Origin of the sequence: Methanococcoides alaskense (genome assembly GCF_027594145.1) — an archaeon.
In the GTDB taxonomy this organism is placed as follows: Archaea; Halobacteriota; Methanosarcinia; order Methanosarcinales; family Methanosarcinaceae; genus Methanococcoides; species Methanococcoides alaskense.
On sequence record NZ_JAQFFK010000004.1, the window covers coordinates 1 to 57671 of the forward strand.

The following is a 57671-nucleotide window of genomic DNA, read 5'->3' on the forward strand; positions in this document are numbered from 1 at the left end:
TCCCTGTACCCAAAATATCTATGTAATGTAAATTTCAAATATCTGCACAGTATTTAATAGTATGTAATTGTTATGATAAGTGTCATCAGTTAATACATCGATGTTGTTATCGATAGGATTGCTGTACGTTTTGTAAATGAGGTAAAATGATGGATTCCCGGGACATTGTATTTTCGATAGTGATGGTTGTATCTTCTTTTGTTCTGACCTATGAATGGCTTGGCAGGTTCAAACCCAACTCCGCTAATTCTTTGATCATACTCTCTGCTATTGTAATGGTAGGTGCATTGGCTGCGATGATCCTTTCTCTGGATATAAGGCTTCGGAGGGTCGAAAAGACGCTGGATGATAAGGAACGTTCTCTTCGTATCAATATACAGAGCATTGAGAGCTCAATGGACAAGAAGATGAACGAAGTTATCACTGTAGTGGATGAGGCAATGGACGTATTTAATAAGAAATCATATCGTTAATCCCCTATCTTTTTTTCTTTGAAATAAGCAGGATCAGCTGTATTTCAAACTGTTCTATTATATTCTGCCTGTCGACATCTGCCGAAACCAATATAAGTGTATCAGTATATGTGGAACTTGTAATATTGCTAAGATTCAAGGGAGTGCGTATATGCGCATAAATTTAGAACCAATTGGCATAATTAAAAAGGCTGGAAAGTATTCAGAAATATTAATATATTCTGAATTTGAGCAGATCATAAAAAATCTGGTCTCAATGGTGGGAAAAGGCTCTGTGGGTGGTCAGGAGCTTCTAGTGGTGCATAAGAACTGTACTAGTAGTGATGGACACCAGGTCGAAGTGACCAAGACAGAAGTAGTTGAAAGGGATGGTAATGTCCTTAAAGTTGGTAAAATGAATGCAAACGATGATTCTGTCATCGATATCAGACTTTCCATTACCGATGGTCTCTCTGGAGATCTATAATATTTACATCATTTGAACATGGGTACGGATATCGGGGATCTACTTCTTAAAGATGCGATCGAGTTAGCTGGGCTTTCAAATAAAGTGGTGGCTATCGATGCGTACAATACTCTTTATCAGTTCTTAAGTATAATCAGGCAACGTGACGGAACCCCTCTAAAGGATTCCAGCGGTCAGATCACATCTCATCTTTCGGGTATCCTTTACAGGCTTACCAATCTCATCGAAGCAGGCGTTAAACCGATTTTTGTCTTTGATGGTAAACCTCCTGATTTCAAATCAGATACTCTGGCAAAACGGCATGAGGTCCGGGAAAGTGCAACTGCTAAATGGGAAGACGCAAAAGCACAGGGACTTGAGGAAGAAGCCTACAAGTATGCACAGGCCTCCTCAAAAGTGACCCGTGAGATGATCGATGATTCTGTCAGCCTATTGGAATTGATGGGTATCCCTTATGTGAAAGCACCATCCGAGGGGGAGGCACAGGCCTCATACATGGTCCAAAAAGGGGATGCTGACTATATCGGTTCACAGGACTATGATTCTTTTCTTTTCGGTGCGCCACGGGTGGTTCGAAATCTCACTATTACAGGTAAGCGAAAGCTTCCGAAAAAGAACATATATGTGGACGTTAAACCTGAGGTCCTATCCCTTGAGGATTCCCTTGGGGAACTTGGCATTACAAGACAGCAATTGATCGATATTGCCATGTGTGTGGGCACAGATTATAATACCGGTCTCGAGAAAATCGGCCCGAAAAGAGCGCTTAAACTGGTGAGAGAACATGGTGATATAAAAGCCGTACTCGAAGAACTTGGTAAAGACATCGAAGATCTTGATGCTAAAAGGGATTTCTTCATGAACCCGCCCGTAACAGACGATTATGAGCTTAAATGGATCAAGCCTGACCGTGCCGGGGTAATTGATCTTCTCTGCAAAAAACATGATTTTTCAGAGGACCGGGTCAATAAAGCACTTGACCGCCTTGAAGCTAACATGGGCGGCAGTCAAAGCACTCTTGATCAATGGTTTTAACTGTTCTTTATTAAAGGAACTCCGGTCATTTCCGGTGGCTTTTCAATGCCCATGATCTTCAGGATCGTGGGTGCAATATCGGAAAGCCTGCCTTTTTGAAGCTCAACTCCCTTTTCCTGTGTCACATAGATACAGCGGACCGGATTTGATGTATGGGCCGTGTGGCATTGCTTGTCCGTGTTGTTGCAGAAATCGACCATCTTTTCGGCATTGCCATGGTCTGCCATTATCATGGCTTCGCCACCGACTTCCTTTATTACAGTAATTATCTTTCCTACACAATCATCAACGACCTCGACCGCTTTCACGGCCGCTTCCATTATGCCGCTATGTCCTACCATGTCCATGTTGGCAAGATTGAGTACGATCACATCATACTTTCCAGATCCTATCCTTTCTATCAGTTCTTCGCTGACCTCATAGGCACTCATTTCCGGTTTCAGGTCATAGGTTGCTACCTTTGGGGATGGGATAAGACACCTTTCTTCTCCTTCGTTCTGCTTTTCAACACCGCCATTGAAAAAGAATGTCACATGTGCATATTTCTCGGTCTCAGCTATACGCAACTGCTTTATTCCCTCTTTGCTGAGCACCTCTCCCAATGTGTTCTTCAGTTCTTCCGAAGAGAAGGCTATGGGGACATCCAGTCTTTCATCGTATTCTGTCATGCAGACAAAATGCACTTTTGGATGGCTTTTGCGTTCAAAATTATCAAATTCATCATTCACGAAAGTATAGGTCAATTGCCTTGCACGGTCAGGGCGGAAATTGAAGAAGATCACCGTATCGTTCTCATTTACAGTTCCTATGGGTTTCCCATTTTCATCGACAATCACCGTAGGTTTGATAAATTCATCATTCTCGCCTCTCTCATATCCTTCCAAAATAGCATCTACGGGTCCGTTTGAATGGTATGATCCCTCGCCTAGGGTGATGGCATTGTATGCATCCTCGATCCTATCCCAGCGATTGTCCCTGTCCATGGCATAATAACGCCCTGAAACAGTGGCTACCTTCCCGACCCCCAGGTTGTTGCAGTATTCCACATGTTCCTTCATATCCTCAAGTGCCGCTCTTGGGGGAACGTCCCTTCCATCGAGGAAGGCATGGACGAATATATCGGTAATACCTTCATCCTTTGCAAATTCAATAAGAGCACAAAGATGTTTCATGTGGCTGTGAACTCCCCCGTAAGAGAACAATCCCATGAGGTGTAATGCAGAACCCTGTGCTTTTGCATTTTCAATTGATTGCTTCAATACAGGGTTCTTGAAAAAGTCCCCGTTCCCGATATCCCGGTTGATGCGTGTAAGGTCCTGGTAGACAACACGTCCTGCACCTATGTTCAAGTGCCCAACCTCTGAATTCCCCATCTGTCCCTCAGGAAGTCCCACATCTTCACCTGAAGCGCTGAGGAGTGTATTCGGATATGTCTCCAGCAAATTATCAAGGTTGGGGGTGTTGGCTGCATGGATGGCATTACCTTCCACTTCGGGGGAATATCCCCAGCCATCAAGTATGGTCAACAGAAAAGGTCTTTTGGTAAAATTCATGCGAAGTAGATTATCCTGATGGTTATTAAATACGCTGATTTGCAGGTAGTAAGAAAATAGTGACAAATAAAAGAGGAGTGTTCCTGCCAGTAGTTTGGCAGGAACTATGTAATGTCTACAGTCTGTTCATTCATATCTCAAAGCATCTACAGGCTTCATCTTCGATGCATTGTATGCAGGTATCACTCCGGAAATCACTCCTATGAGCATTGCAAGTCCTATTCCAAGGACCATTAGTTCTGGGGACAGACCGGTTGCTGAACTCGTGGCAGTACGTCCGATCTGCAATCCGCTCATTGGTATGACAACCCGTGAAACGATCTCTCCAAGAACTATCCCTAAAAACCCACCTACAAAACCCACAAGTGCGGAATTCATAACGAATATCATCATGATATCCCTGTTCTTAGCACCAATGGCCTTCATTGTGCCGATCTCTTTTGTCTTTTCCATTACGGAAGTGAACATTGTATTTGCAATTCCCACTGCGCCTACTAAAAGGGATACTCCTGCAATTGCACCAAGGAAGTACGTCATTGATGAAACCATATCAGATACTCCGTCCATCTGTGATTTTGAATCGGTCACTGAAAAATCCCTGTCCTTCTCAGCAACATGACGTGAGGTCAGAAGGGTACTTTCTATCTCTTCAACAGCCGATTCCACTACATCTTCGTCTTCAACCTTTATCACAATTGATCCGTAAACGTCCTTTTCGGCATCTTCGATAACATTTATTGCAGCATCTATGGGCATTATTACTGCATTATTGCTCTCGCCGTCCTCCAGTATTCCTATCACTCTTACAGATTTATCTTCTATGGTGATAACCCGGTTCACTCCAATTGGCTGGTCGAACAATTCATTTGCGACATTGTATCCTATGACTGCTACATAATTGTCCGAGGGCTCAAGGGCACGGCCTGAATCGTAGTCCATATTAGATGTGTACTTCCACACCTGTGGGTCCACTCCGGTAACTGATAGGGATGCAGTTTCTCCAGTATAATCGACATCGGCTTTCCCACTGATCTGGCCGTACATGTACTCGATCTCTTCGATCGACCGGAGTGCCATTATATCCTTATCAGTAAGCTCATCTTCATCAGTGGTGGTAGTACCTCCTCCTCTACCTGGTGGTCCCATTGATGACTGAGCACCGGAATAACCGGGAGTGACGGTGATCATCGTAAGGTCCATATCCTCAAAGCTGCTCTCAACACTTTCCGTCATTGCATCTCCAAGGGCAACTATACTAACCACTGATGCAACACCTATGACGATACCAATGATGGTCAGCCAGCTTCTGATCTTACTGTGCAGAAGGATGTTGGTCGCAAGTTTAAGAGATGTTTTGAATCTCATTGTTCCCTTTCCCTATCCTTTCTCTTTTTATATACTACAGCAGCTCCTGCAACGATTACGCCAAGGATCAGAAGGTATGTGGTAGTGCTGGTCCCGGTACTTGCATCCCTGTTCTTGGCGTATGCCACATTATTTTCTCCAGTTGCACCTGAGGTAGACGAAATATCAACGTTCTTCTCAACCGAAAGCCTCTGACCAGTCGAATCAGTATATTCGATAATTGCTGTCAGTTCATCACCTGAACTTTCGCTGGCAGAACGGTCTGCAGGTCTATCTTCTCCAGTGCCAGTTCTTTCATCATCAATATTTTCGTTTGTCGCAACATTTGCGGTTTGGACAACGTTGAATGAAGTGATCGTGTAATCTCCCTTTTCCAGGTTTCCCACAATGGTCGAGGAACTTCCTGTCACTTTGTATCCATCCTGTTCCGGAATTGATACTTTCACAGAATATGCCTCATTGTTACCCACATTGGCAACAGAAAGTGAGACTTCCCCACTTGCACTCTCAGAGAACGAAACATCGAAATCGGTTTCTCCTCCTACAAAAAGTCCGGCTTTGGTAGTGATCTCATTTGTATTTGAGTCATAATCCTCGAAACTCAGGCAGATATCCATCTGATAAAGCCCGGGAATAGCATTCACATCGGCCATGACTGTGTAGCTCACTGTTGCAGATTCACCTGCATCGAGATATGCGATATATTTGGTGTTATCAGAATATACCGGCAGAACAACTCCGCTTTCTTCATCCCATGATACTACCATGTTCTTCAGGGGTGAATTTCCGGTATTGGTCACAATGAAATCAAGGGGTTCTTCGGTCGCGATGTCGATGCTTGATTCAGTGATGGTGACGATCTGTGCATATTCCTTTCCCCGGACGTCAATATTGACGGTCGTTGTGATCGCACCACCGTTCTCACTGTCAGTTACAACTATATCCAGCTCATACAGGTCTTCTGGCGCATCATTATCTATTAAAAGTTTGTATTTGAGTATGGCAGAATCATCGTCGTCCTGTCGGGAGTTCAGATATGGTATTGTCTGGGTCAGAGATTCGCCGGTCACTTTTGAGAATGGATACTCCGGTTCGATGGTAACTGTAACGTCCTCAAGGTCTGAATTCCCATCGTTCATTACGCTAAGGGTTATCTCCATGGTCTCTCCTGGTCTTGCAGGGTCAGGGTTTTGATTTAACATATCAACCGTTATCATTGAGGAATCTACATAAACTGCTGCAGAAACATTTCCGGCGCTCATGCAGATAAGTAGTAGTAAAAGTATAGTTTTTTTCATATCAATTCTCCATCTTATTTCTGTATTCTATTTTCTCGACCTGTCCGTCCTTGATGTAGACTATCTTGTCTGCATACTGGACCGGTTCGATATCATGTGTGACAATAATGATCGTTTTGTTCTCTTTTTGGTGCATCTCGTTCAGGAATTCCAGTATATAGGTTCCGGTTTTACTATCGAGGTTGCCGGTTGGCTCATCGGCAAGGATTATCGGTGGATCAATGGCCAGTGATCTCGCAATGGCCACTCTTTGGCGCTGTCCTCCTGAAAGCTGGGAGGGCAGGTTCGTAAGCTTATTTCCAAGACCCACTATCTCCAGAAGCTCCTGCCCTCTCTTTTTAGCAATGTCAGGATCGAATTCCTGAAATTCCAGCGGTAGCATGACATTTTCTAAAGTATTGAGTGTGGGGATAAGGTTGAACTGCTGAAAAATGAATCCTATACTTTGTCCCCTGATCTGTGCAAGATCTGACTCTTTTAACGTTGATATATCCTGATCTTCAAGACGTATGATGCCTTTACTTGGAACATCAAGGCAACCTATCAGGTTCATCATTGTACTTTTTCCGCTTCCGCTGGGTCCAAGGATCACAACGAATTCTCCACTGTATATGTCAAGATCCACATTTTTCAATGCATCAAATTCAATTTCTCCCATCTGGTATGTTTTCCAGACATCACTGAGCTTTATCAGCGGGGTATTATCCTCTTGCATTTCAACACGTTCTATTCCATTCATATTCTCGATCGTCTCGTCTCTTTTTTTGTTTCCATGAAAGCACCTGTAAGGTTGATCTGTGAGAGGTTACAGGTGCCGTTCATGGGGTGGTATGGTACCAATGGCACTGTTCCAGTACCACTTTGTACAACCCCGCATTAGTGGTCTTGAATATAAGCATACTTTATAATTTAAGTAAAAAATAAGATTTAAATATGCAATGAAGCTTTTTTAAGGCTTTTAATTCTTAAAAAAACTATTTAATTACATTAAAATTGAATTAAAATAGTTTATTGCATTTAAATCAAAAAAATATGCTATTTGCTGTATGTTGTAGATAGTAAAAAAATGCTGATAATAGATGCCAGTAAAAAATGCTGATCCATCCAAAGGCAGGTGGATGTAGGAAGATTAATTATTCGCTTTTATGCTCATCTTTAAGGAATATGATATTTCCCCTTCCTTCCTTCCTTTTTTCAACCCAGCCATTTTTCTCAAGATCGTTTAGCATCATACTAACTTTTCCTTCTGAATAATCGATCTTGCTTCGAAGGTCCTTCTGTGTCATACGGCCATCATTGGATAGGAGTATTTTCACAATTTCCTGCAGGTCCGAAGGTAGGTCCTTCATATCTTCAGGATATGTAAGATCCTCATCTTCCGATAGAACCTCTTCAGCATGGCCAGGTGCTGGATATTCTGTTATTTCTATTTCCGGTTCAATGTAGTGCCTTTTCTTATCTTTTTTAGTCTTTGATGTTGTTCTCTCAATTGCTACCATCAGTACTATCGCAAGTAAAAGGTAGAAGACTATTGAAATTGTACCAGCCTGTGCAGTTTGTTGCTTCTCATTTTCGTCACTCTCCACAATGTCTGAATAAACAGGCATAAGCAAAAGATCGATCACATAGGTGCCATTATCAGTTATGGTCAGTGGAACTTCTGTGGAATATTCAAGGTTGTTCTCTTTGTATGAAGTAGCTGTGATCAGATAATTTCCCGGAGGTAATTCCAATGAGTAGATGCCGTATTGTGGAACTATGGACTGGATGGGCGTGGTGTTTATCTCTATATATGCATTGTCAGTCGGTTCAAAAGTGTCCCACTCATAGACCACACCATGTATGGTAGCAGTGCTATCAGCGCCTGCTAATGGCATTGATACCAGAATGATGGCTATCCAGAATACAAGTGTGATGGGTTTCATTTTTTTATTTAATTATTTTGACGTTTACTGCTAAATAGATAGGGCATCCATTCCATCTCGATCGTTCCATTCCCTTCTTCGTAACTGTAGGTCCCGTTTCCGGATAGTGCTGCAAAGCCATTTCCTATGGCCTTAAAATTAATACTCTGTCCGCGTACCATAACTATGGTGGATGTTCCAATAATGTCCATTGTACCGTTCACATTACGGTAGGACACAATTTTAGGGTCGATGTTGCTTTCCGGTGTATATTCGCCATCAATGAAAATGATCTTGTCATTATTCTCATCCCTGATCGTGACCATTGCATTTTGGACTGAAAGTGTAATTTCGATGTTCCCTGAAAGTACCGCAGTTCCATTTCCACTCGCATTCAGGTATACATCATCCTTTAGTTTGACCTGTCCTGGTTTTATTATTCTTTCGTCATTGAATATCTGTGGCACTATATCATGAACAATTCGGAGTTCTTCAAGTGCATTGAAAAGGTACTCTTTTTGTTCTACGCTAATGGTCGTGTAGCTTTCATTATTTTGTGAAAGTTCATCCGAAAGGGTCTTGTTCAGCTTAGCATTTTCGAGATGCTGGCGATATTCTCCTATCCTATTACTTAGTAAGTTAACATCCTCTCCTTCATTTTCCAGCCTTTCCACTTCTTTCTCGAAATAGTAAAGTGCACCTTCGGACCTCTCGATATCCCTGTCTATGATATTGACAATATCTTGTTCATCTACAAAAAATGGTGGCTTGAGCTTATATAGTAATTTATGTTCGATATCAAACGGCCAGTAACTGTTGTCATGCCCTGTGCCCGACGTGAACCATATAGGTTTTACAACCTCGTGTTGTAAATTATCCTGTCTATCAGCACAACCGGAAGTCAGTAGTATGAATGTCAGTAAAGCTAATGTAATGACTAATACCTTTTTCATTTTGATAATCCTCTTTCCCAGATAAATATGATCAATGATTACTTCCAGTTCTGCTATTGAAGATATAAACATACTTTATGAAGGGGTAGTATTTTGTCTTTTCGTATATTGAAATATGTATTTTGTGACCCTTTTTAACTTCAATATACTTTTTTCATCCTTCATTGATAAAAAGAGAGTTAAAATATGTATAAAAATCATTTTTATATCTATATTATTCATTTATTCAATGTTTATCTCTTCTATTCGTATTTATTAAGTTCCTTCAATGATCGATCAATATGACCTTATTCAAATTGTTCTACAATAAATAATCTTAATATTTTGTATTAAATTATAAATTTAAAGGCTTATTAATATTAAATAAGCATTTCGAAACTCTAATAAGCTTCCTTTTTACAATTAAAAGCTTTATTTCTCTTTTATCTGAAAGTATGCTTATATTCTCGACTGCCAGTGGATGCATTGTGAATACTCGGGTATTGCCGGGACACAGAGATGATAATATGAACAATAAAATATTGAAAACAATTGGTTGCTTTGCAGCTATCCTGATGGTATTCAGTTTGTTTCCAACAGGTGCGCTCGCGGCAGAAGACAGTACGACAAAGGATCTCTCTATGATGAAGTTCGGTGAAAAGAATAGGATGGGACATGGAATCGGTGGAGGATTTTTCCTTTCTGACGAAGATGATATGAGTTCCAGAACTTCCGATGATCGCCCTGCATGTCCTGTGGAGTTTGAAAGTGAAGCCGATGAATTTGAGTTTCAAAAAGAACGTTTGATAACTTCCTTTGATAAAAAGATCGAAAGATTAGAGACTCTAAAAGAGAACCTCGATAACATTGGTAATGAAGAGATCACTGAGGAACTTATAGATGATCACATTGTTCAGCTTGAAGATGCAAAGGAGCTCATATCTTCTACTGAAGACAAAGAAGAAATTAATGAAGTAATGGAATCATTGTCTTCCGTATTTGAAGACATGTCTGAAGAACTTAGAGGGCCAAATTCCAAAATGCATGATGACCGTCCCTTATGTCCAGTGGAGCTCGAAAGTGAAGAAGATGCATTTGAGTTTCACAAAGAGCGTTTGATCACTTCCTTTGATAAAAGGATCGAAAGACTGGAGACTCTAAAAGAGAATCTCGATGAAATTGGTAATGACGACATCACTGAGGAACTTATAGATGAGCACATTGTTCAGCTTGAAGATACAAAGGAGCTCATATCTTCTGCTGAGGACAAAGAAGAAATTAACGAAGTAAGGGGATCATTGTCTTCCGTATTTGAAGATATGCCTGAAGAACTTAGAGGATCAAATTCCAAAATGCATCTTAATGGACCTATGAATGGTATGCATTCAAGAGGCATGGCTTCAGTTGAAGAATGAGTTTCGGTCATTGAATTGAGAAACATTTTTCAGTCAAAAATGGAGCAAATCGCTCCATCTTTATTTTTGTGTGTTTGTTCTATGATACAATAAAGAATTGCTATAATGGTGTTTAATATGAATAAAGGTATGAAAACTATCGGCATACTGTTAATTTTGTTATGTTCAATATCAGGGAGTGCTTATGCAAGGGAAGATATGTCTGGTAAAGTCGGCTTAGGGTCTAAGGAATATATGCCTGATAGATCTGGGCTAGATTCCAGAGCGAATGGATTTACAAATCTGATAGATTCAAAAATAAGACTTCTTGAGAGCGAGATCGAAAACAGCGATGATCTATCGTTCATTGAAGAAGCTGAGCTCATGATATTTGAACTGGATAATGTAAGGAATGAAATGCAGGAAGCTTCTAATGAGGATGAATTTGCATCTTCACTTAATAAGTTCAATTCTCTAATGGAAAACTCTTCAGAAGATATCGAGCAAATTTTCATGGGTGGTCAAAAGATGTCTGTTGATCGAATTGTTGATGTAGGAAATAAAAGTGTACAAATGAACGATTCAAGTGGCGATATGAAGTCTTCAATTATGAGCGACGAAAGAGATGATCCTATTAAGAACGTTTCCTCGAGATCTAAAATAGTTAATGGAAATGAAAATGAGACTTCCAATTCTAATTTCCTTACCAGATTCGTGAATAAGATAATGTCTTTCTTCTAACCACAACTTTCCGATTTTAAGAACATTTATGCAACATGAGTTCAATTCAATTTCTTATGAACCTGAATGAAATTGACTGGAACGATGTCTGGAAAGAGCAGATGAGGCTTTATAATGAGGTCGAGGGAACTCTGGAAAAAGTTGATATCTGGGAAAGTAAGGAAAATGCCAGAAGATACTGGGAAATGTCACAGAACAAGGGTGCTGACCGCATTGAACAGACTTTAGGTGAGCTTGATCTTAAAGCTGATTCGCGCGTTCTTGATATTGGTTCCGGACCAGGCGCTCTTGCGATCCCTATCTCAAAACGTGTTCGGGAAGTGGTTGCAGTTGAACCCTCGGACGGGATGATGTCCGTATTGCAGGAAAATATCGAGGAACTGGACATCAGCAACATCAATTGCATTCACGAAGGGTGGGAAGATATTGATATTGATGAACTTGGCGGGAAATTTGACATAGTCATTGCTTCTTATTCGCTGAATGTGCCCGATATAAGACAAACGTTCGAAAAGATACAGGCGGTTTCCAGTGGCTCTGTTTATGTTTACTGGTTTGCAGGGGAGACATCCTGGGATGATCAATACCGTGCCATATGGCCTGCTCTGCATAATGGGGAATATCACAGTTCCCCTAAATGCAATGTCATGTACAATGTCCTTTATGACATGGGTATATTTCCCAATATGGAGGTGTTCCCAATGCATAGAAGTATGACCTTTTCTTCCATGGATGAAGCGGTCAAACACTATGTTCCGCATTATAGGGCATACACTGATGCACAGGTCTCAATACTCAGGCAATATCTGAAAGAGATCCTGCCGGTCAATGAAGATGGTTCCATACTTCATCTTGGCGATACTATGCGTATCAAGATGTGGTGGGACAACGCTTCTGATAATTGAAAATGGCTCAGGAAAAGTCTGGATGGATGTCCTTTTTGAAAAGACTGTATTCCTTTGCCAGCATGACGAAGGTCACCAGAAAAGAGAGTCCGTCAGATAATGGGAATGCCATCCATACTCCCTGAAGCTGAAAGAAACGAGGGAGTATCAGGACAAGTGGTATCAGGAAAAGTACTTGTCTGCTGATCGACAGGAAAAATGCTGGTTTCGCTTTTCCCAGTGTCTGATATATAGATGCTCCTACTACCTGGAATCCGACCAGTGGTAGTGCAAGTGCCATTATCCTCATTGCTGCTTTTCCTGCCTCTATCAATTCTTGGTCAGTGGTAAATATGCCGAACAATTGAGTTGGAAATATGAAGAGCAGTAAGAACCCCGCAATTGATACCACTGTAGTTATTTTCATGGCCAGTGCTGTAGAACTGATGACCCTTTCGTAGTTCTTTGCACCATAATTGAACCCCACTATAGGTTGTAGGCCCTGTACAATGCCTATCATTGGCATGAAAGTGAACATGAACAATCTATTAACGATACCAAATACTGCTATGGGAATATCTCCTCCGTAAACAGCAAGCACATTGTTTATCACGATCACCATCAGGCTGCCCGACGCATTTCTTGCAAATGAGGACGTTCCGATGGTGACCATTTCTTTCAGTATCTCGGGGTGGGGTACGAAATACCTTATGTGGAAATGAAAACTGCTCAGTCCCTTAGTGAAGTAGTATAAGAGGTAGAGGGCACTTACCACCTGTGAAATAACGGTTGCAATAGCTGCACCTTTTATGCCCATATTCAGTCCAAAGATGAATATGGGGTCAAGGATTATGTTAAGCCCTGCTGATATTACCATTGTAAACATGGCCACTCTTGCATTTCCTTCCGCACGAACAATGTTATTTAGTGTCATGGAAAATGCAAAGAATATAGTGCCGTAAAGGATTATCTTTGTATAATCGTATGCAAAAGGCATGATCGTTTCTGTGGCACCGAACATTCTCAGCAGGGGCTCAATGTAAACGACACCTAATATCGTCATAACGATGCTAAGTGCAAGTATGGCAGTTATGGCGTTTCCGAGTGCGATATCTGCACGTTCGTGTATCCTTGCACCTAAGCTTCTGGAAATAATGGACGCACTTCCTATGCCTATTGTGAGTGCTATTCCCATGATTATCATCTGGATCGGGAATGCAATGGTTATCCCTGCAATACCCTGTACACTTTCTGCTCCAAGTGCCCGTCCTACGAAAATAGTATCTACAAGACTATAGAGGGCCTGAACTATCATTCCAACGGTCGCAGGCAGTGAAAGCTTAAAAAGGACCTTTTTAATGCTATCTTCTGAAAGCATTCTGGATCTTTCGTTCATAGGTATTTCCTCAGAAGTCTGGGGATGAAAAGAAAACACCTTATAAATCAGTTCCGTATTTATCTCTTTTAGTGTGACTTTTAGGACTATGACTTAACTAGTCGGCACTACTAAAGTAGTTCAATGGTATAATAGTATATTAAATTAATAATATCAGGAAGTTATGCAATTTTATATCTATGGGTGAAAAAACATCTTTCTCATTAGATAGTGTCAGATTTCCGAAAAACAACCAAAATTCATACCATTTCCCGGACATTTCAAGTCTGTGGCCAACACTACACCTTTTGAACAGTTCTACACTGGTGTCGATCTCCGGCGCTTTAAGGATATACCTTGCTTTCCTTTTGCTGCAGTTGCAATTCGATATCCTTTCCTGTATAGGTGGTGGTCTGGTGGTATATTCTGTCTATACTCTCGATCGTGCACTTGATTCTGAGGAAGACGCGGTGAACAGGTCTGAGCTTACCGGAGCAAGACGGGATATTGCACTTTTTGCGTCAGTCCTGACATTCCTTGTTGGTGCCTATTTCCTGTTCCTTGACGGTTTATTGCTTCTTGCTTTTTTGCCTCTGGTGACCGGTTTCCTTTACAGTAAAGGGATCAAGGTCGGAAAACATCATCTCAAGCTCAAAGGCGGTCTCGGTGTGAAGAATCTGGTTGTCGGCATAACATGGGGTGCATTCATTGCTGGTATTGCAGGTTGGTATGCAGAAAGCATATTGCCGGTGTTTGCTGTATTCCTTTATTTTGGGTGCAAACTTTTCGTAAACTCTTCAGTGTATGATTTCAAAGATCTCAAAGGCGATGCCCTGGCAGGAATAAAAACACTTCCTGTAAGTCTTGGCGAACAAAAGACACGTGCTATCCTTCTGGGCATCCACCTGTTCTCTCATTCCCTTCTATCGATCTTGATAATGTCAGAGCTTCTTGCCTATGAACCGATATTGCTGGTCTACAGCTTTATTGCAGGCCTTGTCTGTATCAATCGTTTTGCAGCCCCGGTTGAAAAAGAGTCAAAGAACAGGTTGTACAAACGACTGTTCGTTGTGGATGGCGAATCGAGTATGATCGTAGGTCTAAGGGCAATTATGGGAGTTTGATATTGTATGGATGATCAAAGGGATTTGATCTCCCTTGCTTTCTCTTTATAATGCTCAAATAGCTCTTTTCCCCATTGCACAGCAGCTTCGTCGTGTCCTATTAGATCGTTTTGTGGGTCATATGTTCCGTTCTTGAAAAACAATGACATGGAAAAGAAATTGTCGGTTACAATGAATGCGACCTTTGCTTCATCGATCAGGTAGAGCTTTGTATTGTCAGAGTTCAGATACGTCTCCAGTGAATCTCTGTATTCGTTCTTCACCTTTTCGAAAACATTTGTTGTCAAAACAAGCTTTGTAGGAACATCATTTTTGGCGAGACTGACAAAGAATTCCGGATATACCGGGATAAATATGGTGGAAACCCCATCAATTTCGCTTGATTTATTTATGTTTCCAATAAAATTCTTATGGGAGTCATATATGTTTTCCAGACCTTCCTGGTGGACAGAGCATTCGCCAAGGTCACCGATCCTATCAAGAAGCTTTTGTGGTATTCCATCAAGTAAGTGTTCTTTCCAGAAATCATCGTTCCTTTCGATGGCATCAAGGGTTTTTATCAGTGGTTTTAGATACTTGGATGCCACCCTTCCGATCGGTGTAATGTGGTACTTTTTTTCATCTTTAAATATAAGGTTTGAAGCTACCATCTCTTTTATTCGGGGGGATATCTCTGGCGAGCTCACCTTGAAATATTCCCTTATTTGTGATAATGTACGAGGTTCTTCTTCTATAAAGAAAAGAAGGTCTTTTCTTTTTTCTGAAAATGTGAGAACGCTTAGCAATCCATTTGATCTCATTTTCTTCAGCTCCATAGTGTTGGGTGTACCTATTACATATATAATTAATGGACACCTTTTAAATATTTATTATTACATACTTGGATTTTTTAAAACTCGGCTACCCTTTTTCTTTAAGTTTTGATAGTATCCACTCGATAAGTTCGTATCAATGGTTCGTACTCCCCGTTTCACCACATATACAATTGAAAATTATCTTACTTCTACTGTAAATATGTGGCGATAGCTCTAAAGGACAAATCGGTCATAAAAAAGAAGGGAATGTGTGCAAAAACACACATCTAAGAATATAATCAGTGTAGGAAGTGTCTCATTCCAGTGAACACCATTGAGATGTTCAGACGATTTGCAGTAGCAATGACCTCATCGTCCCTTATGGAACCGCCTGGTGAAATTATGTATCTTATCTTGCTTTCATCAGAATAGATTATACTGTCATCGAATGGGAAGAATGCATCAGAAGCCATGACGGACTCTGAAAGTATGGATTGCCAGTATTCTTCAAAGCTCATATCCGGCTTTTCCCTTTCATAGACTATCTCAAGGTTCTCTTTTGCTTTTGTTGCTGCAAGTTTGCGTATGGAATCAACGCGATTTGGCTGTCCTGCTCCCATTGCTATCATAACGTAACATCCGTCCTTGTATTCGTATGCAAGTGTCACAGAATTGGATTTTGTGCTCTTGCAGGCGCAAATACAGAATTCGGACAGTCCGCGTTTCTCTTCAGGGTACGCAGTTTCAGTAACACAGTCCCACTTCTCGTAAAGCCCTATGTTCCTTGTCTGTTTCAGCATTCCTCCGATCACATACTTGTATGTGGTCTCGGTATCAAATGCTTCATTGAACTGTGGCAATTCAAGAAGACGCAGATTTGAGCTCTTATCTTTCAGATATTCAAGGGCATCATGCTCGAATCCAGGTGCGAGGATGATCTCCACGAACTTACCCTTAAGGAATTCTGCGGATTCAAGATTGAAAACGGTATTGGTGCAGATTATACTACCAAATGCTGATACAGGGTCGCCATCCCATGCATGCTCCAAAGCTTCGCAAAGAGTGTTACCGGTTGCCAGTCCGCATGGGTTATTGTGTTTGACAATAGCAACTGCGGGATTCGTGTTGCCTACCTCTTTGATGGTCTGGAGGGCATTGTCCGCATCCACATAGTTGTTGTATGAAAGCTCCTTTCCATGCAACTGGTTTGCATTTGAAAGTGCAGGGCCAACGATCGCCTCATCCTTGTAGAATGTAGCTTCCTGGTGCCAGTTCTCTCCATATCTGAGCTTTGTACCTTCAGTGAAGTTCATGCGCAGGACATCTTCATCGAGGAGAGTCTTGCTCAGGTACGTATCAATATTACTGTCATAATTTGCAGTGTGTCTGAATACCTTGACCGCAAGTTTTTCGCGGGTGGTGTCAGAGACCGTGCCGGCTGATCTCAATTCCTTGAGGACCTCTCCATAGTCTTCCGGGTCTGATATTACTGTTACAGACTTGTAGTTCTTAGCGGCAGAACGAAGTAAGGTTGGTCCTCCGATATCGATGTTCTCTATAGCTTCGTCAAGGTTCACACCCTCTTTCGAGACTGTTATCTCGAAGGGGTAAAGATTGACAGCTACCATGTCGATAAGCTCGATGGATTCCTTTTCAGCTTCTCCCATGTGTTCAAGGTTTCCTCTCATACACAGCAATCCGCCGTGTATTCTTGGGTGGAGTGTCTTTACACGTCCTCCCATCATTTCAGGAAAACCGGTAACTTCTGAGACGTCGATCGTCTCAATACCCGCATCGCGAAGTATCTTCGCAGTTCCGCCAGTCGATATAATCTCTATGTTCAGTTGCTCTAGTCCCCGTGCGAAATCCACGATTCCAGTTTTGTCAGAGACGCTTAGCAGTGCCCTTTTTACCAAAAAATCACCAAGTTAGATTGTTATATATGTTGTATAAATGTTCTGGTTGGCCATTATGACCGTCAATTCCAAAGTTCACCCAAATTTCACAACCGGGCAAATTGTAACACAAGCACCACAATGAGTGCATTTACTGCTTATGATCGCCTTTCCATCCTCTATAGTGATACAGTCGTTAGGACACTTTCCTACGCAGACCCCACAACCCATACATTTCAAAGACCGTCTTACCGCTCTTTCGATCTGGGTCATGAACTCTCTTGCATCTGTTTCGTTATTGCCTCTTGCAGTTACTGTCCCTGATGCGAATATCTGTGCACGGTCATCTTCGTGATGCACAGAAGCAACACCCTCGATATAGGCAACTTTACCTGCTGAACGAAGCAAACCGGTGGTTTCCAGAAGTTCCATGTCCAGTGCAATACCAAAACTGCCTTCAGCTGACATTCCACCTTCGCGGCATGGTCTGTATCCTGAGGTTACACTGAATTTCAGCTCACCTTTAACATCACTCTTTGGTATGATATTTATTCCCTTTTCCTCTGCTATTTTTGCAATAGCTGGTGGCAGGGTCTGCCATCTCCATAGTCCGTGCTCTACCCACTCTTTCGAGAGTCCCATCTTCTCCGCATATTCAAGCAGATGGTCATTGAGCCGTTTTACCAGTTCCGGATGCGTTTCTTTTAGCCTGAACAGGTCTGACAATGAGGATGATGGGCATAACCAGCATCCTATGCGGTCGAATCCCCTCTCGTACATTACATTATAGGGTACACCGGTCTTGAATATATAGAGCCATACGTGCATTGCTGTCCAGTCCTGTATGGGGGAAGCTCCAATCTGGTTGCCTACCCACGGGTTCTTCCAGACACGTTCACTGTTCGCCCTTGCAGCGGACTCGTACTTTCTCTGCCCGATAAAAGTAAGGCATCCATCCTCATAATTGTCATTGATTATCTGTGAGATCGGTCCAAGTTTACAGACCTTGCAACACCAGCGTGCTTCCACTGACGGGGGTCCGAAGTCCCCGACAGATTCCCAGAAAGCTTCTCCAGCGTCCTTTGTCCTAAGAGGGCGTTGATAATGTTCCACTATGTCCTTCACATTCTCTATGGTCTCAGGGAATTCTAGTCCTGTGTCAGCGAAAAGGAGTTCGTAATCATCAAGGCACTCACTTACAAGCTGTAATACTGCAAGGCTGTCCTTTCCTCCTGAATAGGACACGCTCACCGGTCTGTTCACAGTTTCATTAGTATGTTTGATGAATTGATGTGCTTTATCTTCAAAGAGCGCAAGTATCTCGGAATTCGCTTTGACCGCATCATCCCATGTCTGTCCGCCTTCAGGCACATCTATCTTTTCAGGCTTGCCTTTCCATCTGTTCTTGACACCAACACCTTTATTGTGCTCGATCATGTCCGCACCGCTCATGCGTGCCCTTCCGACCGCAACGATCTCACCTTCAGGTGTAAGCACAACCGTCTCGTCAGACACCTGTATCTGTGGATCGGCATCTATGATCCCTGGAGCCAGTACGCTTGCCCCTTTCAAGATAAAACTAACCGCCCCGCTATCAAGCACTACCCAGCCTTTCATCTCTTTCAGGTCCCTGCCTTCAAAAAGGCGTCTTGCACCGGCCAGTCTTGGCAGGAGTACCCACTTCAGACTGTCCATCTCAAAACGGAAACTTGCAAGGACTTCACCATCCACGATAACTTCTTCCATCCTGTCATCGTAGGGTGCTTTGTTGAGCACCGCTAAGTGCCCTTCAGGTATAATAGGTACATTGAACTGTTCCATTGAAACAGCATTTATATTGTCTATATCATACTGGAAAGCTGGCCTTATGTCGCCAGGAGGTGTGACACTAACTTTCGTGGTTTTCTTGCCACAGCTGCATTTTTTCCCGAGTACGGGTACATTACAGTCTTTACACCAGTGCAGAAGCAGTTTTCCCAGATATACAGGTTTTGACATTGTAGATGGACACTGGAAGAATACATAAATAGGTGTTGGGTGCTCGGATTTCTTAGAAGAATTTAGAGGCAAGGGTGGACTTGTTTATGCAGAAATGTGTGAAATTACAATGTTCGCAGATCTTCCCTTCTTTACGTTCAGGCAGGTTTCCGTCCTTTATTCTGTCAACGCGGTCGCGTATCTTAAGCACCTGTCTTCTGTCCTCTGGTCTGACCTTCACTTTTCGTATCTTCCCTTCCTTTGCATATTCCACAAAACCTAGCTCTACAGTTTCCCCGCTGTTCTCCTCTAACAGCATTGAAAGAGCTGCAATATGTATCCTATCGTTCCCCCAAACTCCGTTTTCCGGGCATCTTCCGGTTCTTATGGAAAGGGGTGCCATCCTTTCTCCATATTGCACTATGGCAGAAGGGATGCCTGTCAGGTTCAATCTGTCTGAATGAAGTACAGGTTCTGTTCTATGGGGCATTATACTTTGTATAACATCAACTTCGCTTCTCTTGAAGACCGCATCGGAAAGGTTTGTTGCAATATTATCAAGCAGTTCAAAGACGTTCTTTTCGGCAGTCTCTATCATATTAAAAGGGACATTTTTTAGCTCAGTGGAGTATATGAGGTCAAGTTCGCTCTTTACACGTTCGAATTCCGCACTAAGTTCTTCCAAAATGCTTTCTTTTGTGGGCTTTGTTTTTTTAACAATGTCTGCATAACCCATTGCTAGCTCCTTTATCATCATATGTTCAATATATCCTGAACTGATGGTTGGCAGAAGCTCTTGCTCTCGGTATGTATAATATACTTGTCTGGGGCATTTTAAGTACAGAAGAAATTCCGATACATTAGCATGTAATTTCAAATTTGCCAGGGACATGGTTTATTACAGATTATCGGCATTTTATAAATAGTTGAACCATATAATTAGTTTTATTCGACAATTGTCGATAGAACGTTCGGTACATATATATGTGTGACACTCATACAGTTTATTGAAGTATGACCAAAGATATGGCCAATGAAAATATTCGTCAGCGTCTAGCTGAAAAAATGGCAGGCGAGATCACCTTATCCGAGAAACCCGGTGAGGCGCTGAAAAAATGGAGACTTAACTTCGACATTGCCCAGACTGATCTTTCGGGCTATCTAAAAGTATCTCCTTCTGTCATCAGTGACTATGAAAGCGGACGGCGAAAGTCTCCGGGAACACTCATTGTCAGCAAGATAGTCGCCGCTCTTTTGGATGTCGATACTTTAAAGGGCGGACAGAAAATACACAGCTACGAAGGCATGCTTTATGCCGATCCGGGAGCTAAGGCGGTGTATGCTACCTATGAATATACATATCCTATACAGCTCGCCAAACTTGCGACCCTGATCGAAGCGGATGTTGTGAACAAGGGTGTGGAAAAACCCCTTTACGGTTTTACGGTTGTGGATAGTAAGAAGGCCATCCTTGAGCTTTCTTCCCATGAGTTCCAGAAACTCTATGGATGGAGTACCGAACGTGCATTGATATTCACCAAGGTATCCACAGGAAAATCACCAATGGTGGCTATTCGCGTGACCAATTTGAAACCGGGAGCGGTTGTCATCCATGGGCTTCGTGGCAACCAGGTCGATCCGATGGCAAAGAAGATGGCAGAGATCGACAGGATACCACTTCTCGCAACAACGATGGACATTGATGAACTGGTCGAAGTGCTGAAAAAGTACAGCCAGTATCATGTGATAGAATAATGATCGCTTTGTGATCGATTTTGAAAAACTTGAACATATAAACAGGTGAATGATTAATGAGTGTAGGAATTGTTTCTTACGGTGCTTATATCCCCAAATTCAGGATAAAAGTAGAAGATATTGCCCGTGTATGGGGAGATGATGCGGATATTCTCAGTGCAGGTCTGATGGTATATGAAAAATCAGTTCCTGACCTGGATGAGGATACTGCGACCATTGCAGTGGAAGCTGCAAGATCTGCGGTTTCACGCCATAACATAGATGCTAAGCGTATAGGGGCCGTTTATACGGGTTCTGAAAGTCACCCTTATGCTGTAAAACCTACCAGTACGATCGTTGCCGAAGCTATTGAAGCAACTCCTGTGCTGACAGCTGCGGATTTCGAGTTCGCATGTAAGGCAGGCACTGCCGCTATGCAGGCATGTATGGGTCTGGTCGGTAGCGGAATGGTGGATCTTGGAATGGCCATAGGTGCCGATGTATCCCAGGGCGCTCCGGGAGATGCACTGGAATATACTGCAGCAGCAGGTGGTGTGTCCTATATTATCGGTAACAAGGAATCTGAGATGATCGCAGTTATCGAAGACACATTCTCCTTTACCACTGACACTCCTGATTTCTGGAGACGTGAAGGTATGCCATATCCGGAACACGGCGGCAGGTTCACAGGCGAGCCTGGCTATTTCAAGCATGTGACCGGTGCTGCAAACGGTCTTATGGAAAAGATGGGCACAAAACCTTCTGATTATGACTATGCTGTTTTCCACCAACCAAATGGGAAATTCCCTTCAAGGGTGGCAAAGATGCTGGGTTTCACTAAAGAACAGATCAAGCCCGGTCTGGTAGTTCCATGGCTTGGGAACACATATTCCGGTTCATGTATGATGGGTATTGCCGCAACACTCGACCAGGCAAAACCGGGTGACAGGATATTTGCAACGGCATTTGGTTCCGGTGCAGGCGGAGATGCGTTCAGTTTCAGAGTGACCGACAAGATCGATGAGGTCCGTGATGCTGCGCCAAAGGTCCTAGAACTTTTGAAAGATCCTGTCTATATGGATTATGCAATGTATGCCAAACACAAAGGTAAGATAAGGCTTGCATGAGGGTGTTGATATGAGAGACGTAGCAATTATTGGTGTTAAGAACACAAATTTCGGTGAGATGTGGGATAGATCCTTCAGGGACATCGTTGTCGAAGCAGGTGTCGGAGCGATTGAGGATTCCGGCATATCCGGTGAAAAACTGGACGGCATGTACGTTGGTAACATGAGCGGAGGACAGTTTGTAGAACAGGAGCACATTGGTGCCCTGATAGCTGATTATTCCGGTCTTTCCCTGGACCTTCACATTCCATCCACACGTGTCGAGGCAGCATGTGCTTCAGGCGGTCTTGCTTTCAGGCAGGCTGTAATGGCAGTAGCTTCCGGTCACGAGGACCTTGTGATGGCAGCAGGTGTGGAGAAGATGACCGATGTTTCAGCAACGGCAGCTTCAGCAGCACTGGCAGCAGCAGCAGACCGTGAATGGGAAGGCATCATGGGTGCGACATTCCCCGGTCTTTATGCAATGATAGCAAAGATGCACATGCATCAGTATGGGACCACAAGTGAACAGCTTGCGGCAGTTGCTGTGAAGAACCACCAGAATGGATCAATGAACCCGATCGCACAGTACAAGAGTCGTATCACCATAGACAATGTCCTTAATTCCATCATGGTGGCTGACCCATTGCACATATTCGATTGTTCACCTATCACAGACGGTGCATCCGCATTGGTACTTGCTCCTGCGGATATCGCACACGAGTACACTGACACTCCCATCTATGTGAAGGCGACAGCACAGGCAAGCGATACAATTGCTTTGCATGACCGCCGTGACATCACAACACTGGATGCATCCGTAATGGCAGGAAAGCGTGCCTATGAGATGGCGAAGATGACCCCTGCGGACATCGATCTTGTGGAGGTTCACGACTGTTTCACGATCGCAGAGATATGTGCTATCGAAGACCTTGGCTTTGTGAAGAAAGGTCTGGGCGGTAAGATGACCGAAGATGGTGAGACTGCTATTGGCGGAAAGATCCCTGTGAACACTTCCGGTGGCCTGAAAGCATGTGGTCATCCGGTCGGTGCTACTGGTATCAAACAGCTCGTAGAGGTCACACAGCAACTTCGTGGAGATTCAGGTCCTCGTCAGGTCGATGGCGCAGAGGTTGGAATGACCCATAATGTCGGAGGGTCCGGCGCAACCGCAGTTGTAAACATCTTAGCGAGGAAGAGGTGATTGGAATGTCTGTAGCAAGATTCTGGAGAAAGCAGATCAACAGGTACAATATTGTGGGAACGCACTGCAAGACCTGTGATACACACTATTATCCACCACGAAACGTTTGTCCGAAATGCAGACGTCATGGCGATATCGAGCCTTACAAGTTCGCTGGCCCGGGCAAGGTAGTGACCTACACCATAATTCACACCGCAGCAGAAGGATTTGAAATGCAGGCGCCGTATGCGCTTGCCATTATCGAACTGGATGAAGGTCCAAGGTTCACAAGTCAGGTAGTTTGTGATCCAAAGGAAGTTTCCATTGGTATGTGGGTCAAGCCTGTGTTCAGAAAGCTCGGTGAGAGTGGTGACAAGGGTATGATCTATTACGGAACGAAGTACGTCCCGGATAATGATCGAAATTGAAATCAAAGTGCGCGCCGAACATGCCCCTGTAAAGGACAGGGTAGTAAAGCTCGGTGCGCAAAAAGTTCGTACGGAAGATCACGTTGATGTGTACTACAATTCACCTCATCGTGATTTTGCCAAAACGGACGAAGCATTGAGGTTGCGTAGTGTCGATGGTGGCACATGCATGACCTATAAGGGCAAGAAGCTCGATGAAGTTTCCAAGATGCGGGAGGAATTTGAGACTCCTGTGGATGGGGTGGCCGCCCGGGGCATCATCAATGCACTTGGTTTTTTTGAATCAGGTGTCGTGAAAAAGATGCGTGATATCTACAAATACGACGATATAACTATCTGTTTTGATAATGTCGAAGGTCTCGGCGAGTTCGTGGAAGTTGAACTTGTTGCGGATTCGGATGTCGAGGCACACAGGGAAAAGCTCTTCGCCTTCCTTGAGCTGATCGGGTCAAAAAAAGAAGATTCCATCAGGACATCTTATCTTGAGATGTTGATGGATTGAGTTCATTTTGTTAAAGGGGGAAGTCCCCCTCATTTTTTCAGTGTATGCAGGTACCTGGGTTAGTTTCCTTTTCCGGCTGCAAAAGGATGGCGTTATCCGCAGCATCCACTCCGGCAAGCACCATTCCATTGGACTCGACACCGCAAAGTTTTGCAGGTGCAAGGTTTGTGAGGACAGCTACCTGTTTTCCTATAAGTTGTTCGGGCTCATGGGATTCTTTCAAGCCGGCAACTATCTGGCGTGTTTCTTCTTCCCCAAGGTCCACCTGAAGTTTTAGTAATTTCTTTGATTTTTTAATAGCTTCAGCGGATACGATGGTTCCAATGCGTATATCCATTTTTGAGAAATCGTCGAATGTGATCAAATCTTTCATCTCCTCTATTTCTTTTACTTCTTCTACTTCTTCTGTGCCATTTTCCTTTGCAATTGCTTCCTTTACCCTTGCAGCAGATATGGCTTCCATCTCTTCGGTCTTCTCATCTTCTATCTTCTCAAAGAGGATGGATGGCTTTTCAAGTGTGATTCCACTCTTTACAAGTTCAGTGGCTTCCATATAATTTGTTTCATGCACGTCTGTTTCCATGCCTATCTGTTTCCATGCCTCTTCCATCTTTTCCGGAAGTATGGGTTCAAAGAGCAGACAGAGTGCTTTTGTGATCTGGGCACAGTTCTTGACAATTTCTCCACATGCTTCCTTGTTCTCTTTTATGAGCTTCCAGGGTTCATTCGACTGGAAATATGTGTTTCCGTATGAAGCAAGTGCCATTACAGTGTCCGCATATTTCTTGAACTCGTAGTTCTCCATGGCCCCTTTTGCATTTTCAATGGTTGTGTTGATCTCGTCAAGGATGTCCTGCTTTACCTCTCCTTCAGGTATCTCTCCGAAGTTCTTATGTGTGAACAGCAGTGTCCTGTACAGGAAGTTCCCAAAAACACCTACTAGCTCGGTGTTTACCTTGTCCTGGAACACTTTCCATGAGAAATTAAGCTCCTTTGTATGTGAGGTATAACTTGCAAGGTAGTAGCGTAGCAGGTCCTGGTGGAATCCGTGGTCAAGGTAATCCTCGTCCACCCAGACAACATATCCGCGGCTCTTGGAGAATGTCCTGTCCTCGATCTTTACCATTCCTGAAGCGACGACCGCATCCGGCTGATTGTATCCGGCACCTTTGAGCATTGCAGGCCAGAAGATGCAGTGGTGGTAGATGATATCCCCTCCGATGAAGTGGATGATACTTCCGTCATCTTTCCAGAACTTCTCCCAGCTCTCATTATTTGCTTCTGCCCATTCTTCTGTGAATGCGATGTATCCGATAGGTGCATCCACCCAAACGTATACCACAAGGTCCTCATGTCCCGGGAATTTGATTCCCCACTCGAGACTCCTTGTGATGCACCAGTCTGTAAGTTCCTGCTTTACCCAGCCGAGGGCATAATTTCTTGCATTGAGCGTTCCGCCAAGCCCTTCAAGATATTCCAAAAGGAAGTCCTTGAACTGCGAAAGCTTGAAAAAGAAATGCTCTTGTTCTTTATATTCAGCAGGTCCGTTACATGTGGTGCAGGTGGGATGTTCAAGTTCTCCCGGTTCAAGATGTTTTCCACATCCCTGGTCGCATTCGTCTCCTCTTGCTTCCTTTTTGCAGTGAGGGCATGTTCCCTTTACGTACCTGTCCGGAAGGGAACGGTCGCAGGAAGGGCAGTATGCTACCTCGATGGTCTTTGGGTAGACATAACCGTTCTCTATGAGTTTGCTCACTATCTCGGTTGTACGGTTATGGTTGGTGGGGTCATCTGTGGTGCCGAATGCATCGAACATGACCCCCATTTTCTTGAAGGTCTCATCGAAGTGTTTGTGATATACCTTTATGATCTCGGTAGGCGTCGTTTTAAGTTCCTCTGCATTGAACACTATGGGAGTTCCGTGTGTATCGGAACCACAAACGAATGTGACTTCCTGTCCTGTCTTTTTTAAGGACCTTGTGAATATGTCTGCGGGAACATAGGTGCGTAAATGACCTACATGCGCCTTTCCATTGGCATAAGGCAGTCCGCATGTGACAAGAACTGGTTTCTCTGATGGGAATTTGGACATTATTGGTCTCCATGATCATTAGTTTTCTTTTGCATAGTGTGCAATCATAAAATATATTTCGCTTATATGTGTCCATAAGAGAAGCTTTTTGAATGGTCAGGTACAATTTACAACATATAATAGAGGTGTTGGATGAGCTATAATACAGATCCAGAAAATGAGACTGAGGACAATAAAGAGCTTATGGAAGAGCTCCTTGAAGAATCCGTATTGGGAGCTCCCGATCTTGGTGCATTGGAATATTCGCCGGAGCCTGAATATACGGAGATACTGGACAATGTTCATGAGCAAGGGGGCTCAGTGGATAATGTTGTTGTGGAGACTTCCGAACCCTCGGATGCTGGTCCTGTGAAGAAGGTCCCTTATGTGGATATGGGGGATAAAAGGGTTCCATATGGAAATGAACCGATGTCCTCCAGGGAACCGCCCCAGTACGCAACTCCTGAAAAGAAGGACCGCAAATGGCAATATATCGCGGTCATCTCAGTACTGATGTTAATTATAGGCGGCAGTTTTGCAGTTATCTATATGTCATTTGGCGGGGACATCTATACTACCGACGATAAGGTCGCAGTTATATATGTGCAGGGTTTCATGCTGACGGGAAACCTTCCTTCTGGATTTGGTTATGCTACTTCTGAAGATGTCTGTAACAGTCTGCGTAAAGCAACCCGGGACGATAGTGTAAAGGCCATTGTCATGAGAGTGAATAGTGGTGGTGGATCTCCTGTGGCCGCAGAAGAGATAGTCACTGAGATCAAGAAGGTACAGGACATGGGAATCCCTGTGGTCATCTCCATGGGTGACGTGGCAGCGAGTGCTGCATATTATATCTCCGCACCGGCAGATCTCATTGTCGCAAATCCTTCCACAACTACCGGAAGTATCGGTGTCATCAGTGTCTACACCAATAGGTCTGAGTTCTATGATGAAGAAGGCATTGAGTTCTATGTCTCTAAATCGGGTTCATTCAAGGATGTGGGTGGCGATTGGAGGGGACTTACTCCTGAGGAGAAAGAATATGTGGATAATGTTGTGCTTGATGTATATGACCTGTTCGTTACCAGTGTTGCGGAAAACCGTAATATGACAAAGGGTGAAGTGAAAGATATTGCAGATGGTCGTATCTACATTGGTAAGGAAGCACAGAAGCTCGGGCTTGTGGATGAGCTTGGTAATTTCTATGATGCCATTGATGCAGCGGCTGAACTTGGTGGTATCGAGGGTGAACCTGTGGTCTATTATATTAACAAACCATCTCTTTCAAGCATACTGTTCGGTTCGGAAGAAACGATGTCCTCACAGGCTGCAGAGCAGTTAGCGAGCTATTATACTGAAAGCCCGGTGGGATATTTGATCGAATGATGTAAGTTCGTTGATGAACTGGATGAGGCAAAACAGTCTATAGATAATGATGTAAAAGGTCTCCTTTGAGACCTTTGGCCTTTTCAGCCCATTTTTGTAAATTCCCATCCTAGGTGCTCTTTGATGATGGTGTAAGCCATCTGTGGGGGGAATGCACCTACCTCTGTTATTATCATGTCAATATACTCTGCAGGGGTTATGTCGAATGCGGGATTTTTGACCTTCACATTTGGCATCCCTGCAAGGACCTCGGTGTCGATGACCTCTTCCGGTGACCTTTCCTCAATCTCGATAAGATCTCCATGAATGGTCTTCGGGCTGAACTTGAACGTCTCTGCCACACACAAGAGGTTCTTCCTTGCTTCATTTGCGGCAAGTGCAAGCTGGGATGTACCCACTTTGTTCACGAGTGCGCCGTTGATGGTTATTGCATCCGCACCTACTATTACGGTGTCAACATCCTTCATGCAATATCTTACTGCGGAATCCACGATCAGCGTGGTCGGGATCCCATGATCGTTAAGTTCCTTTATGGTAATGAGTCCCTGTCTTCTTGGTCTTGATTCTGTGGCAATGACGGATATGTCCTTACCCTGTTTGAAAGCGGTTGTTATTACCGAAAGGGCAGCATGGGAATTACAGTGTGTCATTATGACATCGCCGTCGCGTATCCTCTTTGCACCGATCTCCCCCATCTTCTTAAGGGCCTGGCCTGCCTGTTCCAGGAACTTGTCAGCATTACGGAGGATCTCTTCCCTTGCTTCTGATACTTCGGTTGCAGTGTGGCGCTTTGTAAGCTGGACTGCATTCGGGAGGGATACTGCTGTGGGTCTGGTCTGGATAAGTATGCTGGCAGCTTCATCGACCTTTTTATTAAAGTCCTTGATGTTCGTCACTTTTATGTTGAGTACATAATCACGAAGTGCTGCAGATGCTGCTTCAGCTATCCTTCCGGCTCCCCTTATTTCCATCGTGCGGATCTTTTCCGCGGTATCAAGTAATTGCTGCATATCAATATATTTGAAGTGAATGCATTTATATGTATTCGCTTTATGCCACTTCCGATGACTGAATGCGTTTTCCGATGTAGTAGGGAATTGCCAGTAACAATGCGTAGCTTATCCATATCAAGAGATATGGGTGGTAGCTATTGTCGTATATCGTCAGGTACATTGCAAGGTCAAGTGCCAGATTCACACTAAGGAATGTGATGCCAAGTAATTTTGCTTCTTCCGCTTTGTCCTTTGTATCCTTGAGATATGTCTTTGTGAGATATATTGTAAGAACGGGCAGAACAACTAATAACGGTAAACCTATCGCAGGCATTTTTGAGATGTATTCTATTGATGGGATCGCTGAAAGCGCAGGGGTAATGTGCACTATGCTCTCCCAGATAAAACCGACCATCCATATCGCTAATGCCTATCTTGCTGCGGAAAGTGGCCTATATGGGATATTGATCAACTAAGTACCTCCGCCCTCACATCAGTTATCTCATATTTAAATGTTAGCTTTAATCCCACTTATTTAAATCACATCAGAATTAACTACCCTCCATGAAAAAAATAACCTCGATAAATCCTGCAAATGGGACTGTTAATGGTGAATTCGAATTTCATTCTCCTGATAAGGTAGACCTTATCCTTAAAAGATCGAGCGAAGCATTCCAGTACTGGAGATCCCTCAAAGGTGCTGAAAGGGCTGTGTATCTTGAAAATGTTGCAAAGGTACTTCGAAACGATAAACAGGAATTGGCAGAGGCCATCACCATGGAGATGGGGAAGCCAATCAGACAGGCACTTGCAGAAGTTGAGAAATGTGCCAGCATGTTCGACCACTTTGCTGCTAACATCTGTTCTTTCCTTGAACCTGATGTCATAAAGGAGAGTCCTTCCGCCTTTATCTCATACGAGCCAATGGGGGTCGTGCTTGCTATCAAGCCCTGGAATTTTCCCCTCTGGCAGGTATTGAGTGCCGCTTCACATATTCTTGCAGGCGGGAACACCATGGTGTTAAAACACTCCGGTTATGTTCCCATGTGTGCGCTTAAGATCGAATCTGTTTTCGAGAAAGCCGGATTTCCAGAAGGTGTTTTCCAGACCCTTCTTGTGGATGGGCCTACTGCTTCTTCGTTGATCTCGAGACCGGAAATTGCAGCTGTATCCTTTACAGGGGGTTTGCCTGCCGGTCAGAAGGTTGCTGAGGTCGCTGGTCGCAACATGAAGAAATGCGTGCTCGAACTTGGGGGTAGCGATCCCTTCATTGTGCTGGAGGATGCAGACATTGAAGAAGCTGCAAAGGCAGGGGTTGCCGGAAGGTTCCTCAATTCCGGACAGACCTGTATCTCTTCTAAACGTTTTATCATTGAAAGTTCCGTAGTTGATGAGTTCACTTCTGCATTTGTGGAAAATACACGTAAGCTCAAAATGGGTGACCCTTTGGACAGAGGCACTGATCTCGGTCCTCTTGTACGGGATGGGCAGGTCTCATTGCTTGAAGGACAGATAGAGAATGCCGTTTCAATGGGGGCAAAAGTGGAACTTGAAGGCGGTAGGGTTGAGGGTGATGGATATTATTTCTCTCCTGTGGTTCTGTCGAACGTATCTCTTGATATGAAGGTCATGAAGGAGGAAACTTTCGGTCCGGTGGCACCGATAATTTCAGTGGAGGATGAGCTGGAAGCTCTGAAGGTTGCCAACGCTACAGAGTTTGGCCTGGGTGCAAGTATATGGAGCAGTGATAAAGAGAATGCATCGTTCCTTGCGTGTCAGATAGAGTCCGGGGTAGTTGGAGTGAATGGTTTTTTCAAACCGGAAGCTGACCTACCGTTTGGCGGAGTTAAAAAAAGTGGTATTGGGAGAGAACTCTCCCGGTTTGGTTTCTATGAATTTATGAACATCAGGTCCACGGTGTTATTTTAATAAACTGCAGGCGGATATTCATTCAATGAGCATAATGCAAAAAATAGCTAACATTCCTGAAGAACTCATTGGGAATGTCCCCAAGCGATTCGATATTATAGGTGATATTGCGGTCGTTTCTATTCCTGCTGAGCTGGAGCTTTACAAATTACCTGTGGCAGAACATATTGCTTCAATGAGGGGGAATATTCGCGGTGTGCTCAATAAGGTCACCAGACTTGAAGGTGAGGATAGGGTTGCTGGGTTCGAGGTCTTGTTAGGGGGTGAGCCGGTTACCACTCATGAGGAGTTTGGTTTTAGTTATAGGATGGACCTGCGTGAAGTTTTCTTTAACGGAAGGCTTGCTTTTGAAAGGCAGAGGGTGTCTTCCAAAGTGAGGGCAGGTGAAGATGTCATTGTTCCGTTCTGTGGCATTGGTCCTTTTGCTATACCTGCTGCAGCAAAGGGTGCAAAAGTGGTTGCAATTGAAAAGAACCCTCATGCATGTAGGTGGCTTTTTGAGAATGTGCGGTTGAACCAAGTTGGTGGTAACATTCATCCCATTCTGGGGGATGCATCGGATATTGGCAGTTTTCTTAAGGCTCGGTTCGACCGTGCGATTATCCCCACTCCTTATGGAATGGATGGTTTTCTTGAGAAGTTGTTACCTTTTGTGAGAAAGGGTGGGAATGTTCATTTTTATGCTTTTAAGAAACGATCTCAAATAGAGGGATTGGTGGAAGAGTATTCTGATATGGGGCTTGATGTTGTTGAATCTCGAAGGTGTGGAAATATTGCGCCGAGTATTAGCCGTTGGGCGTTCGACATGGTCAAGGAGTGATAATGTTTCAGAAATATTGTGTGAGTCCATTAATTATCATTTCTTAATGGGATGGGTGTTCGTTCGTGAAGACCTATGAAGTGAAAAAGAGTTAATAAAATATTGTGCATTGGAGTTATTTTTATGACAGAAGATAATGAGGGTCAGGTCGCTGGTATGAGTATTGTTATAGTTTGTTCTACTGTGGACCCGGCAAGTCAGAATATAAAAGAGCATTTGCTAAAGCTCAGAGATTGGGTCGAAATGAGTGTTCCAGATGGTATCTTTGATGACCTTTCTGCGGTGTATCGGAGTGGGAATTTTCATATTGTCGAGGTTACTGAACATCATATCTATCAGGATGGGATCGACAGGAAGATCAAAGAGGCAGGTTTGCCATGCGATCTTCTCATTTTCGCTTCCAAACATAAAAGTGCTGATGGCAGGCGGCTTTTGACTGCACACTTTACGGGGAATCCGGGTTCTGCTGATTTTGGTGGGTATCCTGGTGAGCTTTCTAAGGCTGCTCCGTTCGCGCTCCGCTGCTTGCTTAGGAATATGGCCGAGCTGTCGGAGGGCATCGGGTTCGATGTTTCTATGGAGTCTACTCATCATGGACCTTCTGATCTTGATGTCCCTTCGGTCTATGCGGAGATCGGTAGCTCTGAGGTGGAGTGGGTCTATTTGGATGCGGGGGAGGTCGTTGCACGTTCTATCCTTTCCGTGAGACTGGGAAGTTGTCCTGTGGCTCTTGGATTTGGGGGTGGGCACTACGCTGCAAGACAATCCGGGATCGTTCTGGGCTCGGATGTTTCGTTCGGTCATAATTTCCCGAACTATCAGCTTCAATTTGTTGATGGGGATATGTTCAGGAAGGCAGTTGAGAGGTCGGGTGCAGATATTGTGTATTGTGACAGGAAGGCGATGTCCTCTGAGGAGAAGAAACGGATAAATGAGCTTGCAGATGAATGTGGGCTTGAGGTATTGAGGGAAAGTGACATCAAAGAGATGGACGGGGTCTGCTGGGATGTTTTCAGGATATTTTGGCATAAGGTTCGGGATGAGGGTCTTTCCGGGCGGGTAAAGGTCCCTGCTGGGATGAAGGATAAGTTGAGTGGGAATGCTTGCGATATTTTTGAGTTCGATGTGTCTAATGTTGTTACTGTTGTAGTTGACAATGAACTTCTCAAATTGGTAAGGTCTGTTGATGTAGGTGGTGTGAAAAGGCTGCTTAATATGTCGAATATTATCTATTCGGAACGCGATGATGCAACAATATCAAATCATTTCTATACTTTCTGGAATCGTGATGCAGAGAACTTCCTTACCTTTATTGTAGATGAATGCATTAAAATACTAAAAGGGCGTTATGGTTCTGAATACGTTTTCGAAGAAAATGTGTTGTATATTTCGGATGAGAGATTCAGTCCTGAGCTCGCGCGAAAGTGGGGAGTTCCTTCCGGTCCTATGTTTGGGAAACTGGCAAAAGGTCAGTCCGTTATGATCGAGGGTACCACTATCCGACCAGAAATGGTCCATGAGAGAACACAGAAGAGTTTTGTGTTAAGGAATGCGATCTTTTGAACGATGTAGATAAATATAATACTTATCTCTATATATTACGAATATCAATATTCCATACATTTGATCATGTTGCTATAGTGGAGGATATATTATGAAATCCATAGTAGAAGAGGCATTAGCTCGATCTGTAGAAGAGACGCAAATCCGTTCCAGCGACGTTTCACAATCTGATAATGTTAATGCGGAACTTGAGGCAATGCTGAAAGATCTGCAGACTAACATCAAGGTTGTAGGATGTGGCGGAGGGGGTTCGAACAGCGCTCAGCGTATGCAACAGGAAGGCATCAAAGGTGCTGAAGTCGTTGCTGTGAACACGGATGCTCAGCATCTTTTGAACGTTACTACCGAAAGGAAGATCCTTATTGGTAAGAAGAAGACAAGGGGTCTTGGTGCAGGTAGTCTGCCTCAGATCGGTGAGGATGCTGCACTTGAGAGCATCGATGAGGTGCGTTCGATAGTGGATGGCTCTGATATGGTGTTCATTACTGCAGGCCTTGGTGGCGGTACCGGAACAGGTTCCGCTCCAGTTGTCGCAGAGGCTGCAAGGGATGCTGGTGCTTTGACGATCGCTGTGGTAACTCTTCCATTCTCCGTAGAGGGGCATGTAAGGCGTGAGAACGCAGAAGCAGGTCTTGAAAGGCTCAGGGATGTCGCTGATACTGTCATTGTCGTTCCGAACGATAAACTTCTTGAGGTTGTTCCAAGGTTGCCATTGCAGGCAGCGTTCAAGGTTTCCGATGAGGTTCTGATGAGGGCTGTGAAAGGCATTACAGAGCTTATTACAAAACCGGGTCTTGTGAACCTTGATTTTGCTGATGTAAGGACCGTTATGCAAAACGGTGGCGTTGCAATGATAGGTCTTGGTGAGGCAGATGGTGAGAACAAGGCTGTAGAGTCTGTTCAGAAAGCATTGAGGAGTCCTCTTCTTGATGTGGACATCTCCGGTGCGACATCTGCTCTTGTGAATGTTGTCGGTGGTCCGGATATGACCATTGCAGAGGCTGAGAGCGTTGTTCAGGAAGTATATAGCAGGATCGATCCGAATGCAAGGTTGATCTGGGGTGCCCAGGTGGACCCTGATCTTGAAAATGCAGTGCGTACTATGCTTGTCGTTACTGGTGTGAGGTCCCCACAGATCTACGGAAGTGGGAATTCCAAGAACGTGACGCGGAAATACGGGATCGATTTCGTAAAATGATCAGGGGGTCTATCTCCTTATCTTTTTAATTTGTTCTGTATGATACGGTGCTGTTCAATCGAAAGGTATTTTATTTAGTACGTTATTTAAACGATACTACAATTTTATAGTCGGATCGATCGTTGATGAATTGTATCGTATCAACTCGTACATATCAATAATACTAAAACTGGTTGTGAAAAGTTTGGCAGAGAATATGTTAAAATCGGCTAAGATAAACCGCAATGTCGTTCAGATCCTTAAGTCATATATTAGGGTACTGAAATTATCCAAGAAGCCTTCCAGAGAGGAATTCCTCATGATCGCTAAGGTCGCTGGTGCCGGAATTCTTGTGATAGGCTTTGTTGGTTTCCTTATTTATGTGCTGTTGACAGTAGTTCCACAGTGGGTGTAATTTTATGGGTGAAGATGCCGCTATATTTGTTGTAAAGACAACTGCAAATCAGGAACGTTCGGTTGCTGCTATGCTGGCTCAGGTTGCAAAGAAGGATAATCTTGATATCAGGTCGATAATTGCTCCTGATGAGCTCAAAGGTTATGTACTTCTGGAATCTTCCGATTCCGGAGCTGTTGAACAGGCGATCCAGACAGTTCCTCATGCAAGGACTGTTGTAAAAGGTCAGTCCAGTATAGCGGAGATCGAACATTTCCTTACGCCAAAGCCAACCGTTACAGGTATTACGGAAGGTGCTATTGTCGAAGTGACCTCTGGTCCTTTCAAGGGTGAAAAGGCACGTGTGAAGCGTGTTGATGAAGGCCATGAAGAGATCACTGTGGAACTGTTCGATGCAGTCGTACCAATACCTATAACTATTCGTGGTGATACTGTACGGATACTTAGGAAAGAGGAAACAAATTCCTGAGTGAATAGATTCTATTCATATATCTAATCTATAAACTTATTTAATTAATTTATAAAATTTAAAAAGGTGTTGCTCGAATGGCAAGTGTAGTAGAAGCATTGGTTCCTGGCGGTAAAGCAAATCCCGGTCCTCCACTGGGCCCTGCGTTAGGACCTCTTGGTGTTAATATTAAAGACGTGATCGAAAAGATCAATGAAAAGACAAAAGATTACAATGGGATGCAGGTTCCTGTTAAGGTTATCGTTAATGACGATAAGAGTGTTGAGATCGAAGTGGGTACTCCACCAACATCCGCATTGATCCTTAAGGAACTTAACATCGAGAAGGGTTCCGGAGAGTCCGGTACCGTTGTTGTTGGCAATCTTGAGATCGCACAGGTCGCAAAGATCGCACGCATGAAGAAAGACGATATTCTTTCCTATTCGCTTAAGGCTGCAATCAAAGAAGTCATGGGAACCTGTGTTCCTATGGGTGTAACGATTGAAGACCTTGATCCAAGGGAATGCCAGAAAGCTGTTGATGAGGGCAAGTTTGACGAGTCTCTCGCAGCAGAAGCATGGTAATTAAAGAGATACTAGTATCTCTTTGATATTTATATCAAATTCAAACAAGTTGGTCAGTCTTTTGGCTGACCGACAAGTTTTAAACAGATGCTTCAATATTGAAGCTTCGTAATTGAGATGAAAATCTCCTTACTTTACCGTAGTAGGCCGGAGCGGTCGTATGGGCTGGTATGCAATTATTGCGTGCCTACCGGATGCAGATAATATCTGTATCAGAACACATGTTCAAAAACTACGGGAGGAATAGAATGGTAGAAGAAACTACTTTAGATCTAGTAAAACAGTTAATTGAAGGTTCCCCGGAACGTAAGTTCTCCGAGAGCTTGGATCTCGCAATTAACTTAAAGAATCTCGATATGAGTCAGCCTAAGAATCGTGTGGATGAGGAGATAATCCTTCCTAACGGCCTTGGTAAGACCATGAAGATCGCTGTTTTTGCAAAGGGTGAGGTTGGACTCAACGCAAAGGATGCTGGCTGTGACTATGTCCTTACAGAAGAGGACATCAAGGAGCTCGGCGAGGATAAATCAAAGGCAAGAAGTCTCGCAAATGAATGTGATTTCTTTATCGCAGAAGTCCAGTATATGGCTCAGATCGGTAAAGCCCTTGGTGCTATTCTTGGTCCTCGCGGAAAGATGCCTGTACCATTGACCCCTGACAGGAACGTTGTTGATCTTATAAACAGCACAAAGAACTCAATACGTATCCGATCAAAGGATAAATTGACCTTCCACGTGTCAGTTGGTCGCAGGGACATGGCTGTCGAGAAACTTGCAGAGAACATCGAAACAGTTCTTGTTAGAGTTGAACATTCTCTTGAGAAAGGTAAACACAACCTTAAATCAGTCTATGTTACAACTACTATGGGTAATTCTGTGAGGTTGGTATAATGGGAGAACTTCACCACAGTGAACACATTCCTCAATGGAAGAAAGATGAGATCGAGGAAATTAAGAGCCTCATTGAATCATATCCATTATTTGGTGTTATTGGTATTGAAGGAATTCCTGCAAAGCAACTTCAGTCAATGAGAAGGGACCTAAAGGACTTTGCAGTCCTTAAAGTTTGCAGAAACACTCTAACAAGAAGGGCACTTGACCAGTCATCTGATGATGTCAAGAAGATGGATGATTATGTTGATGTGCAGACCGCACTCATATTCACAAAACAGAACCCTTTCAAACTCTACAAGTTGCTTGAGAAAAGTAAGACTCCTTCCCCTATTAAAGCGGGAATGGTAGCTACTAGCGACATTATTGTAGAGGCAGGCCCAACAAGTTTCCCACCAGGTCCTATACTTGGTGATATGCAGGGTGCAGGTATTCCTGCAGCTATTGATGGCGGAAAGGTTGTCATCAAGGAAACAAAGGCTGTTGCAAAGGCTGGCGAGGTTGTATCTCAGAAACTTGCAGCTATGCTGACAAGGTTGGAGATCTATCCACTTGAAGTCGGTCTTGATCTTAGGGCAGTTCTGGAAGAAGGTTCTATCTTCACTCCTGATGTACTTGCTATCGATGAGGAACAGGTATTCTCCAACTTCGTACAAGCAGCTCAGCAGGCATTCAATATGTCTGTCAATGCAGCATATCCAACTGCTATGAACATCAACACATTGCTTGCTAAGGCGGCATCCGATTCAAGAAACGTTGCAGTCAATGCTATCGTTTACGAGCCAGGGATCATGGATATTCTGCTTGGTAAGGCATACAGCAAGATGATGGCGATCGCTTCAGCAGCATCCTCCAATGATGATGCTCTTGACGATGAGCTAAAGGAAGCACTCGGTGCAGCAAGTTCTGCTGCAGCTGCTGGAGCAGCAGTCGAGGAAGTTGTTGAAGAGCAGGAAGAAGTCAAGGAAGAAGAAGAGGAAAGCGACATGGCGTCCGGTCTTGGAGCACTCTTTGGATAAACTAACTATTAAATATAATATTAATAACTAAAAGGTGAATTACAATGGAATACATATACGCAGCACTATTATTGCACAACGCAGGTAAAGACATTACAGAAGAATCAGTCTCCGCAGTACTCTCTGCAGCAGGCACAGAAGTAAACGAATCACGTGCAAGGGCACTTGTTGCAGCACTCGAAGATGTAGATATCGAGGAAGCAATGGCAACCGCAGCATTTGCACCAGCAGCAGCAGCAGCTCCAGTAGCAGCAGTAGCAGCTGAGGAAGCACCTGCAGAAGAAGAAAAAGCTGAAGAAGAAGAGAGCGGCATGGCTGGTCTCGGCGCACTCTTTGGCTAAGCTATTTTCAAACCGATACTCGCATTATGCGAGTATCAATTCTTTTTTTTAATATAATTTCAATTCTGTGATCCTTTCATTCGGTTCTAAAAAAGTGTCTGAGATCTATCTCTGACAATTTGAAAGCTAAACTTATATTCGTTAAGCTCGTTCTTCGCTATTTTCAAAAACATCAAATAATGGGATGTTCATTCCGGGGTCCCATTTCTCAATGAATGTAAGCACATGGTATTTCATAAATACTCGTAAAGGCACTGCTCCCATCATCGAGACCAGCATTAACAGTATGATCTCTATAAAAACGATAGGTGCAATAATTATCCATACTGTTTCCCCTAGCATCATCGAAAGAACGAAATAGATAACTGCATCGATGATAAGAAATAGCAAGATCGGTATCAATATCAATAAAAAAACAAGAATTATGACAGCTATACTACCGAATGCCCACAGGAACATCCTTCCTATCCAGTATGCAAACATTTGTTTCCAATCGCGCCTGAAATTTGCGATAACTCTTTCCAGGGATTCAATAAATCCTGTGGAACTGTACATTGCAACAGGGATACAAAGAACGATGAACGAATTAATTATACTGCTTATTATGGAGAGAATTATTACTACCGCAATGAGGCTGGGGCTGGAAGTTATCAAAAGGGGTAGTAGGTTTGTTGAAGGATAATGTAAGATCTGCATTATGATGGGCAAAGCCGCCATTAGAAATATTCCCAGGTATACACTTCTCAGTTCCAGCCTTAATATGAATAGGTCCAGTCCCCTGCGTAGGAACTTAGCTGAATATTCCCAGAATCGAACGTCATTCTTTGTGACGGATTCCACAAGAACAAGGTCCATAACTGATGCAAAGTATCCAAAGAGCAATACCAATACAACAATTATTATGGATGCTGCGATCACCCATGACAGATCTGGCATCGATATCTGATCTATAAATGAGCTCAATGTAGGGATTTCAAAAAAAGGTGATGAGGTTGTATCTTGGAAATCTGAATTTGAAGAAGGTCCGTTGTAACCTTGCCCTCCTCCTCCACTTGCCAGAGCTATAATAATGGCAAGTTTTATCCATTTCCATATATCAAATGGCTCAAGTAGTGCGACCCGTGTTCTTTTAAAAGCCACGTCGACCGCATCTACTACAAACCAGCTCATGCAAATAATACTCTACGGTGTTATAAAAAATAACCGGTTAGGTTATTCTCTCTTCTTTTGAACGCCTGTCCTTTTCTTAAAACCGGTGCGTGCTTTGTCTCCGCCGCCGCTACCACGGTCATTACTTCTGCCACCGCTGCTGCCGCCACTGCTACGTCCTCCGCTTCCACGGTCGCCACTTCTGCCACCGCTGCTGCCGCCACTGCTACGACCGCCATAGCCGCCACTGCTACCGCCGCTGCTGCCACCTTCGCTGCTGCCACTGCTACGACCGCCATAGCCGCCACTTCTACCACCACTGCTACCGCCGCTGCTGCCGCCTTCGCTGCTGCCACTGCTACGACCGCCATAGCCGCCACTTCTGCCGCCACTGCTACCGCCGCTGCTACGTCGGTCACCGCCGCCACTGCCACTGCTACGACCGCCACCGCCGCCATAGCCGCCACTGCTACGACCGCCGCCTCTTCCACGGTCTTCTCTTCTTCCTCGGGTCTCGCGATGGTCCCTTGGGCCTTTGTCATCATCTTTTATGAGTACCCTTTCGAATTCCGGTAAGTCTTCCCGCTCGATCTTGAAATTGCGGTTCTGTTTGGCGAGCCTGGAAAAGCCGCCCTTATCTACATCAGCGACCACATTGATGACCTTTCCTTCTCTTCCAGCCCTTGCTGTCCTTCCTATCCTGTGAACATATTCACTGGGGTCGTCAGGAATGTCGAAATTGTAAACATGGGACACATGAGGAATATCCAGTCCTCTGGCAGCGACATCGGTGCACACAAGTGCATGTGCATTGCTGGAATGGAACTTGCTCAGTGTGCTCTTTCTCTTTGCCTGTGTATGTCCGCCATGGATGGCTATTGCATCAATGTCGTTCTTTCTCAGGTTCTTCTGTACGAAATCAACATTGCTTCTCGTATTACAGAATACCATTACAAGTCCTGATTTTTCGCTCTTCAGGAGATGTACAAGAAGTGAGAACTTCATCTTCTTAGGAACGTCAATATATACCTGTTTCAGTTTGTCTGAATCCACGTATGCCTTGGCAAATACCTTTGAAGGGTTGTTCATGTATTTGCTTGAGAGATACTGGATGTCTTTGGAAACAGTTGCTGAGAACATCATTGTCTGTCTGTCAGATGGACATTCGTCGATGATCTCTTCAACATCATCAATGAATCCCATGTCAAGCATTCTGTCCGCTTCATCAAGGACAAGTATCTCAACATCTCTGAGGTCGATAGTTCCTCTTTCGATATGGTCTAATAATCTTCCTGGGGTTGCAACAACAACATCCGCTCTTTCCAGCTGGCGTATCTGTGGATTGATAGCTACACCGCCGTATATTGGTGCTACTCTCAATTGTTTATGTCTGGAAAATTCCTTCAATGAGTTCTGAACCTGCTCTGCCAACTCTCTTGTTGGTGTAAGGACCAGTGCTCTGATTCCATTTCCTTTTTCTATCTTCTGGATGATTCCACACCCAAAAGCGAGCGTCTTACCTGATCCGGTAGCAGCTCCACCTATTATGTCTTTTCCTTCAAGGATTAGAGGAATAGCCATTTTCTGAATTTCAGTAGGCTCTTCAAATTTCTTGTCCTCTATCGATCTTAAGATCGCATCCTCGATACCTAATTTTTTGAATGATTCCATGATGATTACCTGTTAATTAACGCTTAAAAAAAGACTGAATGCCTTCATTTTACTATTTCCCATCACAAACCAGTTCAAAAAATTATTGGGATGTTGATAATAATGGGCTATATTCTGACGTTTTTAAGTAGACTTCTCATACATCTTTCTACTTATAAACATTGTCCTAAAATTCGAATATTTTAATCATTGATACGAAGATTTTCCCGGAATGCTATAAATGAACGTATTGCCCTTCTCATCTTCAAACTCTATCAAGTCATTGCGGCTATGCATCTCAACAAAAAACCCTATCAATACCAGTATTTTTGCTAATGGTATATTGCTTGCATATCGGTCCTGTTTCTTTATTGAGTTCACTAAAAACATTAGTCTGGACTATATAAAGAAAGCTGATAGACGTATTGAGGGATGTTCTATGTTCCTGGCTCATGTTTGCAAGTGAAATACTTTTTATTATGCTGCTTGACCCAATATGTGATATCTCCTTAATACTTTCTCCCTCTTATTTTCTTTGCAAAATTGTTGATCTGTATGTGCCAAGTTTTATCAACTCCTTTACAAGATATAGAGCACCAAAATTGAGCACTGATTATCATGTCCAAGTTTTCACCAACTATAGCTGCACGTGCTGTCTGGCAGATGAGGGTTCGCAAACGACCCTTTGTTCTTTCGCATGCGATCAATTCCAAATGCAACATGAGTTGTAAATTTTGTGAGTATTGGAAGGACCCCGGGCAAGAGATGAGCCTTGACTCGATATTCAAAATGCTTGAAGATGCCCGGTCGTTTGGTATCGGTGTCTATAATGCATGGACTGTAGAACCTCTTCTTCGCGATGACCTTCCCCAGATACTCAGGTTTGCCAAAGAGCTTGGCATGATAACCTCTCTCATTACTAACGGCAAACTTCTCGAGAAAAGGATAGACGATCTTAAAGACCTTGATTATCTCTCGGTATCCGTGGATGGTACCAAAAGTTACAAAGAAATCAGGGGGGTCGATCTTGATGTTCTCCTTAACACTATAATGAATGTGAAGGACAAACTTAAGAATCCGCTTCTTATGAACTGCGTTATAAGTGGGAAAAACCTCGATGATATTGAAGAGCTTGTACAACTTGCACAGGACATTGGGGTAAAGATATCCTTTGAGCCGATGTATGAGTTCAAAGGTATCGATGATGGTGTCTGGTCATCGATGGGTATTCGTGACATGGATAAATATCGGCGCACTATCGATCGTGTAATCGATATGAAAAGACAGGGCTATCCAATAATCAATTCCATAAGTTATCTTTCAATGATAAAGGACCTGAAAAAAGGATTCAATTGCCATGTCAATAATTTCATTCTTGATGTGACCCTCGATGGTTCCATTGAGATTTGTCGGGTCCACAGGGAACCTCTGGGAAATATCAATGAAGGAATTGCAAATGTTTGGAAACGTTCACGTTCACAGCAGCACGAAGTGACCAAAAATTGTGAGGGCTGTTTCTTCTTCGGTTATGTTGAGAACAGTATGATGTATGACATGAACCTTGAGGTAATGCGTCACTATGAATGGATGTAAATGTCCTTTCAGTGACCGTATCTGCCAAATTTGACAAAGTACATCTCTTCTTCTTTTCGAAAGGACTTATATATTAAATAAGGTGTGTTCCTTGTACCCTGTATTGGGTATTATAAATATATTAATGGTTCAAGGTCCTGCATTCATGCGGGCTGAAATTTAATTATCAGAGGTTTCAATTATGGATGGATATCAATTGTTTATGGCAATGCTTGCAGTTTACATATGTGGACTCATAGGCATTGGTTGGTACTTTACAAAAAGGCAGAAAACAGTAACTGATTTCTGGCTGGCAGGACGTAAGATCGGCACAATAGGAATAGGATTTTCCTCTGCCGCATCATGGCTGACCGCTGGTGGGATATTAGCAGTTATTGGTTTCTTTATGCTACTTGGAATGGGCTCCATTTGGGGTTTTGTAGCTCCTAACATTCTGGCATTGCTTATAATCGCTATTTTTGTCAAAAAATTCAAGAATCTACCTGCTATCACACAGGCAGAACTTCTCGAACTGAGATACAGTTCTGCAATACGTGCTCCTGTTGGTATCATTATAACTATCGTAATGATCCTTTTTGCAGTTGCCGATATCAAAGGATTCGCTCTTGTGTTGCAGATATTTTATGGTGTGGACCCGATCTATGCGGCACTCATCGTTGCTCTTGCCGTTTCCGCTTATGTGACCCTCGGTGGTCTCAGTGCGGTAGTATGGACCGATGTTGTGCAGTTCGTTTTCCTTTCCATCTTCGCTCTTGCAATGGCTTTCCTGGCTATCGGGACCGCAACCTCCGGTTCAGCGGATATTTCTTCCGCATCAGACCTGATCTCAACTGTGCCCACTGACTGGTGGAATCCGTTCATCATAGGCATTCCGATGGTGCTTATCTTCGTTTTTGCTATCATCCCTGGATGGATAACAGAACAGGACCAATGGCAGAAAGTATGGGCAGCTAAAGACTCGAAATCTGCACGGAATGGTCTTGTACTTGGTTCTTTCCTTGTAACAGTAGTATTCACTGCATGTGCGTTCATTGCTATTGGACTGAACTCACTGTATCCTGAGATATCTGCGATGGGTTTCCCTATGGGAATGGCACAGGCAGAACCTGCACTTCTGACATTCATTGTCGAAACATTCTCGCCTGCTGTGATCGGGCTTAGTGCAATTGGTCTTGCAGCAGCATCAATGTCCTGTGCGGATACTTTTGCAACCTCAGGTGCATCATGTGTTTCACGTGATATCTACCAGAGATTTGTCAAACCGGATGCTACAATGAAGCAGATGCTCACCATCAACAGGCTGAGCGTTCTTTTCATCGTTGCAGCAGCAACAGTTTCCTCGTTCTTCATAAACAGTATTATCGATGCAATTCACATTGCAACGTTCATCGCAAGTGCATCCTACTTCTTCCCTCTCATGGGTGGACTTTACTGGAAGCGTGCGACAAAAGAAGGCGCATTGGCAGGGCTTGTTATCGGTGCTGTGGCACAGATATCATTTACTGTGTATGACCTTTTAATGACCGCACCTATGGCACCTCCATATCTTGAGACAGTACATCCAATTCTCATGAGTCATGGTGTGATCGTAGGAATGGGATTGAGTGGACTTGCTTTCTTCGGCGTATCCCTTCTGACAAAGCCATCGAGTGTCATCAATCTTGCTCCGTTCTTCAAGGATGCAGCAGAAGAACTGGCAAGCCACGATGCACAGAAGGTCGATGATCAGTCCTCTGAATATAAGAATTTCCTCAAGACCCTTGATGAACAGACCACCGGGGAACGTGCACACCTTCATTTGAGGCTTGAAGCTTCAGCCACAGTGAACTGGAGAAAGTTCGTAGAACAGCTAAAACAGGCTTATCCTGCATGGGTAACTCCTACAGGACTTGATTCTGTCTACAGGCTCATCCAAGCTGACATGCTTGCCTGTGTTTCTATCACACGTGGTGAGAATGAAAAGGAGATCTGGTTCGCATCAGAACCACCAGTCGATTCTGTTGAAATACAGAAGAAAGAGGTCTTTATTGCATACAAAGAAGTATCAAAAGCTCTCGAAGATGTTGGTATTCTCCTGAGCATACCGAACGAAGACTAAGCATATTTAGGTCACACTCCCTTTCTGGGAGTGCCTCTTTTTTTCAACAACCTTTTTTAGTGATGGTGTCCATTATTTTTTGAACAACTTTTGCGATGTGTATCATGAAAAGATTAGCAATAACATTGGTATTGGTCTTTATTCTTGTAATAATGTCATCAGGTTGCATCAATGAGCTTGCTCCCGTGACTGATAATAATACAACGGTAGAAGCTTCTGATTACGAATTGGAGGTATTTCATAGTCCTTCCGATATAAGCGATGATCTGAATACGACCACTTTTTATCTTTCAAGGGACGGAAGTACGAACGTTGTTTATATGGTGGCAGAAACCTCGGTTATAGAAATTGTTCCAATGGAGGATGTTTTCAATACTGGGGGAGATATTCTTTCCAACGTTGTGATCATTGCGGACAGGTCCGAAAACGTGTCCGCTTCAGCTGAGACCTTTGAGATGTTTGCATCATCTTCTCCAGGGGACCTTCCTGTTTTCAACTATACTCTTGAGGATGATGTGATTCGTGGACAGAAACACTTTGTCATGGAATTCGATGAGAACATTACCGGGATCGTTGCTTTTGCTCTCAATAATCCAAAAGGGCAGGATTTCATGTATGTTCCCACTCATGATTCAACGGTAAGATTTGTGCTGCCCGAAGGTTACACTACCGGTAATCCCTTCGTTGGAAAGGTACTTCCCGACACAGATGATCGATACATCGATGAACAAGGGCGTGAAGTTCTGGTCTGGTATGACCTTCATGCAAAGTCCGGTACTTTTACCAATATGGCAAGGGACTATCTTAAGGTCGAGATATCTGAAGAAGACCTGCCCTACAGGACCGTGATGATAAAGTTCTATTCGGAATCTGCGCCAAGGTTGCTTTTGATAGGCACGAGCATCCTATTCGGTGGGGTGTTGCTGGTACTTGGAAATTATCTCTCCGCAAGAAGGAAACTCCGTAAGGAAAGGAAATCCATTGAAGATGCTTTCATTGAGAAGAAGGCAGGGACTGGAATGGGCGGAAAGAAAAAGTAATGATCAAAGGATAAGTTCCATTCCGTCATATCCCAATGGATATGTTTTAACGGCTTCATCGTGAGGTTTGAAGTAATGGCTTAAATGGGTCATTACAACCTTTTTTGCTTTTATCTTTTCAGCCATTTGCATGGCTTCGTTTGCATCCATGTGTTTCTTTACATGAAATCCCACATCATGGGGTATGATGGCATCCACTATGAAAATATCAGGGTTCTGTATAAGTTCAATGCTTTTTTCAGGGATGTTCTCATCAGTATCCCCGCTGATGACCACTTTTTTGTCACCTTCGCATATCATCACTCCGATAGCTTTCTTTGCAGGGGGGTGGTTCACCTCGAAAAGTGTGAACTCCAGTCCTATAAGTTCAAAGGACGTATTCAGCGGTATGTCATGCCGTTTTGGTCTGAGAAATGAGACATAATCAAGAATATAGTCCAATGTTTCTGTTACTCCATATACATCCACATTGTACTGTACACGATGGAATTCTCCGAATCCGGTATAATGGTCATAGTGACCATGTGTCCATATGACACCATCGACATGCTTGAGCCCTTTTCGCAGCATCTGCTCTCGCATGTCCGGGCTGGTGTCGATCAGGACTTTACCTTCATCTGATTCCACAAGTATGGAAAACCGCAGACGGTTGCTCTTGGTTCCCTTTTTTGCATCGATACATGCGGGACAATCACAACCTATGACCGGTGTTCCGGGTGCATCTCCTGTGCCCAGAAGTGTTATCTTCATGGAATTTCAGACGCCTCCCTCATTTACCACATATTCATCGGACTTGATGTTAGCACGTTTGTTGAACTTGAGGACGGCATTGAATAGATCATCCTGTGAGATGACAGTTCTCTCTTGTACAAGAGCATTGAGTACACTTTCCCGAATGACCATTCTCAGGTCAGAACCGGAGTATCCTTCAGTGAGTGGTGCTATTTCAGCATTGTCGAAGTTCCCTTCTATGTTCTTGGTCACGATATCCAGAATGGCCTTTCTCATATTCTCGTTTGGCAATGGGAAGTTCATTATCTCATCGAATCTTCTCCATGCAGCAGAATCCAGCATTCTGGGGTGGTTGGTCGCTGCCATCAGGAGGACTCCATCATTGGTCAGGCTGATGCTATCTATGGCCTTAAGAAGGGTGTTAACAGCTCTTTTCAATGCAGCATGTTCATCGGATGCCCTTGTCTTTGCAACGAAATCGAACTCATCGATGAAAAGTATGCATGGGCTCAATCGCTTCGCAAGTGAAAATACTCTATCGATGTTCTTTGCGGTCTCTCCAAGGTATTGATCGGTTATCATGGACAACCTTACTTCGACAAAAGGTATTGATAGGCGTTCGGACATTGCTTTTGCCACGGATGTCTTTCCAGTGCCTGGTGGGCCTACCATCAGGATCTTCCCGATATCATACAAACCTATCTTTTTGAGATGCTCGCGGTACTGTATGGCCTTGACTATCTTTTCGATCTCTTCCTTCTGATCCTCTGTAAGGACCATATATCTCATCGGCTGGGCAATATCTTCCGGGGCAATTATTTGCACCAGCTTAAGCATATCTTCGCCGCCTTCTTCCTCAGATATCTCGCTTATAAGGGATTCTATCCATTCCCTGTCAACTTCCTTTGGTCCGGTTGAAGCTAGTGCCTTTTTATAATTAGCAGTCTCAGAGTTTTTTTTCTCCTCGTAGTAATATGCCAGGGCCGGGTTCGCATCTATTCTTTCGTCTGCTGACTCCTGTTTATGGAACCAGTCTGCTCCCACATCAAAGGAAGTGAACTTTATTTTTGATGTGAGCTCATCGATGTCGATAAAAGGCAATGACAGCACCTGTCCTTTAAGATCTTTGATGGCAAAAAGCCCCTCAATGTCCTTGCGGGTTACAGTTATAGGCTTTGGCACTCCTTTGTGCGTACGGCTCCAGTAGTTCTTCCTTATGCTCTTTGGAAGATCATTCACATCCATTTCCGGATATTTGTTGTAGATCTCTGCTGTAAGTAGCAGTTCTATAATGTCAAGTGTGGTCATATCGGACATATTCTAACCTTGTAATTGTGAAAGGACTTTTGTATTCTCCTGAGGGCAGTCCATTGAACTATAATATTATGTGGTTCTTTTAGATATATCTTATGTTTTCTGAATGAAAAAGATGTATTAAATTCAACGGATCACTAGACAATTTTAACATGCCCTTTTTTCGGGAAGTATATCTGTGCTGAACTTCTCATCTTTTCAAGGGTATCCTTGAATCTTGCTTCATCAATGTCCATTTCTAAAGCAATGGAGGAAAACTCGGACACTTCCAATCCTTCTGGTCTGCTTTCAAGGATGGACCTCATGTCCTTTTCCGCATTATTCTTTTTTCTGCGAACATTATCGATTGGAGTCTTTATCTTGGATGGGGTGTTCGGTTTGAATGCTTTTTCCATATTTTTGGATATTGATCCATCATCTCTGGGTGGCGATAATGAAATAAGTTCCTCTCCAAATATGGAACATTTGAGGTCATTCATCGTTGTGCTTTGCTTTTCCCCGAGAAGCTGTGCCTGTATCTTTGTGCGCACAGCTCTTGCTTCTTCAATGTCTTCACCCATATGGAACACCCGTAGTTTCCTTATGTGTAAGGTAGTTCCGCAAAGTTGACATTTTGTGGTCTTTGCACTTTTATCCTCTATGAGCTGTGCAGACCTGCGACATTTAGGGCAGGCTATCACAGAATAAACTGGCATCACTGACTGGTTGTCCTGTCTTCTATAAGTATAGAACCCTTTAGGATATTTCCAGATATTTATAATCCATGACGCCATACTGGCATTATATGATAAGAACCGCCACAAGGTCGGATCTGCCGGCAATCGTAGATATGGAGGACCTGTCCTTTGCTGAGCCCTGGGACATGCGTACATTCAGGTCTTATGTTCATCATCCCGGTTTTATTGTGTTCGAGGAAGACGGTTCAATCTGCGGGTATGCGATCCTTGTCGTAATAGCGGATGATGCTCATCTGGCAAGTATTGCGATACATCCGGAGTACAGGCGGAGAAATATCGGGTCTTGTCTTTTAGATAGCTGCATGCTGCTTGCAAAGGCGAACTCTTTTCCTCTTGTACGGCTGGAAGTGAGGGAGAAGAACAAAACTGCACAGGATTTCTATCTTGCCAACGGGTTCGAGGCGGTAGCGACCATTCCTGACTATTATCCTGACGATAATGCGATCGTTATGGAAAGGAGAACTTGATCATTTGCCAAAGCGGCGCTGTCTTTTTTGGTAATCCCTTATGATCCTAAGTATGTCCATTCTTCTGAGGCCGTGCCAGTTCACATCGGTAAAATAGAGTTCAGAATAAGCGGATTGCCAGAGGAGGAAATTCGAAAGATGCTTTCCGCCTGCACGAATTATGATATCGGGCTCTTCGCGTACTGTCAAATGGGATTCGATGGTATTTTCATCGATGTCCGCAGGTCTCAATCTTTCATCTTTCACATCATGAAGGATGGAGGTGATCGCCTTTGTTATCTCGTTCTTTCCGCCAAAGCCGACTGAGAAATGTACCCGGTGGGTGTCACCCACTTTATTTTCGATAAGCTCTCCTTTTTCATTGTATATGTCGAATCCAACATTTTCGGGCAAAGGAGCCATTATCTCTTTCAATTCATCCAAAAGCAGCGATACTATCTTCGTTTTTGCTTCTTCTTTAACATCAAGGACATCCACGTAAATACTTATTATTTTGATCTCAAGGGCAAAACACCATTTCAGGAATGCACCCAGTTTCTCTTTTCCGCTATCATCAAGCAGATCGGATTCTGAAAGTATCATTGTGATATGTTCTGGTATTTGCCCTTGCATCCCGTTGATCTGGTTCAACAAGTATCGTTCGTAGAGTGCCCTTATCATGTAACGCCAGCTTTGTCCTTATTATTGAATGGAGCTTGTACTTATTTTGCAGTTGAGACTATCTTTACAACATCACCGTTTTTCAGCTCATACTTTTCTCCGAGTCTCATCTTTGTTTTTCCGTCAACTGCATAGAGGAACCGGTTTCCGATATCAGTGTGGACACGGTATGCCAGGTCGTGTGGGGTAGAACCTTTCTTCATGAGGAAAGCATCAGGGAGCATTCTGTCGTTCTTATCTGCCCATTTTCCTTCATCTTCCACCGGATATACCACTATCAGTTCAAGAAGATCAAAAACCGCTCTGTTGATACACTCCTGTATGCCGGCTCCACCGGTTCCAAGGGTGTTTATGATCTCTTTCAGGCTTTGAAGTCCTTTTTTCTGTGCTTCGTTGACCTTGTCGGAGATTATCTCGAAATCCATGTCTCCTGGGTTATAACTTATTATACCGTTCTTTGCAGCTGATCTCAATGCAAGTTCTGCTGCAGCACTGGTGGGTACTACCATGATATCAAGTTCTTCGAGAGCTTTTACGTTCTCTTCAGGCGCGACATCTATCTTGTTGGCCGCTATCATCGTAGGTTTGGTGATGGCACGGATGGTCTCACAAAGCTTTGCCATATCTTCATCTGTCCACTGGGTGCATTCTTCAGGCATTTTGCAAGCAAGCAGGGCCTGGCGTGCTTGGGATTCATTGACACCTGCACCCAAAAGCTGGTCTGAAACGGCCTGTTCCATCTTCATGCCTTCGGCCCTTATCTTTCGTGAAAGCTTGTCCCAGTTCTTTTTCAGGATGCCTGTCATCCACATTGCTATCTCGCGGTTCAGGAAGTTAACGTCCTCCAGTGGATCGTGCTCTCCGATATCCACAGGGTTTCCTTCGATATCTGTGCCACCGGATGCGTCTATTACGTGTATTATGGCCTGTGCCTGTCTAAGCTCGTCAAGGAACGTATTGCCAAGGCCGCGTCCCATGTGTGCATCGGGTACAAGTCCTGCGACGTCTATGATCTCAATAGGTACATACCTTATTCCGTCCTGACAGTTGCCACAGCGTTTGTCCCTTTCTGTGCATGGGCAGACTGCCCTTACGTAAGTTACTCCTTTGTTCGCATTGATCGTGGTGAACGGATAATTCGCTATCTCGACATCTGCAAGGGTAGCAGCTTTGAAAAAAGTTGATTTACCTGCATTTGGTTTTCCTGCAAGGCCTATGGTCATTGACATGCTTTACCAATCATCCTTGAAGCATTTAACTTTTGTTAATGGGAGACAGGCAATGGAGATGCTTTATGAAGTTGCTTATGTGAGTAATGTTTATATTGCAGGAAGTTATTAGGAGGTCTGTCTAACTTGTCTCGGTAGGGTAGAGGATATCCTTGGGGCTTGCGGAGCCTTAGACCCGAGTTCGATTCTCGGTCGGGACGTACCAGATCTATTTGGAAGTTAAAGACTTTCACTCTGCTTGGAGTGTTTTAATTAACTTCAAGCGGGGTCTTGTTTTATATCAATTTGATCATGAAGCTTGTAAGTTACAATTCATAAACGTGCTGATCTTCATAACTGTCAGTTTGTTTATGCAGGATCTGTTTTTTGTCATTGTTATTATTGTATTTCCGGTAAAGCACATGTAATGGTGGATTGTGATCATCAACATCACAGTGTAATGTGGGTTTGGGTCGCTTCACTTGTTTTTCAGTTTATCGCATACTTTTCTACATTCTAATACTGGTTATACTTATATAGAAGTTCATTCATTTAGAACGAACAGATTGAGCACATAATGTGTAATATCTCAAATTATATTCAAATAATTGATTTTCTTTTATCAATGCTATTAAGGAGGTCTAAATATCACACCAAATCTGAGAATTCAGGGCAGGGATGCACAAAGTAACAATATCCTTGCAGGAAAGGCAGTTGCAAGTGCAGTCCGCACAACACTTGGTCCAAAGGGAATGGACAAGATGCTTGTGGACTCCATGGGAGACATTGTTATCACAAACGATGGTGCTACCATATTGAAGGAAATGGATATCCAGCACCCTGCAGCTAAGATGATCGTGGAAGTATCCAAGACACAGGATGCTGAGGTCGGGGACGGAACAACTACTGCAGCAGTTCTTTCTGGAGAATTGCTTTCAAAGGCAGAAGAACTTATCATGAAGGGAGTCCACCCAACCATCATATCCGAAGGTTACAGACATGCTGCAGAGAAATGCCGTGAGATCCTGGAAACTATCACTATTGCTATTTCCCCGGACGACGAAGCGGCTCTGATAAAGATCGCTGGAACAGCTATCACCGGAAAGGGCGCTGAGTCATACAAAGAGACGCTCTCAGCTCTTGCGGTCAAAGCAGTTCGTTCAATAGTCGAAGAGGAAGAAGATGGCTTTAAGGTCAATGTCCTTGAGAACATCAAGATCGAGAAGCGCGCAGGCGGAAGCATTGCTGATTCCGAGCTTGTAGATGGTCTTGTAATTGACAAGGAACGCTCACACCCAAATATGCCTGAGAAGGTAGAGAACGCAAAGATCCTTCTGTTAAGCTGCCCTGTCGAGTTCAGAAAGACCGAGATGGACTCTGAGATCAAGATCACCTCCCCGGGCCAGATGCAGTTGTTCCTGGACCAGGAAGAGAAAATGATGAAGGAGATGGCTGAGAAGGTCATCGCAAGCGGCGCAAATGTGGTATTCTGCCAGAAAGGTATCGATGATATGGCACAGTACTACATCGAGAAAGCAGGTATCTATGCTGTTAGAAGGGTAAAGAAGAGCGATCTTAAGAGACTCAGCAAGGTAACCGGTGGAACAATTATCCAGGACCTTGATCAGATCACTACTGCAGATGTAGGCACAGCAGGTCTGGTAGAGGAGAAAGAAGTAAGGGGCGGCAAGATGACCTATGTTACAGGTTGCCAGAACTCAAAGGCTGTTACAGCACTTCTCCACGGCGGTACCGAACACGTTGTCGATTCACTTGAGCGCGCATTGAACGATGCTCTGCATGTTGTCGGTGTTGTAATCGAAGATGGCAAGATCGTGGTCGGCGGAGGTTCATCTGAGATCGAACTTTCACTCAGACTCCGTGAATATGCATCCACTCTCAAGGGAAGGGAGCAGCTTGCTGTCAGCAAGTTCGCAGAAGCTCTTGAAGTGATCCCTGAGACACTCGCAGAGAATGCAGGTCTTGACCCAATTGACATGATGGTGGAACTACGTTCCCAGCATGAGAAGGGTAACAAGAACGCAGGTCTTAATGTTTACACCGGCGAGGTAATCGACATGTGGGAGAACGATGTGATCGAGCCACTCCGAATAAAGACCCAGGCTATAAACGCTGCAATGGAAGCAACTGTCATGATCCTCAGGATCGATGATGTCGTAGCTTCAACTGGCAGCGCAAACCAGGGTATGGGTCCTGGCGGTCTGCCTGACATGCCTGACCTTGATATGGACGCTACATACTGAGTCTATTTCAAACCCTTAAGATCCGTGCCGGTCTTTCCGGCACATTCTATCTTTTTTTCACTGCTTTTCACTAAATATCTGTCTTACTGAAAGTTTGGGATCATCGTAAGCTATTTATCAAATGTTAACCACTCACCGAAACATGGTTAACAACAATGAACATAAAGGCCCGGATATGGCAAATTCAAATACGGATATCAGAAAAATGGTATATGCCTCGTTATTTGCAGCACTGACCTCTATCGGTGCCTACATCACTGTCCCTCTTGGTCCTATCCCGTTCACTCTTCAGATGGTATTCGTTCTGATGGCAGGCGCAATGCTTGGCAGTAAATGGGGTGGGATCAGTATGGTAGTTTATGTTCTTCTCGGTCTTGCCGGCTTGCCCGTATTCTCCAACGGCGGATCCGGTCTCGGTGTCATCCTTGGTCCCACTGGGGGATACCTCATAGGTTTCATCGCAGCGGCATTCGTCATTGGTTATCTCTTTGAGATGAACGGCAGCAATAATTTATTGAAGAATGGTCTTTTTGTAACGATCGGTTCCGTTGTCATCTTCTGTTTCGGTCTGGCTCATCTGATGATAGTTGCAGATATGTCATTCATGCAGGCGGTAACTGTGGGTTTCCTCCCATTCATTCTGCCCGGCATTGTAAAGATCGCAGTTGCAACGGGCATTGCGACAAAATACAAAATATGATCTGAAAAGGTACTCTAATGATAGAGCTAAAGGATGTAAGTTACAGCTATCCGAATGGTCATAATGTGCTTGATAATATCGATATTCGGATAGAAAAAGGCTCTTTCATAACTATTCTTGGGGACAACGGCAGTGGTAAATCCACTCTCATACGTCACATTAACGGGCTTTTGAAGCCTTCTCAGGGAGTCGTTTCTGTATGCGGGATGGATCCTGCATCCTCCACAGATATCTGGAAAATACGGCAAACGGTCGGTATGGTCTTTCAGGACCCTCACTCTCAGGCAGTGGGTGCAACAGTTGAAGAGGATGTTGCATTCGGCCCTGAGAACCTTGCACTGGAGAGCGATGAGATAAGGCTGCGTGTTACAAATGCCATTGCAAATGTAGGGTTGGAATGTCTTGAAGACTCTCTTCTCATGTCCTTAAGTGGGGGACAATTACAGAAAACAGCGATTGCCGGTGTTCTGGCGATGGTCCCTGAGATACTGATATTCGATGAAGTGACTTCCATGCTGGATTCGGTTTCACGTTCTCAGATCATTGACATTGTACGGCAGCTCAACAAAAGGGGGCATACCGTGGTCTATGTGACGCATCATATGGAAGAAGCTTTGTTTGCTGATAGGGTCATCGTACTTGAAAATGGTTCGATTACAAGTGACGGCACACCTCGGGATGTATTTCGTGAGATATATGCATCAGGTAGAAAAGTTCCTCCGCATCTGGAACTTGCCTTCAGATTACAGGACGCAGGCATGATCTCCCCTGACGTGTTCCCTATGGATGCTTTATCCTTGAAGGAGGAAATATGTCCATCGAGGTGAATGGGCTGCATTTCTCATATGGGAAAGGAAAAAAAAGGCTCACGATATTGAAGGATGTGACCTTTTCAGTGGGTAAAGGTGAGTTTGTCGGTATCATTGGTAACGTTGGTTGTGGCAAGACAACTCTCATCAAGCATCTCAATGGGCTGTTGGTTCCAGTAACCGGAAATGTGACCGTGGACGGGCTTGTATCTTCAAAAAAAGAGGTATGCAGAAAGGTCGGTGTCCTGTTCCAACAGCCTTCAAAACAATTGTTCTGCAAGACCGTTTTTGAGGATATTGCTTACGGTCCCTCGAATTTTGGTATGAAAGGGGATGAATTGGAATATTGTGTACATGACGCAATTGAAAAAGTAGGTATTAGTTCCGATATTCTTGGAAGTTCCCCTTTTAGTCTGAGCGGGGGAGAAATGAGACTTGTGGCCCTTGCCGGTGTTCTTTCATCATCACCTGACTACCTGGTCCTTGATGAACCCACATCAGGGCTGAGTACATTCTACAAGGAACGCCTGTTCAGAACACTTGAGCTGCTCAGACAAAATGGTGTGGGTATTGTGCTGGTCTCCCATCATCTTGAAGATGTTCTTGGTGTGGCTGATAAGATCGTATATCTGAATGAAGGTAAGATGGTCTTTGAGGGTGCTCCTGAAGAATATCTAAGCTCACTGTCCCTCCCGGCTCCGGAGATTACCGTACTCATGAGGGGATTGAGCTCTTCCGGTCTGGCTGTAAGGAAAACGGTCTTTTCCGTGGAAGATGCTTTCAATGAGATCGTTGGAGCATTGTCGGAAAAAAGGGGCTGATCAGGTGGAAGGTTTCTTATTCTCCTATGTTGCAGGCAAGTCGATCCTTCACGGACTTGATCCTCGTGTCAAGATATTTTCGGTAATGTGTCTAAGTATTCTCATATTCAGATCATCTGCCCTTGTTGATCTCCTTGTATTTACATTGCTTTTTGTAGGGCTTACGATCATCGCAGGTTCCGGGTTATCGGGCATAAGGTCGGTCCGTCCGTTGTTTCCTATCTTTGTCTTTATTTTCCTGATGCATTTCTTCTTTACCGAAGGTGTGGCTTTGTTCGATTCTCAATTCTCACCAACCTATGAGGGGCTCTTGAAAGGTTCGTTGGTCACCGTAAGGTTCGTCCTCTTAATTCTCTATGGCTCTTTGCTGACCTCTACCACAAGACCGGCGGTGATAACTACCGGGATCGAAAGAATACTTCGTCCGCTTCCTTTGAGGCGGGTGGGTGTGACCTCTTTCGAGATAGCGACCATGATGTCTCTAGCCCTTTATTTTATGCCTCATCTGTTGTGGTATGCAGGGCAGGTAAAGGATTCTCAGTTGTCGCGTGGTTCAAAGTACAGGCGTGATCCCATCTCTGGGACCCTTTCGCTTGCAATACCGGTATTGAAAGGTTCTATGAGAATGGCCGATGATGTGGCGATGGCAATGGAAAGCAGGTGCTATCAGGGAAATTTTCGTACCTCTTTGTTCGAGCTGAAAATGACCACACGTGATGTTCTGGTCTTTTCGTTCGTTCTGGGTGTGACAGCATTAGTATTATATGTATGAGCATATGTTCATATGTTCATGCAAGACGATGCTTCCTGTGAGCGTGTTGATAAAGATGCCATTGATGCGATAGTCTCCCATCTTCCAGATGAGGATGCGATACTGAGGATATCCAATATATTCCATGCTTTACGATCGAAACCTCGATTAACAACACTGTACCTTCTCCTTGAGAAGGACATGTGTGTATGTGAACTGGAACATGCCCTGGGGATGACACAATCTGCCATCTCTCACAATCTTCGCACCCTTCGCCAGCTTGACCTTGTCAGGGTCAGGAAAGACGGGCGTTTTGCAGTTTATTCAGTTGCTGATGAGCACGTAAGAGCACTGCTCGAGCTATCCCGCAGTCACGTTGTGGGGTGTGTTCAATGACCTACCTGGAAACCATTCTGGAGATTCTCATTGGTATCGGCTTGAGTTCCTGGAACGTCCTTGCAGAAGCAGCACCTTATCTTTTACTGGGATTCGGAGTTGCAGGGATCTTGCATGTCTTTGTACCGGATGAAAAGATAATGCAATATCTGGGCCATTCCGCCGGGAAGTTCCGTTCAGTACTGAATGCTTCACTGATCGGTGTGCCTCTGCCTTTATGTTCCTGTGGGGTGGTCCCTGCAGCACTGTCCTTGAAAAAAAGAGGTGCAACAAATGGGGCAACCCTGTCTTTTTTGATATCCACTCCTCAGACAGGTGTGGATTCAATAGCCATCACATACGCCCTTCTTGATCCCATTATGACAATCTTCCGGCCGATCGCGACTTTCATTACTGCATTGGTGGCAGGGATCGCCGAAGACCTTCTACGCTCTCCTCGGGATGTTTCAGGCAAAGATGTTGAAAAAAGACCGACAACCAGTATATTGGAAATGGCTTCATTGCCGATGCCTTCCTCATCTCTTTCCTCCTCATGCAGTTGCAACTCCTGTGGGTCTACGGGAACTGAAAATACTGATACTTTTTCCGGAAGGGTCGTCTCCGGTATCAGGTATGCATACGTGGAACTGCTTGGGGATATAAGCTACTGGCTTATCATTGGTATTGTTCTTGCAGGTATCATCACATATCTGGTGCCTGAAGATCTCGTTGGTTCCCATCTTGGAGGGGGTCTGGTCTCGATGCTCCTTGCACTTGTTGTAGGTATTCCCCTTTACATCTGTGCGACCGCTTCGACGCCTCTTGCAGCGGTTCTTATTGCAAAGGGCATGAGTCCCGGGGCAGCGTTCGTTTTCCTGCTTGCAGGGCCTGCAACGAATGCAGCTACTATTACAATGGTCCTGAAGTATCTGGGCAGGAGGTCGACAGGTGTTTATCTGGCTTCAATTGCAGTTTGTGCAGTTGCGGGAGGTCTGCTTCTTGATATGGTCTATTCATATCTGGAAGTTGATGCTCTATCGATAGTCGGAAGCGCGAGCGATGTAATGCCCGAAGAAGTGAAGACCGGCTTTGCACTGTTGTTACTTCCGTTGATGGCATATGGTATATATCATCAGAAAAAGTGTGGCGATTGATGTTCGTCACTCTTTTTTACAGCGACGATCGGATAGCATCATGCTAATACGCTCTTTGAAATCATTTATCATCGTATCTTCCATCGGCTGTTCCTTATGTATGGGTAGACCCTTCTCAGGTATTTCTGTGGCCTCGAACGCAGGAATTGTTACTATATTCCCGAAGTTATCATATTCCTTTAACTCGTGATTTTTCCACGAAAAGTCCTCATTTTTCATATTTTCCACTCGATTATCCCACTTATCGATTTATCGTCAAATTCCTCTATGTAATCCCATGTATTTATATAAATCGAAAACATACTCAATATATTTATGAAAATATGTTCAAGACAATCTTGATCCTTGAAG

The 57671-nt window shown here is 43.9% G+C and carries 56 protein-coding genes and 1 tRNA gene; 35 read left to right on the forward strand and 22 right to left on the reverse strand.

What is annotated here, in order from left to right:
- The first annotated feature begins 146 nt into the window (after positions 1 to 146).
- From PBV53_RS08085 to fen, 3 genes are all read left to right on the forward strand, one after another.
- Complete coding sequence (locus tag PBV53_RS08085; protein ID WP_309739397.1) at positions 147 to 473, forward strand: hypothetical protein; 327 nt, start codon at positions 147 to 149, stop codon at positions 471 to 473.
- Between the two features lie 151 nt (positions 474 to 624).
- Positions 625 to 939 carry a hypothetical protein gene (locus PBV53_RS08090; protein WP_270096680.1) on the forward strand — a complete coding sequence of 105 codons (315 nt, stop codon included), beginning with the start codon at positions 625 to 627 and terminating at the stop codon, positions 937 to 939.
- Between the two features lie 18 nt (positions 940 to 957).
- On the forward strand, positions 958 to 1974 hold the full coding sequence (gene fen / locus PBV53_RS08095; protein ID WP_270096681.1) for a flap endonuclease-1: 1017 nt from the start codon (positions 958 to 960) through the stop codon (positions 1972 to 1974).
- Here fen and gpmI read toward each other — a convergent pair.
- From gpmI to PBV53_RS08125, 6 genes are all read right to left on the reverse strand, one after another.
- Positions 1971 to 3527 carry a 2,3-bisphosphoglycerate-independent phosphoglycerate mutase gene (gpmI, locus tag PBV53_RS08100; protein ID WP_270096682.1) on the reverse strand — a complete coding sequence of 519 codons (1557 nt, stop codon included), beginning with the start codon at positions 3525 to 3527 and terminating at the stop codon, positions 1971 to 1973. The two genes, fen and gpmI, sit on opposite strands and share 4 nt — an antisense overlap.
- Positions 3528 to 3653: 126 nt before the next feature.
- Positions 3654 to 4892, reverse strand: coding sequence for an ABC transporter permease (locus tag PBV53_RS08105; RefSeq protein WP_270096683.1), 1239 nt, complete (start codon positions 4890 to 4892; stop codon positions 3654 to 3656).
- Positions 4889 to 6190 carry a COG1361 S-layer family protein gene (locus PBV53_RS08110; RefSeq protein ID WP_270096684.1) on the reverse strand — a complete coding sequence of 434 codons (1302 nt, stop codon included), beginning with the start codon at positions 6188 to 6190 and terminating at the stop codon, positions 4889 to 4891. The genes PBV53_RS08105 and PBV53_RS08110 overlap by 4 nt, the downstream gene beginning before the upstream one ends.
- 1 nt (position 6191) lies before the next feature.
- Complete coding sequence (locus PBV53_RS08115) at positions 6192 to 6929, reverse strand: ABC transporter ATP-binding protein (RefSeq protein ID WP_270096685.1); 738 nt, start codon at positions 6927 to 6929, stop codon at positions 6192 to 6194.
- A 394-nt stretch (positions 6930 to 7323) separates the two neighbouring features.
- Positions 7324 to 8115, reverse strand: a complete 792-nt coding sequence (locus tag PBV53_RS08120; protein ID WP_270096686.1) for a helix-turn-helix transcriptional regulator — start codon at positions 8113 to 8115, stop codon at positions 7324 to 7326.
- 8 nt (positions 8116 to 8123) lie between these two features.
- Positions 8124 to 9047 carry a hypothetical protein gene (locus PBV53_RS08125; RefSeq protein WP_270096687.1) on the reverse strand — a complete coding sequence of 308 codons (924 nt, stop codon included), beginning with the start codon at positions 9045 to 9047 and terminating at the stop codon, positions 8124 to 8126.
- Positions 9048 to 9553: 506 nt separating this feature from the next.
- Between PBV53_RS08125 and PBV53_RS08130 the strand changes: the two genes are divergently transcribed.
- From PBV53_RS08130 to PBV53_RS08140, 3 genes are all read left to right on the forward strand, one after another.
- Complete coding sequence (locus PBV53_RS08130; protein WP_270096688.1) at positions 9554 to 10441, forward strand: hypothetical protein; 888 nt, start codon at positions 9554 to 9556, stop codon at positions 10439 to 10441.
- A gap of 117 nt (positions 10442 to 10558) precedes the next feature.
- Positions 10559 to 11161 carry a hypothetical protein gene (locus PBV53_RS08135; protein ID WP_270096689.1) on the forward strand — a complete coding sequence of 201 codons (603 nt, stop codon included), beginning with the start codon at positions 10559 to 10561 and terminating at the stop codon, positions 11159 to 11161.
- Between the two features lie 56 nt (positions 11162 to 11217).
- A complete protein-coding gene (locus tag PBV53_RS08140; RefSeq protein WP_270096690.1) occupies positions 11218 to 12066 on the forward strand; it encodes a class I SAM-dependent methyltransferase in 849 nt (282 codons plus the stop codon).
- A gap of 7 nt (positions 12067 to 12073) precedes the next feature.
- Here PBV53_RS08140 and PBV53_RS08145 read toward each other — a convergent pair whose 3' ends face one another.
- On the reverse strand, positions 12074 to 13441 hold the full coding sequence (locus PBV53_RS08145; protein ID WP_270096691.1) for an MATE family efflux transporter: 1368 nt from the start codon (positions 13439 to 13441) through the stop codon (positions 12074 to 12076).
- Positions 13442 to 13620: 179 nt separating this feature from the next.
- Here PBV53_RS08145 and PBV53_RS08150 point away from each other — a divergent pair, with 179 nt between their 5' ends.
- Entirely contained in the window at positions 13621 to 14544 is a 924-nt protein-coding gene (locus PBV53_RS08150) for a UbiA family prenyltransferase (protein ID WP_270096692.1), read from the forward strand.
- Positions 14545 to 14558: 14 nt separating this feature from the next.
- Here PBV53_RS08150 and PBV53_RS08155 read toward each other — a convergent pair whose 3' ends face one another.
- The 4 genes from PBV53_RS08155 to PBV53_RS08170 form a co-directional block, all read right to left on the reverse strand.
- The gene (locus PBV53_RS08155; protein WP_270096693.1) at positions 14559 to 15344 is read right to left on the reverse strand and encodes a helix-turn-helix transcriptional regulator; all 786 of its coding nucleotides are present in this window, start codon (positions 15342 to 15344) and stop codon (positions 14559 to 14561) included.
- Positions 15345 to 15637: 293 nt separating this feature from the next.
- Positions 15638 to 17254, reverse strand: coding sequence for a bifunctional phosphoribosylaminoimidazolecarboxamide formyltransferase/IMP cyclohydrolase (gene purH, locus PBV53_RS08160; protein WP_270096694.1), 1617 nt, complete (start codon positions 17252 to 17254; stop codon positions 15638 to 15640).
- A gap of 75 nt (positions 17255 to 17329) precedes the next feature.
- On the reverse strand, positions 17330 to 19231 hold the full coding sequence (locus PBV53_RS08165; RefSeq protein WP_270096695.1) for a phosphoadenosine phosphosulfate reductase domain-containing protein: 1902 nt from the start codon (positions 19229 to 19231) through the stop codon (positions 17330 to 17332).
- A 52-nt stretch (positions 19232 to 19283) separates the two neighbouring features.
- Positions 19284 to 19967 carry a CRISPR-associated protein Cas4 gene (locus tag PBV53_RS08170; RefSeq protein WP_270096696.1) on the reverse strand — a complete coding sequence of 228 codons (684 nt, stop codon included), beginning with the start codon at positions 19965 to 19967 and terminating at the stop codon, positions 19284 to 19286.
- Positions 19968 to 20224: 257 nt separating this feature from the next.
- Between PBV53_RS08170 and PBV53_RS08175 the strand changes: the two genes are divergently transcribed.
- The 5 genes from PBV53_RS08175 to cyaB are packed head-to-tail and all read left to right on the forward strand — an operon-like array spanning position 20225 to position 24163.
- Entirely contained in the window at positions 20225 to 20965 is a 741-nt protein-coding gene (locus tag PBV53_RS08175; protein ID WP_270096697.1) for a helix-turn-helix domain-containing protein, read from the forward strand.
- A gap of 56 nt (positions 20966 to 21021) precedes the next feature.
- Positions 21022 to 22071 (forward strand): hydroxymethylglutaryl-CoA synthase, encoded by a 1050-nt coding sequence (locus PBV53_RS08180; protein ID WP_270096698.1) that lies wholly within the window; start codon positions 21022 to 21024, stop codon positions 22069 to 22071.
- A gap of 10 nt (positions 22072 to 22081) precedes the next feature.
- Positions 22082 to 23254, forward strand: a complete 1173-nt coding sequence (locus tag PBV53_RS08185; RefSeq protein ID WP_270096699.1) for an acetyl-CoA acetyltransferase — start codon at positions 22082 to 22084, stop codon at positions 23252 to 23254.
- Positions 23255 to 23259: 5 nt separating this feature from the next.
- Positions 23260 to 23661: a Zn-ribbon domain-containing OB-fold protein gene (locus PBV53_RS08190; RefSeq protein WP_270096700.1), complete on the forward strand. Its 402-nt coding sequence runs from the start codon at positions 23260 to 23262 to the stop codon at positions 23659 to 23661.
- Positions 23648 to 24163 carry a class IV adenylate cyclase gene (gene cyaB / locus PBV53_RS08195; protein WP_270096701.1) on the forward strand — a complete coding sequence of 172 codons (516 nt, stop codon included), beginning with the start codon at positions 23648 to 23650 and terminating at the stop codon, positions 24161 to 24163. Before PBV53_RS08190 ends, cyaB begins: the two co-directional genes overlap by 14 nt.
- 37 nt (positions 24164 to 24200) lie before the next feature.
- On the opposite strand, the gene metG is transcribed toward cyaB, so the two are convergent.
- Positions 24201 to 26255 (reverse strand): methionine--tRNA ligase, encoded by a 2055-nt coding sequence (gene metG / locus PBV53_RS08200; RefSeq protein ID WP_270096702.1) that lies wholly within the window; start codon positions 26253 to 26255, stop codon positions 24201 to 24203.
- 132 nt (positions 26256 to 26387) lie between these two features.
- On the opposite strand from metG, the gene sppA reads away from it, so the two are divergent.
- A complete protein-coding gene (gene sppA, locus PBV53_RS08205) occupies positions 26388 to 27620 on the forward strand; it encodes a signal peptide peptidase SppA (RefSeq protein ID WP_270096703.1) in 1233 nt (410 codons plus the stop codon).
- A gap of 83 nt (positions 27621 to 27703) precedes the next feature.
- On the opposite strand, the gene PBV53_RS08210 is transcribed toward sppA, so the two are convergent.
- Both PBV53_RS08210 and PBV53_RS08215 read right to left on the reverse strand, forming a co-directional pair.
- A complete protein-coding gene (locus PBV53_RS08210) occupies positions 27704 to 28630 on the reverse strand; it encodes a ribose 1,5-bisphosphate isomerase (protein ID WP_270096704.1) in 927 nt (308 codons plus the stop codon).
- A 40-nt stretch (positions 28631 to 28670) separates the two neighbouring features.
- A complete protein-coding gene (locus PBV53_RS08215; RefSeq protein ID WP_270096705.1) occupies positions 28671 to 29000 on the reverse strand; it encodes a hypothetical protein in 330 nt (109 codons plus the stop codon).
- A 176-nt stretch (positions 29001 to 29176) separates the two neighbouring features.
- Here PBV53_RS08215 and PBV53_RS08220 point away from each other — a divergent pair, with 176 nt between their 5' ends.
- The 10 genes from PBV53_RS08220 to rpl12p all read left to right on the forward strand — a co-directional run bounded on the left by PBV53_RS08220 (position 29177) and on the right by rpl12p (position 37798).
- Positions 29177 to 30541, forward strand: a complete 1365-nt coding sequence (locus PBV53_RS08220) for an NAD-dependent succinate-semialdehyde dehydrogenase (RefSeq protein WP_270096706.1) — start codon at positions 29177 to 29179, stop codon at positions 30539 to 30541.
- A gap of 25 nt (positions 30542 to 30566) precedes the next feature.
- A complete protein-coding gene (locus PBV53_RS08225) occupies positions 30567 to 31361 on the forward strand; it encodes a class I SAM-dependent methyltransferase (protein WP_270096707.1) in 795 nt (264 codons plus the stop codon).
- Positions 31362 to 31484: 123 nt separating this feature from the next.
- The gene (locus tag PBV53_RS08230) at positions 31485 to 32924 is read left to right on the forward strand and encodes a D-aminoacyl-tRNA deacylase (RefSeq protein WP_270096708.1); all 1440 of its coding nucleotides are present in this window, start codon (positions 31485 to 31487) and stop codon (positions 32922 to 32924) included.
- A 91-nt stretch (positions 32925 to 33015) separates the two neighbouring features.
- Entirely contained in the window at positions 33016 to 34122 is a 1107-nt protein-coding gene (ftsZ, locus tag PBV53_RS08235; protein ID WP_270096709.1) for a cell division protein FtsZ, read from the forward strand.
- Between the two features lie 196 nt (positions 34123 to 34318).
- The gene (locus tag PBV53_RS08240; RefSeq protein ID WP_270096710.1) at positions 34319 to 34516 is read left to right on the forward strand and encodes a protein translocase SEC61 complex subunit gamma; all 198 of its coding nucleotides are present in this window, start codon (positions 34319 to 34321) and stop codon (positions 34514 to 34516) included.
- 4 nt (positions 34517 to 34520) lie between these two features.
- On the forward strand, positions 34521 to 34985 hold the full coding sequence (locus PBV53_RS08245) for a transcription elongation factor Spt5 (protein ID WP_270096711.1): 465 nt from the start codon (positions 34521 to 34523) through the stop codon (positions 34983 to 34985).
- A 77-nt stretch (positions 34986 to 35062) separates the two neighbouring features.
- Positions 35063 to 35548, forward strand: a complete 486-nt coding sequence (locus PBV53_RS08250; protein WP_250867068.1) for a 50S ribosomal protein L11 — start codon at positions 35063 to 35065, stop codon at positions 35546 to 35548.
- 248 nt (positions 35549 to 35796) lie between these two features.
- Positions 35797 to 36438 (forward strand): 50S ribosomal protein L1, encoded by a 642-nt coding sequence (locus PBV53_RS08255; RefSeq protein ID WP_270096712.1) that lies wholly within the window; start codon positions 35797 to 35799, stop codon positions 36436 to 36438.
- Entirely contained in the window at positions 36435 to 37457 is a 1023-nt protein-coding gene (locus PBV53_RS08260; protein ID WP_270096734.1) for a 50S ribosomal protein L10, read from the forward strand. The genes PBV53_RS08255 and PBV53_RS08260 overlap by 4 nt, the downstream gene beginning before the upstream one ends.
- Positions 37458 to 37501: 44 nt before the next feature.
- Positions 37502 to 37798, forward strand: a complete 297-nt coding sequence (rpl12p, locus tag PBV53_RS08265; protein ID WP_270096713.1) for a 50S ribosomal protein P1 — start codon at positions 37502 to 37504, stop codon at positions 37796 to 37798.
- A gap of 141 nt (positions 37799 to 37939) precedes the next feature.
- Here rpl12p and PBV53_RS08270 read toward each other — a convergent pair whose 3' ends face one another.
- The gene (locus PBV53_RS08270) at positions 37940 to 38968 is read right to left on the reverse strand and encodes a DUF7544 domain-containing protein (protein WP_270096714.1); all 1029 of its coding nucleotides are present in this window, start codon (positions 38966 to 38968) and stop codon (positions 37940 to 37942) included.
- Between the two features lie 42 nt (positions 38969 to 39010).
- Complete coding sequence (locus PBV53_RS08275; RefSeq protein ID WP_270096715.1) at positions 39011 to 40618, reverse strand: DEAD/DEAH box helicase; 1608 nt, start codon at positions 40616 to 40618, stop codon at positions 39011 to 39013.
- A gap of 597 nt (positions 40619 to 41215) precedes the next feature.
- Between PBV53_RS08275 and PBV53_RS08280 the strand changes: the two genes are divergently transcribed.
- The 3 genes from PBV53_RS08280 to PBV53_RS08290 all read left to right on the forward strand — a co-directional run bounded on the left by PBV53_RS08280 (position 41216) and on the right by PBV53_RS08290 (position 45328).
- The gene (locus PBV53_RS08280; protein ID WP_270096716.1) at positions 41216 to 42190 is read left to right on the forward strand and encodes a radical SAM protein; all 975 of its coding nucleotides are present in this window, start codon (positions 41216 to 41218) and stop codon (positions 42188 to 42190) included.
- Positions 42191 to 42371: 181 nt separating this feature from the next.
- Positions 42372 to 44288 (forward strand): sodium:solute symporter family protein, encoded by a 1917-nt coding sequence (locus PBV53_RS08285; protein ID WP_270096717.1) that lies wholly within the window; start codon positions 42372 to 42374, stop codon positions 44286 to 44288.
- 104 nt (positions 44289 to 44392) lie between these two features.
- Positions 44393 to 45328: a DUF5803 family protein gene (locus tag PBV53_RS08290; protein ID WP_270096718.1), complete on the forward strand. Its 936-nt coding sequence runs from the start codon at positions 44393 to 44395 to the stop codon at positions 45326 to 45328.
- Positions 45329 to 45331: 3 nt separating this feature from the next.
- Here PBV53_RS08290 and PBV53_RS08295 read toward each other — a convergent pair whose 3' ends face one another.
- The 3 genes from PBV53_RS08295 to PBV53_RS08305 all read right to left on the reverse strand — a co-directional run bounded on the left by PBV53_RS08295 (position 45332) and on the right by PBV53_RS08305 (position 48147).
- Positions 45332 to 46078 carry an MBL fold metallo-hydrolase gene (locus tag PBV53_RS08295; protein WP_270096719.1) on the reverse strand — a complete coding sequence of 249 codons (747 nt, stop codon included), beginning with the start codon at positions 46076 to 46078 and terminating at the stop codon, positions 45332 to 45334.
- 6 nt (positions 46079 to 46084) lie between these two features.
- Positions 46085 to 47377, reverse strand: coding sequence for an ATP-binding protein (locus PBV53_RS08300; RefSeq protein WP_270096720.1), 1293 nt, complete (start codon positions 47375 to 47377; stop codon positions 46085 to 46087).
- 134 nt (positions 47378 to 47511) lie between these two features.
- Entirely contained in the window at positions 47512 to 48147 is a 636-nt protein-coding gene (locus tag PBV53_RS08305) for a DUF5817 domain-containing protein (protein ID WP_270096721.1), read from the reverse strand.
- Between the two features lie 11 nt (positions 48148 to 48158).
- On the opposite strand from PBV53_RS08305, the gene rimI reads away from it, so the two are divergent.
- Entirely contained in the window at positions 48159 to 48578 is a 420-nt protein-coding gene (gene rimI, locus PBV53_RS08310) for a ribosomal protein S18-alanine N-acetyltransferase (RefSeq protein ID WP_270096722.1), read from the forward strand.
- On the opposite strand, the gene PBV53_RS08315 is transcribed toward rimI, so the two are convergent.
- On the reverse strand, positions 48579 to 49238 hold the full coding sequence (locus PBV53_RS08315) for an undecaprenyl diphosphate synthase family protein (protein WP_270096723.1): 660 nt from the start codon (positions 49236 to 49238) through the stop codon (positions 48579 to 48581).
- 41 nt (positions 49239 to 49279) lie between these two features.
- Positions 49280 to 50467: a redox-regulated ATPase YchF gene (locus PBV53_RS08320; protein WP_270096724.1), complete on the reverse strand. Its 1188-nt coding sequence runs from the start codon at positions 50465 to 50467 to the stop codon at positions 49280 to 49282.
- Positions 50468 to 50595: 128 nt separating this feature from the next.
- Here PBV53_RS08320 and PBV53_RS08325 point away from each other — a divergent pair.
- The 8 genes from PBV53_RS08325 (at position 50596) to PBV53_RS08360 (ending at position 57320) form a co-directional block, all read left to right on the forward strand.
- A tRNA-Arg gene (locus PBV53_RS08325) sits at positions 50596 to 50667 on the forward strand.
- A 426-nt stretch (positions 50668 to 51093) separates the two neighbouring features.
- Positions 51094 to 52710 (forward strand): thermosome subunit alpha, encoded by a 1617-nt coding sequence (thsA, locus tag PBV53_RS08330; protein ID WP_270096735.1) that lies wholly within the window; start codon positions 51094 to 51096, stop codon positions 52708 to 52710.
- A 142-nt stretch (positions 52711 to 52852) separates the two neighbouring features.
- On the forward strand, positions 52853 to 53410 hold the full coding sequence (locus PBV53_RS08335; protein ID WP_270096725.1) for a biotin transporter BioY: 558 nt from the start codon (positions 52853 to 52855) through the stop codon (positions 53408 to 53410).
- Positions 53411 to 53427: 17 nt separating this feature from the next.
- Complete coding sequence (locus tag PBV53_RS08340; RefSeq protein WP_270096726.1) at positions 53428 to 54237, forward strand: ATP-binding cassette domain-containing protein; 810 nt, start codon at positions 53428 to 53430, stop codon at positions 54235 to 54237.
- The gene (locus PBV53_RS08345) at positions 54222 to 55040 is read left to right on the forward strand and encodes an ATP-binding cassette domain-containing protein (protein WP_270096727.1); all 819 of its coding nucleotides are present in this window, start codon (positions 54222 to 54224) and stop codon (positions 55038 to 55040) included. Before PBV53_RS08340 ends, PBV53_RS08345 begins: the two co-directional genes overlap by 16 nt.
- 4 nt (positions 55041 to 55044) lie before the next feature.
- Positions 55045 to 55812, forward strand: a complete 768-nt coding sequence (locus tag PBV53_RS08350; protein WP_270096728.1) for an energy-coupling factor transporter transmembrane component T family protein — start codon at positions 55045 to 55047, stop codon at positions 55810 to 55812.
- A gap of 18 nt (positions 55813 to 55830) precedes the next feature.
- Positions 55831 to 56187 (forward strand): ArsR/SmtB family transcription factor, encoded by a 357-nt coding sequence (locus PBV53_RS08355; protein ID WP_309739439.1) that lies wholly within the window; start codon positions 55831 to 55833, stop codon positions 56185 to 56187.
- Complete coding sequence (locus PBV53_RS08360) at positions 56184 to 57320, forward strand: SO_0444 family Cu/Zn efflux transporter (protein WP_270096730.1); 1137 nt, start codon at positions 56184 to 56186, stop codon at positions 57318 to 57320. The genes PBV53_RS08355 and PBV53_RS08360 overlap by 4 nt, the downstream gene beginning before the upstream one ends.
- A 6-nt stretch (positions 57321 to 57326) precedes the next feature.
- Here the strand turns inward: PBV53_RS08360 and PBV53_RS08365 are convergent, their stop codons facing one another.
- Positions 57327 to 57539: a hypothetical protein gene (locus tag PBV53_RS08365; protein ID WP_270096731.1), complete on the reverse strand. Its 213-nt coding sequence runs from the start codon at positions 57537 to 57539 to the stop codon at positions 57327 to 57329.
- Positions 57540 to 57671 lie beyond the last annotated feature (132 nt).

Coding starts and splice junctions, on each gene's coding strand:
- PBV53_RS08175 (WP_270096697.1), top strand. CDS start 20,225: ATGACCAAAGATATGGCCAATGAAAATATTCGTCAGCGTCTAGCTGAA.
- PBV53_RS08120 (WP_270096686.1), bottom strand. CDS start 8,115: ATGAAACCCATCACACTTGTATTCTGGATAGCCATCATTCTGGTATCA.
- PBV53_RS08220 (WP_270096706.1), top strand. CDS start 29,177: ATGAAAAAAATAACCTCGATAAATCCTGCAAATGGGACTGTTAATGGT.
- PBV53_RS08355 (WP_309739439.1), top strand. CDS start 55,831: ATGCAAGACGATGCTTCCTGTGAGCGTGTTGATAAAGATGCCATTGAT.
- PBV53_RS08295 (WP_270096719.1), bottom strand. CDS start 46,078: ATGAAGATAACACTTCTGGGCACAGGAGATGCACCCGGAACACCGGTC.
- PBV53_RS08365 (WP_270096731.1), bottom strand. CDS start 57,539: ATGAAAAATGAGGACTTTTCGTGGAAAAATCACGAGTTAAAGGAATAT.
- PBV53_RS08225 (WP_270096707.1), top strand. CDS start 30,567: ATGAGCATAATGCAAAAAATAGCTAACATTCCTGAAGAACTCATTGGG.
- PBV53_RS08090 (WP_270096680.1), top strand. CDS start 625: ATGCGCATAAATTTAGAACCAATTGGCATAATTAAAAAGGCTGGAAAG.
- PBV53_RS08250 (WP_250867068.1), top strand. CDS start 35,063: ATGGCAAGTGTAGTAGAAGCATTGGTTCCTGGCGGTAAAGCAAATCCC.
- PBV53_RS08240 (WP_270096710.1), top strand. CDS start 34,319: ATGTTAAAATCGGCTAAGATAAACCGCAATGTCGTTCAGATCCTTAAG.
- PBV53_RS08335 (WP_270096725.1), top strand. CDS start 52,853: ATGGTTAACAACAATGAACATAAAGGCCCGGATATGGCAAATTCAAAT.
- PBV53_RS08135 (WP_270096689.1), top strand. CDS start 10,559: ATGAATAAAGGTATGAAAACTATCGGCATACTGTTAATTTTGTTATGT.
- PBV53_RS08230 (WP_270096708.1), top strand. CDS start 31,485: ATGACAGAAGATAATGAGGGTCAGGTCGCTGGTATGAGTATTGTTATA.
- PBV53_RS08210 (WP_270096704.1), bottom strand. CDS start 28,630: ATGCAGCAATTACTTGATACCGCGGAAAAGATCCGCACGATGGAAATA.
- PBV53_RS08165 (WP_270096695.1), bottom strand. CDS start 19,231: ATGTCAAAACCTGTATATCTGGGAAAACTGCTTCTGCACTGGTGTAAA.
- PBV53_RS08255 (WP_270096712.1), top strand. CDS start 35,797: ATGGTAGAAGAAACTACTTTAGATCTAGTAAAACAGTTAATTGAAGGT.
- PBV53_RS08340 (WP_270096726.1), top strand. CDS start 53,428: ATGATAGAGCTAAAGGATGTAAGTTACAGCTATCCGAATGGTCATAAT.
- PBV53_RS08305 (WP_270096721.1), bottom strand. CDS start 48,147: ATGGCGTCATGGATTATAAATATCTGGAAATATCCTAAAGGGTTCTAT.
- PBV53_RS08130 (WP_270096688.1), top strand. CDS start 9,554: ATGAACAATAAAATATTGAAAACAATTGGTTGCTTTGCAGCTATCCTG.
- PBV53_RS08320 (WP_270096724.1), bottom strand. CDS start 50,467: ATGTCAATGACCATAGGCCTTGCAGGAAAACCAAATGCAGGTAAATCA.
- ftsZ (WP_270096709.1), top strand. CDS start 33,016: ATGAAATCCATAGTAGAAGAGGCATTAGCTCGATCTGTAGAAGAGACG.
- PBV53_RS08140 (WP_270096690.1), top strand. CDS start 11,218: ATGAACCTGAATGAAATTGACTGGAACGATGTCTGGAAAGAGCAGATG.
- PBV53_RS08290 (WP_270096718.1), top strand. CDS start 44,393: ATGAAAAGATTAGCAATAACATTGGTATTGGTCTTTATTCTTGTAATA.
- PBV53_RS08105 (WP_270096683.1), bottom strand. CDS start 4,892: ATGAGATTCAAAACATCTCTTAAACTTGCGACCAACATCCTTCTGCAC.
- PBV53_RS08360 (WP_270096730.1), top strand. CDS start 56,184: ATGACCTACCTGGAAACCATTCTGGAGATTCTCATTGGTATCGGCTTG.
- PBV53_RS08300 (WP_270096720.1), bottom strand. CDS start 47,377: ATGTCCGATATGACCACACTTGACATTATAGAACTGCTACTTACAGCA.
- PBV53_RS08145 (WP_270096691.1), bottom strand. CDS start 13,441: ATGAACGAAAGATCCAGAATGCTTTCAGAAGATAGCATTAAAAAGGTC.
- cyaB (WP_270096701.1), top strand. CDS start 23,648: ATGATCGAAATTGAAATCAAAGTGCGCGCCGAACATGCCCCTGTAAAG.
- PBV53_RS08285 (WP_270096717.1), top strand. CDS start 42,372: ATGGATGGATATCAATTGTTTATGGCAATGCTTGCAGTTTACATATGT.
- gpmI (WP_270096682.1), bottom strand. CDS start 3,527: ATGAATTTTACCAAAAGACCTTTTCTGTTGACCATACTTGATGGCTGG.
- PBV53_RS08185 (WP_270096699.1), top strand. CDS start 22,082: ATGAGAGACGTAGCAATTATTGGTGTTAAGAACACAAATTTCGGTGAG.
- PBV53_RS08275 (WP_270096715.1), bottom strand. CDS start 40,618: ATGGAATCATTCAAAAAATTAGGTATCGAGGATGCGATCTTAAGATCG.
- fen (WP_270096681.1), top strand. CDS start 958: ATGGGTACGGATATCGGGGATCTACTTCTTAAAGATGCGATCGAGTTA.
- PBV53_RS08085 (WP_309739397.1), top strand. CDS start 147: ATGATGGATTCCCGGGACATTGTATTTTCGATAGTGATGGTTGTATCT.
- PBV53_RS08155 (WP_270096693.1), bottom strand. CDS start 15,344: ATGAGATCAAATGGATTGCTAAGCGTTCTCACATTTTCAGAAAAAAGA.
- rpl12p (WP_270096713.1), top strand. CDS start 37,502: ATGGAATACATATACGCAGCACTATTATTGCACAACGCAGGTAAAGAC.
- PBV53_RS08245 (WP_270096711.1), top strand. CDS start 34,521: ATGGGTGAAGATGCCGCTATATTTGTTGTAAAGACAACTGCAAATCAG.
- rimI (WP_270096722.1), top strand. CDS start 48,159: ATGATAAGAACCGCCACAAGGTCGGATCTGCCGGCAATCGTAGATATG.
- PBV53_RS08170 (WP_270096696.1), bottom strand. CDS start 19,967: ATGATGATAAAGGAGCTAGCAATGGGTTATGCAGACATTGTTAAAAAA.
- PBV53_RS08280 (WP_270096716.1), top strand. CDS start 41,216: ATGTCCAAGTTTTCACCAACTATAGCTGCACGTGCTGTCTGGCAGATG.
- PBV53_RS08150 (WP_270096692.1), top strand. CDS start 13,621: ATGGGTGAAAAAACATCTTTCTCATTAGATAGTGTCAGATTTCCGAAA.
- PBV53_RS08315 (WP_270096723.1), bottom strand. CDS start 49,238: ATGATAAGGGCACTCTACGAACGATACTTGTTGAACCAGATCAACGGG.
- sppA (WP_270096703.1), top strand. CDS start 26,388: ATGAGCTATAATACAGATCCAGAAAATGAGACTGAGGACAATAAAGAG.
- PBV53_RS08180 (WP_270096698.1), top strand. CDS start 21,022: ATGAGTGTAGGAATTGTTTCTTACGGTGCTTATATCCCCAAATTCAGG.
- PBV53_RS08270 (WP_270096714.1), bottom strand. CDS start 38,968: ATGAGCTGGTTTGTAGTAGATGCGGTCGACGTGGCTTTTAAAAGAACA.
- PBV53_RS08125 (WP_270096687.1), bottom strand. CDS start 9,047: ATGAAAAAGGTATTAGTCATTACATTAGCTTTACTGACATTCATACTA.
- PBV53_RS08190 (WP_270096700.1), top strand. CDS start 23,260: ATGTCTGTAGCAAGATTCTGGAGAAAGCAGATCAACAGGTACAATATT.
- PBV53_RS08110 (WP_270096684.1), bottom strand. CDS start 6,190: ATGAAAAAAACTATACTTTTACTACTACTTATCTGCATGAGCGCCGGA.
- PBV53_RS08115 (WP_270096685.1), bottom strand. CDS start 6,929: ATGAATGGAATAGAACGTGTTGAAATGCAAGAGGATAATACCCCGCTG.
- metG (WP_270096702.1), bottom strand. CDS start 26,255: ATGTCCAAATTCCCATCAGAGAAACCAGTTCTTGTCACATGCGGACTG.
- PBV53_RS08345 (WP_270096727.1), top strand. CDS start 54,222: ATGTCCATCGAGGTGAATGGGCTGCATTTCTCATATGGGAAAGGAAAA.